At 37.9% G+C, this 57671-nt stretch carries 59 protein-coding genes (1 of these 59 running past the window's edge); 49 read left to right on the top strand and 10 right to left on the bottom strand.

Annotated elements, in window-relative coordinates; genetic code table 11:
• Nucleotides 1-1167 carry the 3' portion of a PhoH family protein gene (locus tag LQ50_RS06505; protein WP_052144614.1) on the top strand. Its footprint begins 165 nt before the window's first position, so 1167 of the gene's 1332 nt are visible here — the last part of the coding sequence; its start codon lies beyond the left edge, outside the window; its stop codon occupies nucleotides 1165-1167.
• A gap of 67 nt (nucleotides 1168-1234) precedes the next feature.
• Here the strand turns inward: LQ50_RS06505 and LQ50_RS06500 are convergent, their stop codons facing one another.
• Complete coding sequence (locus LQ50_RS06500) at nucleotides 1235-1750, bottom strand: hypothetical protein (RefSeq protein WP_034627312.1); 516 nt, start codon at nucleotides 1748-1750, stop codon at nucleotides 1235-1237.
• Between the two features lie 224 nt (nucleotides 1751-1974).
• Between LQ50_RS06500 and glsA the strand changes: the two genes are divergently transcribed.
• The 3 genes from glsA to pyc all read left to right on the top strand — a co-directional run bounded on the left by glsA (nucleotide 1975) and on the right by pyc (nucleotide 6994).
• Nucleotides 1975-2904: a glutaminase A gene (gene glsA / locus LQ50_RS06495; RefSeq protein WP_373279173.1), complete on the top strand. Its 930-nt coding sequence runs from the start codon at nucleotides 1975-1977 to the stop codon at nucleotides 2902-2904.
• A 98-nt stretch (nucleotides 2905-3002) separates the two neighbouring features.
• Nucleotides 3003-3284 carry an Fpa/YlaN family protein gene (locus LQ50_RS06490; RefSeq protein WP_034627311.1) on the top strand — a complete coding sequence of 94 codons (282 nt, stop codon included), beginning with the start codon at nucleotides 3003-3005 and terminating at the stop codon, nucleotides 3282-3284.
• A gap of 263 nt (nucleotides 3285-3547) precedes the next feature.
• Nucleotides 3548-6994 (top strand): pyruvate carboxylase, encoded by a 3447-nt coding sequence (gene pyc / locus LQ50_RS06485; protein WP_034627309.1) that lies wholly within the window; start codon nucleotides 3548-3550, stop codon nucleotides 6992-6994.
• 193 nt (nucleotides 6995-7187) lie between these two features.
• On the opposite strand, the gene LQ50_RS06480 is transcribed toward pyc, so the two are convergent.
• Nucleotides 7188-8087 carry a COX15/CtaA family protein gene (locus tag LQ50_RS06480; RefSeq protein ID WP_034627307.1) on the bottom strand — a complete coding sequence of 300 codons (900 nt, stop codon included), beginning with the start codon at nucleotides 8085-8087 and terminating at the stop codon, nucleotides 7188-7190.
• A 298-nt stretch (nucleotides 8088-8385) separates the two neighbouring features.
• Here LQ50_RS06480 and cyoE point away from each other — a divergent pair, with 298 nt between their 5' ends.
• The 6 genes from cyoE (at nucleotide 8386) to LQ50_RS06450 (ending at nucleotide 14073) form a co-directional block, all read left to right on the top strand.
• Nucleotides 8386-9321, top strand: coding sequence for a heme o synthase (gene cyoE, locus LQ50_RS06475; protein WP_034627305.1), 936 nt, complete (start codon nucleotides 8386-8388; stop codon nucleotides 9319-9321).
• Between the two features lie 111 nt (nucleotides 9322-9432).
• Entirely contained in the window at nucleotides 9433-10461 is a 1029-nt protein-coding gene (coxB, locus tag LQ50_RS06470) for a cytochrome c oxidase subunit II (protein ID WP_034627303.1), read from the top strand.
• Between the two features lie 27 nt (nucleotides 10462-10488).
• Nucleotides 10489-12357 carry a cytochrome c oxidase subunit I gene (gene ctaD, locus LQ50_RS06465; RefSeq protein ID WP_034627301.1) on the top strand — a complete coding sequence of 623 codons (1869 nt, stop codon included), beginning with the start codon at nucleotides 10489-10491 and terminating at the stop codon, nucleotides 12355-12357.
• Between the two features lie 3 nt (nucleotides 12358-12360).
• Nucleotides 12361-12975 carry a cytochrome (ubi)quinol oxidase subunit III gene (locus LQ50_RS06460; protein WP_034627298.1) on the top strand — a complete coding sequence of 205 codons (615 nt, stop codon included), beginning with the start codon at nucleotides 12361-12363 and terminating at the stop codon, nucleotides 12973-12975.
• Between the two features lie 13 nt (nucleotides 12976-12988).
• Nucleotides 12989-13333: a cytochrome C oxidase subunit IV family protein gene (locus LQ50_RS06455; protein ID WP_034627295.1), complete on the top strand. Its 345-nt coding sequence runs from the start codon at nucleotides 12989-12991 to the stop codon at nucleotides 13331-13333.
• Between the two features lie 179 nt (nucleotides 13334-13512).
• Nucleotides 13513-14073, top strand: a complete 561-nt coding sequence (locus LQ50_RS06450) for a DUF420 domain-containing protein (RefSeq protein WP_034627294.1) — start codon at nucleotides 13513-13515, stop codon at nucleotides 14071-14073.
• A gap of 39 nt (nucleotides 14074-14112) precedes the next feature.
• Here LQ50_RS06450 and ytvI read toward each other — a convergent pair whose 3' ends face one another.
• On the bottom strand, nucleotides 14113-15171 hold the full coding sequence (ytvI, locus tag LQ50_RS06445) for a sporulation integral membrane protein YtvI (protein ID WP_034627291.1): 1059 nt from the start codon (nucleotides 15169-15171) through the stop codon (nucleotides 14113-14115).
• A gap of 171 nt (nucleotides 15172-15342) precedes the next feature.
• Here ytvI and LQ50_RS06440 point away from each other — a divergent pair, with 171 nt between their 5' ends.
• Nucleotides 15343-15792 (top strand): TcaA NTF2-like domain-containing protein, encoded by a 450-nt coding sequence (locus tag LQ50_RS06440; protein ID WP_034627290.1) that lies wholly within the window; start codon nucleotides 15343-15345, stop codon nucleotides 15790-15792.
• Nucleotides 15793-15823: 31 nt separating this feature from the next.
• Here LQ50_RS06440 and LQ50_RS06435 read toward each other — a convergent pair whose 3' ends face one another.
• Complete coding sequence (locus LQ50_RS06435) at nucleotides 15824-16174, bottom strand: YugN family protein (protein WP_034627289.1); 351 nt, start codon at nucleotides 16172-16174, stop codon at nucleotides 15824-15826.
• 265 nt (nucleotides 16175-16439) lie between these two features.
• Between LQ50_RS06435 and LQ50_RS06430 the strand changes: the two genes are divergently transcribed.
• From LQ50_RS06430 to LQ50_RS06415, 4 genes are all read left to right on the top strand, one after another.
• Nucleotides 16440-17513, top strand: a complete 1074-nt coding sequence (locus LQ50_RS06430) for a CAP domain-containing protein (protein ID WP_034627287.1) — start codon at nucleotides 16440-16442, stop codon at nucleotides 17511-17513.
• Nucleotides 17514-17655: 142 nt separating this feature from the next.
• On the top strand, nucleotides 17656-18078 hold the full coding sequence (locus tag LQ50_RS06425) for a YlbD family protein (RefSeq protein WP_034627286.1): 423 nt from the start codon (nucleotides 17656-17658) through the stop codon (nucleotides 18076-18078).
• 28 nt (nucleotides 18079-18106) lie between these two features.
• Nucleotides 18107-18370: a YlbE-like family protein gene (locus tag LQ50_RS06420; protein ID WP_034627285.1), complete on the top strand. Its 264-nt coding sequence runs from the start codon at nucleotides 18107-18109 to the stop codon at nucleotides 18368-18370.
• Nucleotides 18371-18464: 94 nt separating this feature from the next.
• Nucleotides 18465-18911, top strand: a complete 447-nt coding sequence (locus tag LQ50_RS06415) for a hypothetical protein (protein ID WP_034627284.1) — start codon at nucleotides 18465-18467, stop codon at nucleotides 18909-18911.
• Here LQ50_RS06415 and LQ50_RS06410 read toward each other — a convergent pair.
• On the bottom strand, nucleotides 18904-19671 hold the full coding sequence (locus tag LQ50_RS06410) for an ATP-grasp domain-containing protein (RefSeq protein ID WP_034627282.1): 768 nt from the start codon (nucleotides 19669-19671) through the stop codon (nucleotides 18904-18906). The genes LQ50_RS06415 and LQ50_RS06410 overlap by 8 nt on opposite strands.
• A 74-nt stretch (nucleotides 19672-19745) precedes the next feature.
• On the opposite strand from LQ50_RS06410, the gene uvsE reads away from it, so the two are divergent.
• On the top strand, nucleotides 19746-20735 hold the full coding sequence (uvsE, locus tag LQ50_RS06405) for a UV DNA damage repair endonuclease UvsE (RefSeq protein WP_034627281.1): 990 nt from the start codon (nucleotides 19746-19748) through the stop codon (nucleotides 20733-20735).
• A 41-nt stretch (nucleotides 20736-20776) separates the two neighbouring features.
• Nucleotides 20777-21217, top strand: coding sequence for a YlbF/YmcA family competence regulator (locus LQ50_RS06400; RefSeq protein ID WP_034627280.1), 441 nt, complete (start codon nucleotides 20777-20779; stop codon nucleotides 21215-21217).
• 112 nt (nucleotides 21218-21329) lie between these two features.
• Here the strand turns inward: LQ50_RS06400 and LQ50_RS06395 are convergent, their stop codons facing one another.
• Entirely contained in the window at nucleotides 21330-21647 is a 318-nt protein-coding gene (locus LQ50_RS06395) for a hypothetical protein (protein ID WP_034627279.1), read from the bottom strand.
• Nucleotides 21648-21783: 136 nt separating this feature from the next.
• Between LQ50_RS06395 and LQ50_RS06390 the strand changes: the two genes are divergently transcribed.
• A complete protein-coding gene (locus LQ50_RS06390) occupies nucleotides 21784-22062 on the top strand; it encodes a YlbG family protein (RefSeq protein WP_034627277.1) in 279 nt (92 codons plus the stop codon).
• Between the two features lie 197 nt (nucleotides 22063-22259).
• Nucleotides 22260-23501, top strand: coding sequence for an MFS transporter (locus LQ50_RS06385; protein ID WP_034627275.1), 1242 nt, complete (start codon nucleotides 22260-22262; stop codon nucleotides 23499-23501).
• A gap of 56 nt (nucleotides 23502-23557) precedes the next feature.
• Here the strand turns inward: LQ50_RS06385 and LQ50_RS06380 are convergent, their stop codons facing one another.
• Nucleotides 23558-23947 (bottom strand): DUF7147 family protein, encoded by a 390-nt coding sequence (locus tag LQ50_RS06380; protein WP_034627274.1) that lies wholly within the window; start codon nucleotides 23945-23947, stop codon nucleotides 23558-23560.
• Nucleotides 23948-24323: 376 nt separating this feature from the next.
• Between LQ50_RS06380 and rsmD the strand changes: the two genes are divergently transcribed.
• Together rsmD and coaD are read left to right on the top strand one after the other, a co-directional pair.
• Nucleotides 24324-24893, top strand: coding sequence for a 16S rRNA (guanine(966)-N(2))-methyltransferase RsmD (gene rsmD / locus LQ50_RS06375; RefSeq protein WP_034627273.1), 570 nt, complete (start codon nucleotides 24324-24326; stop codon nucleotides 24891-24893).
• Entirely contained in the window at nucleotides 24890-25369 is a 480-nt protein-coding gene (gene coaD, locus LQ50_RS06370; protein ID WP_034627272.1) for a pantetheine-phosphate adenylyltransferase, read from the top strand. Before rsmD ends, coaD begins: the two co-directional genes overlap by 4 nt.
• A gap of 103 nt (nucleotides 25370-25472) precedes the next feature.
• On the opposite strand, the gene spoVV is transcribed toward coaD, so the two are convergent.
• Nucleotides 25473-26699, bottom strand: a complete 1227-nt coding sequence (gene spoVV, locus LQ50_RS06365) for a dipicolinic acid transporter SpoVV (protein WP_034627271.1) — start codon at nucleotides 26697-26699, stop codon at nucleotides 25473-25475.
• A 125-nt stretch (nucleotides 26700-26824) separates the two neighbouring features.
• Between spoVV and LQ50_RS06360 the strand changes: the two genes are divergently transcribed.
• The gene (locus LQ50_RS06360; RefSeq protein WP_034627269.1) at nucleotides 26825-27634 is read left to right on the top strand and encodes a patatin-like phospholipase family protein; all 810 of its coding nucleotides are present in this window, start codon (nucleotides 26825-26827) and stop codon (nucleotides 27632-27634) included.
• Nucleotides 27615-28655, top strand: coding sequence for a SepM family pheromone-processing serine protease (locus tag LQ50_RS06355; protein WP_237563658.1), 1041 nt, complete (start codon nucleotides 27615-27617; stop codon nucleotides 28653-28655). The genes LQ50_RS06360 and LQ50_RS06355 overlap by 20 nt, the downstream gene beginning before the upstream one ends.
• A gap of 183 nt (nucleotides 28656-28838) precedes the next feature.
• On the opposite strand, the gene LQ50_RS06350 is transcribed toward LQ50_RS06355, so the two are convergent.
• Nucleotides 28839-30050 carry a nucleotidyltransferase gene (locus LQ50_RS06350; RefSeq protein ID WP_034627268.1) on the bottom strand — a complete coding sequence of 404 codons (1212 nt, stop codon included), beginning with the start codon at nucleotides 30048-30050 and terminating at the stop codon, nucleotides 28839-28841.
• Between the two features lie 230 nt (nucleotides 30051-30280).
• Here LQ50_RS06350 and LQ50_RS06345 point away from each other — a divergent pair, with 230 nt between their 5' ends.
• The 4 genes from LQ50_RS06345 (at nucleotide 30281) to LQ50_RS06330 (ending at nucleotide 32706) form a co-directional block, all read left to right on the top strand.
• On the top strand, nucleotides 30281-30796 hold the full coding sequence (locus tag LQ50_RS06345; protein ID WP_034627265.1) for a YceD family protein: 516 nt from the start codon (nucleotides 30281-30283) through the stop codon (nucleotides 30794-30796).
• Between the two features lie 99 nt (nucleotides 30797-30895).
• On the top strand, nucleotides 30896-31069 hold the full coding sequence (gene rpmF, locus LQ50_RS06340) for a 50S ribosomal protein L32 (RefSeq protein ID WP_034627262.1): 174 nt from the start codon (nucleotides 30896-30898) through the stop codon (nucleotides 31067-31069).
• Between the two features lie 121 nt (nucleotides 31070-31190).
• Nucleotides 31191-31961, top strand: a complete 771-nt coding sequence (locus LQ50_RS06335; RefSeq protein WP_034627260.1) for an enoyl-CoA hydratase/isomerase family protein — start codon at nucleotides 31191-31193, stop codon at nucleotides 31959-31961.
• Nucleotides 31962-32121: 160 nt separating this feature from the next.
• Entirely contained in the window at nucleotides 32122-32706 is a 585-nt protein-coding gene (locus LQ50_RS06330) for an RsfA family transcriptional regulator (RefSeq protein ID WP_034627258.1), read from the top strand.
• Nucleotides 32707-32791: 85 nt separating this feature from the next.
• On the opposite strand, the gene LQ50_RS06325 is transcribed toward LQ50_RS06330, so the two are convergent.
• A complete protein-coding gene (locus tag LQ50_RS06325) occupies nucleotides 32792-33310 on the bottom strand; it encodes an N-acetyltransferase (protein WP_034627256.1) in 519 nt (172 codons plus the stop codon).
• 182 nt (nucleotides 33311-33492) lie between these two features.
• On the opposite strand from LQ50_RS06325, the gene LQ50_RS06320 reads away from it, so the two are divergent.
• From LQ50_RS06320 to sigE, 22 genes are all read left to right on the top strand, one after another.
• Nucleotides 33493-34428: a 2-dehydropantoate 2-reductase gene (locus tag LQ50_RS06320; RefSeq protein ID WP_052144613.1), complete on the top strand. Its 936-nt coding sequence runs from the start codon at nucleotides 33493-33495 to the stop codon at nucleotides 34426-34428.
• Entirely contained in the window at nucleotides 34416-34796 is a 381-nt protein-coding gene (locus tag LQ50_RS06315) for a DUF3397 domain-containing protein (protein WP_034627253.1), read from the top strand. The genes LQ50_RS06320 and LQ50_RS06315 overlap by 13 nt, the downstream gene beginning before the upstream one ends.
• Before the next feature lie 82 nt (nucleotides 34797-34878).
• Complete coding sequence (bshC, locus tag LQ50_RS06310; protein ID WP_034627251.1) at nucleotides 34879-36501, top strand: bacillithiol biosynthesis cysteine-adding enzyme BshC; 1623 nt, start codon at nucleotides 34879-34881, stop codon at nucleotides 36499-36501.
• A 153-nt stretch (nucleotides 36502-36654) separates the two neighbouring features.
• A complete protein-coding gene (gene mraZ / locus LQ50_RS06305) occupies nucleotides 36655-37086 on the top strand; it encodes a division/cell wall cluster transcriptional repressor MraZ (protein WP_034627479.1) in 432 nt (143 codons plus the stop codon).
• A gap of 24 nt (nucleotides 37087-37110) precedes the next feature.
• A complete protein-coding gene (rsmH, locus tag LQ50_RS06300; RefSeq protein WP_034627249.1) occupies nucleotides 37111-38043 on the top strand; it encodes a 16S rRNA (cytosine(1402)-N(4))-methyltransferase RsmH in 933 nt (310 codons plus the stop codon).
• Between the two features lie 19 nt (nucleotides 38044-38062).
• Nucleotides 38063-38410, top strand: coding sequence for a cell division protein FtsL (gene ftsL, locus LQ50_RS06295; protein WP_237563661.1), 348 nt, complete (start codon nucleotides 38063-38065; stop codon nucleotides 38408-38410).
• A gap of 146 nt (nucleotides 38411-38556) precedes the next feature.
• On the top strand, nucleotides 38557-40743 hold the full coding sequence (locus tag LQ50_RS06290; protein WP_034627246.1) for a penicillin-binding protein: 2187 nt from the start codon (nucleotides 38557-38559) through the stop codon (nucleotides 40741-40743).
• Between the two features lie 108 nt (nucleotides 40744-40851).
• Nucleotides 40852-42771: a stage V sporulation protein D gene (locus tag LQ50_RS06285; protein ID WP_034627244.1), complete on the top strand. Its 1920-nt coding sequence runs from the start codon at nucleotides 40852-40854 to the stop codon at nucleotides 42769-42771.
• Nucleotides 42772-42871: 100 nt separating this feature from the next.
• The gene (locus LQ50_RS06280; RefSeq protein ID WP_034627475.1) at nucleotides 42872-44332 is read left to right on the top strand and encodes a UDP-N-acetylmuramoyl-L-alanyl-D-glutamate--2,6-diaminopimelate ligase; all 1461 of its coding nucleotides are present in this window, start codon (nucleotides 42872-42874) and stop codon (nucleotides 44330-44332) included.
• Nucleotides 44333-44483: 151 nt separating this feature from the next.
• Nucleotides 44484-45458 carry a phospho-N-acetylmuramoyl-pentapeptide-transferase gene (mraY, locus tag LQ50_RS06275; protein ID WP_034627472.1) on the top strand — a complete coding sequence of 325 codons (975 nt, stop codon included), beginning with the start codon at nucleotides 44484-44486 and terminating at the stop codon, nucleotides 45456-45458.
• Nucleotides 45459-46826 carry a UDP-N-acetylmuramoyl-L-alanine--D-glutamate ligase gene (gene murD, locus LQ50_RS06270; RefSeq protein WP_034627242.1) on the top strand — a complete coding sequence of 456 codons (1368 nt, stop codon included), beginning with the start codon at nucleotides 45459-45461 and terminating at the stop codon, nucleotides 46824-46826.
• Nucleotides 46827-46960: 134 nt separating this feature from the next.
• The gene (gene spoVE / locus LQ50_RS06265; protein WP_034627241.1) at nucleotides 46961-48058 is read left to right on the top strand and encodes a stage V sporulation protein E; all 1098 of its coding nucleotides are present in this window, start codon (nucleotides 46961-46963) and stop codon (nucleotides 48056-48058) included.
• Nucleotides 48059-48294: 236 nt separating this feature from the next.
• The gene (murG, locus tag LQ50_RS06260) at nucleotides 48295-49386 is read left to right on the top strand and encodes an undecaprenyldiphospho-muramoylpentapeptide beta-N-acetylglucosaminyltransferase (protein WP_034627239.1); all 1092 of its coding nucleotides are present in this window, start codon (nucleotides 48295-48297) and stop codon (nucleotides 49384-49386) included.
• Nucleotides 49387-49446: 60 nt separating this feature from the next.
• Nucleotides 49447-50364 carry a UDP-N-acetylmuramate dehydrogenase gene (gene murB, locus LQ50_RS06255; RefSeq protein WP_034627237.1) on the top strand — a complete coding sequence of 306 codons (918 nt, stop codon included), beginning with the start codon at nucleotides 49447-49449 and terminating at the stop codon, nucleotides 50362-50364.
• 176 nt (nucleotides 50365-50540) lie between these two features.
• Entirely contained in the window at nucleotides 50541-51320 is a 780-nt protein-coding gene (locus tag LQ50_RS06250) for a cell division protein FtsQ/DivIB (RefSeq protein WP_034627235.1), read from the top strand.
• The gene (locus LQ50_RS06245; RefSeq protein WP_034627233.1) at nucleotides 51304-52020 is read left to right on the top strand and encodes a DUF881 domain-containing protein; all 717 of its coding nucleotides are present in this window, start codon (nucleotides 51304-51306) and stop codon (nucleotides 52018-52020) included. Before LQ50_RS06250 ends, LQ50_RS06245 begins: the two co-directional genes overlap by 17 nt.
• A gap of 4 nt (nucleotides 52021-52024) precedes the next feature.
• The gene (locus tag LQ50_RS06240) at nucleotides 52025-52735 is read left to right on the top strand and encodes a DUF881 domain-containing protein (RefSeq protein WP_034627232.1); all 711 of its coding nucleotides are present in this window, start codon (nucleotides 52025-52027) and stop codon (nucleotides 52733-52735) included.
• Nucleotides 52736-52738: 3 nt separating this feature from the next.
• On the top strand, nucleotides 52739-53089 hold the full coding sequence (locus LQ50_RS06235) for a small basic family protein (RefSeq protein WP_034627230.1): 351 nt from the start codon (nucleotides 52739-52741) through the stop codon (nucleotides 53087-53089).
• 201 nt (nucleotides 53090-53290) lie between these two features.
• On the top strand, nucleotides 53291-54571 hold the full coding sequence (ftsA, locus tag LQ50_RS06230; RefSeq protein ID WP_034627228.1) for a cell division protein FtsA: 1281 nt from the start codon (nucleotides 53291-53293) through the stop codon (nucleotides 54569-54571).
• A gap of 38 nt (nucleotides 54572-54609) precedes the next feature.
• Nucleotides 54610-55746, top strand: a complete 1137-nt coding sequence (gene ftsZ / locus LQ50_RS06225) for a cell division protein FtsZ (RefSeq protein WP_034627227.1) — start codon at nucleotides 54610-54612, stop codon at nucleotides 55744-55746.
• Between the two features lie 206 nt (nucleotides 55747-55952).
• Nucleotides 55953-56873 (top strand): sigma-E processing peptidase SpoIIGA, encoded by a 921-nt coding sequence (gene spoIIGA, locus LQ50_RS06220; protein WP_034627224.1) that lies wholly within the window; start codon nucleotides 55953-55955, stop codon nucleotides 56871-56873.
• A 24-nt stretch (nucleotides 56874-56897) separates the two neighbouring features.
• Nucleotides 56898-57611 (top strand): RNA polymerase sporulation sigma factor SigE, encoded by a 714-nt coding sequence (gene sigE / locus LQ50_RS06215; protein WP_034627222.1) that lies wholly within the window; start codon nucleotides 56898-56900, stop codon nucleotides 57609-57611.
• Nucleotides 57612-57671 lie beyond the last annotated feature (60 nt).

Here is a 57671-nt window from a genome sequence, read left to right as displayed (position 1 = left end):
TCAAAGTTAATAGATAATCTTAGGGGAATGGGAAAACTGCATGAAGGGGTCCCGATCGAATCAGGAGGTAAATTAAGAGTTGAATTAAATCACCGATCATTTTTGCGATTGAAAGATTCTTTTGCAGAAATGACAAATGATAATCGAATTATTGCTGTGGCGCTAAATTTAATGCTTGAAGAGCAAGAGCGACTGGACGGGAGAGATGTTATTTTAGTTAGTAAAGATGCATTAGTCAGGGTGAAAGCAGATGCATTAGGATTACCGGCTGAAGACTTTTTAAGTGATCGTGTTGTGGAATTTGATCATGTGTATCCAGGTTATGTTGAGATCTTTGTCGATGCCGATGTTATGAAGAGGTTTTATACAAATGGTGAGATTGCTATTTCCGAGTTAACAAAACACCCTTTTTATCCTCACCAATTTATAATAATGAAGGATGCATTAGGTAGTTCTAGTTCAGCTTTAGGTAAAGTAGAACCAGATGGGAAAAAAGTAAAGCCTTTTATTAGTGAACCCGATCATGTTTGGGGGATACGAGCCAGAAATGTCCAACAGAGGATGGCTTTTGAACTCTTATTAAGAGACGATATTAGTTTAGTAACAATGATAGGGAAGGCTGGTACTGGTAAGACGTTATTGTCACTTGCCGCTGGGCTCATGCAAACAGAAGACCTAGGGAAGTATAAAAAGCTTGTAGTCGCAAGACCGGTTGTACCACTAGGGAAGGATATTGGATATTTACCTGGAGAAAAAGAAGAAAAGCTAAGGCCGTGGATGCAACCGATTTATGACAACTTAGAATTTTTGTTTGATACAAAAAAACCAGGTGAACTCGATCAGATTCTTGCTGGAATGGGTTCTATACAAGTAGAGGCATTAACCTATATTCGTGGTAGGAGCATTCCGGATCAATTTATTATTATTGATGAAGCACAAAATCTTACAAAGCATGAGGTGAAGACGATTTTAACTCGTGTAGGTGAAAGAAGTAAAATTGTATTGATGGGAGATCCCCAACAAATTGATCATCCTTATTTAGATGAATATAATAATGGTCTTACCTATGTTGTAGAAAAATTTAAAGACCAAACAGCTAGTGGACATGTCAAATTAGTCAAAGGTGAACGCTCAGGGTTAGCACAATTAGCAGCTGATTTACTGTAGACTAACCATTATTCTTTAAAAAATCGCACTGCAGTGGCTATTTGCAACTGCAGTGCGATTTTGGGAGTCACCCTTTGTAGAGTGTGAATTTACATACATTTTTAATCGGATCTGTTCGATTAGATCCATCTCCAAAGTAAAAATGGATAGGTCCATCTTTTCTTAGTGGTTGTCCAATATGTGAGAACCCAACAATACCTGATAAGGCATCTGCGAATGATATGACATGACGGGTGCCGTTTTCTTCGGTAATTTCCACATTGGTTACCTTCTCTAGTGGTTCTGCGTTTACTAGAAAAGGTTTGAGAGGCATACCAAAAGAACCATTTATTAATTTTTGTTTTTCGTACTTGATTTCATTACCGTTAGTATTAGGGCGTGGTGGTGTGGAGCCTTCAGTTATTTCCTTATCCCATTGAGCTGAAATTGCTTTTTTGTAAGCCGTTTCCTCATCATCCTTTGTTTTTAGGTCCTCAAAATATGTATCAAGATCTACTTTTCGTTCATCAAAGATCCATACAGTAGGGTCGATCGTTAATGGGTGGCCAACGTCTCCCTCAATGAAAAAAACAAACTCTTGCATCGTGTCCCCTCCTATAAGAAACATCTTGGAACTTTGTTAGTGTAAAGCCGCATGTTAGATTTTTTAGTAAAGTATTCTATTAATGGAGCGACTTTTCTCTAATGTTTAAAGTTCTCAAAACTTAATTTTGTACAACTCCTTAAAGTATAAAGTGTTTCAATGTTTTTGTCACTTTTGGTAAAGGATATGAAGTACATACTTATTCAAGTGAGGTGGGATTTTTAGTGGTTTGTCATTATGGTAAAGATTTAACAGAAATGATTAAAAAAGTGAAGGGTTACACGAAAAACGGCAAAGTTGCCGATTATATTCCAGCTCTATCTAAAGCTGATCCCAATGATGTTGGTATAGCGATTTTTGATGGGAATAAGACATGCTTCAGCGAAGGAGAACATCATAAATTATTCACATTACAAAGCATTTCGAAAGTTCTAACACTAGCCTTAGCATTAATGGACCATGGTGAAGATGTCGTATTTAGTAAGGTAGGGATGGAGCCGACTGGAGATCCGTTTAATTCCATTGCAAAATTAGAATCACATATTCCATCAAAGCCATTAAACCCCATGATTAATGCAGGTGCTCTTGCCGTAAGCTCTTTAATAAAAGGGAGCAGTAATGAAGAGAAGTTGGAGAGGCTTATTCAATTTGTTAGAGAATTAAGTGGAAACAGTTTAATTACGTATAATCAAGAAGTGGCAAAATCTGAATTTGAGACAGCTGACTTAAACAGATCACTATCATACTTTATGAAGCAGCATGGGGTCATTTCTGGAGATATAGACGTGTTACTAGACTTCTATACGAAGCAATGTGCAATCGAAGTTAATTGTGAAGATTTAGCGAAAATAGGCTATTCTTTAGCGCAACAAGGGGAACATCCACAAAAAAGCTATTCTATTATCCCATTTGAGATCGCACGCTTAGTCAAAACATTTATGGTTACGTGTGGAATGTATAATGCTTCTGGTGAATTTGCTATTCGTGTGGGGATTCCAGCAAAAAGCGGAGTATCTGGTGGGATTGTTGGAGCAGTACCAGGTGGGATTGGCATTGGTATTTACGGACCAGCGCTTGATGAAAAAGGCAATAGTATAGCAGGGATGAAACTTTTAGAGCTATTATCGGCCAAGCATCATTTAAGTATCTTTTAGCAAGACATGAAGGGTGATTTCCTGTGAAAATCGTTGCAATTTTCTTTTGAAAAAGATACTATTAAGACAAGGAATATTCAATGAAGGAGGGGATCAACATGTCAGCAGAAATGGTGACTGGAGATAAAGAAAAAGCATATGCCCTTCTGAAATCAGATGCGGATAAAATTCGCCAGCTAATTGAAGTGCAGTTGGAGAATTTAACGATGCCCCAATGTCCTCTTTATGAAGAGGTTCTTGATACACAAATGTTTGGACTGTCAAGAGAAATTGACTTTGCTGTACGCTTAGGTTTAGTCGATGGAGAAAATGGCAAACAGATTTTAGGAGAATTACAGCGTAAATTAGATGACTTACATGAGGCATCTGTGCGAAAATAAAAATCAAGCTATTATTTAATAGCTTGATTTTTATTTTTATTCCAAAAAGAAAGCGCTTATTTTTATTGAGGAATTAAAAAAAGGTCGCCTTTTACTATGGGAGGATTTAAAAAATCATTGCCAACAGAATGCCCTATTATCTATACTAGAATAAAGCTAGAGTTCAGTACTGACAAAGGCTCATTGAATTTTCAGTTGATAAGGAGAAGAACAATCGTACAATCGGGAAAGACAATTTAGGAGAAGGAAGAGGGGCTAGTGAGATGAACGGATTGACAAACATTAAAAAAGTACTTGTCGCAAACAGAGGGGAAATTGCGATTCGTATTTTTCGAGCTTGTACAGAGTTACATATTCGAACAGTGGCTATTTATTCAAAAGAGGATTCAGGAGCTTACCACCGTTACAAAGCCGATGAAGCGTACTTAGTAGGCGAAGGGAAAAAACCAATTGAAGCCTACTTAGATATCGAAGGAATTATTGAAGTAGCTAAGTTACACGATGTTGATGCGATTCACCCTGGCTATGGTTTTTTGTCTGAAAATATTGACTTTGCAACACGTTGTCAAGAAGAAGGTATTATCTTCATCGGACCAGAACTTGAGCATTTAGTAATGTTTGGTGATAAGGTTCAAGCCCGTGAACAAGCGTTGAAAGCTAAACTACCTGTTATTCCTGGAAGTGATGGTCCTGTGCAGAGTGTGGAGGATGTGCAAGCTTTTGCAAGTCATCATGGGTTTCCTTTTATTATTAAAGCAGCGCTTGGCGGTGGCGGGCGTGGGATGCGAATTGTACGCAATGAAAAAGATTTAAATGAATCTTATGATCGCGCAAAGTCGGAAGCAAAATCTGCTTTTGGAAATGATGAAGTATATGTTGAGAAATTTATTGAGAACCCAAAACATATTGAAGTACAAATACTTGCAGATAAACACGGAAATATCGTTCATTTATACGAAAGAGACTGCTCAGTCCAACGTCGCCATCAAAAAGTTGTAGAAATCGCACCTAGCGTTTCTTTGCCTGAAGAGGTTCGTAAAAATATTTGTGATGCAGCCGTTCAACTTATGGAAAATATTGAGTACGTGAACGCTGGAACTGTAGAATTTCTCGTAACAGATTCAGGAGAGTTTTATTTTATTGAAGTTAACCCGCGTGTACAAGTGGAACATACCATTACCGAAATGGTAACAGGAGTAGACATTGTTCAGTCACAATTATTCATTGCAGATGGTGAACAGCTTCACGGTTCAAAGCTTGGTATCCCACATCAAGACGATATTATCTGTAGTGGGTTTGCCATTCAATCACGTGTGACAACAGAAGACCCAAGCAATGGTTTTATGCCGGATACGGGGAGAATTAATGCTTACCGTTCAGGTGGGGGATTTGGGGTAAGGTTGGATGCTGGGAATGGCTTCCAAGGAGCGATCATTACACCATACTATGATTCTCTTTTAGTCAAAGTATCTACTTGGGCCCTTACGTTTGAGAGTGCTGCAGCTAAAATGTTGCGAAATTTAAGAGAGTTTCGAATTCGTGGAATTAAAACCAATATAGCGTTTTTAGAAAATGTTGTTCAACACCCGCAATTTCTAAATGGTGAATACAACACGTCGTTCATTGATACGACACCTGAGCTTTTTGTCTTTCCAAAAAGAAAAGATCGGGGTACGAAAATGCTATCTTTCATTGGGGAGACAATCGTTAATGGCTATCCTGGTCTTGAAAGTACAAAAAAGCCAGTATTTGATAAGGCGCCTGTTCCTAAACTAAAGTATACAGATCCTATTGCAGATGGCACGAAGCAAATTTTAGATGAACAAGGTCCAGATGGTTTAACTAAATGGGTAAAAAATCAGGAAGAAGTACTACTTACGGATACGACATTCCGCGATGCACATCAATCATTGCTCGCAACAAGAGTGCGGACTCATGACCTGAAACAAATTGCTGAGCCGACTGCTCGTATGCTTCCTAACCTATTTTCACTAGAAATGTGGGGAGGAGCAACGTTTGATGTAACGATGCGCTTTTTGCATGAGGATCCGTGGGAACGTTTGATCACATTGAGAAAACAAGCACCTAATGTCTTGTTCCAAATGTTGCTTCGTGCATCAAATGCTGTCGGGTATACGAATTATCCTGATAATGTCATAGAGGAATTTGTTGAGCAATCAGCAGATGCTGGAATAGATGTATTCCGTATCTTTGACAGTTTAAACTGGGTAAAAGGGATGACACTTGCGATCGATTCTGTGCGCAAGAGTGGTAAAGTTGCTGAAGCATCCATGTGTTATACGGGTGATATTTTAGATCCCTTGAGGTCAAAGTATGATTTAACGTATTATAAGAATTTAGCTAAAGAACTAGAGCAGTCTGGTGCTCATATTCTTGGTATTAAAGATATGGCGGGTTTACTTAAACCAGAAGCTGCATATCAACTTGTAACAGAGTTGAAAAGTCACATTGATATTCCGATTCATTTGCATACACATGATACAAGTGGAAATGGTCTATTCACTTATGCACGTGCCATTGAAGCGGGAGTAGATATTGTTGATGTGGCTGTAAGTTCAATGGCAGGCCATACATCACAGCCTAGTGCAAATAGTTTGTATTATGCGCTAAGTGGATCTGAGAGACAACCGAATGTCGACGTTAAGTCACTAGAGCAATTAGCTGAATTTTGGGATTATACACGCAAATACTATGCTGGTTTTGAAAGCGGAATGAATGCACCGCATACGGAAGTTTATGAACATGAAATGCCAGGTGGTCAGTACAGTAACCTTCAACAACAAGCAAAAGCGGTAGGGCTTGGTGCACGTTGGAATGAAGTTAAAAAGATGTATAGAACTGTTAATGATATGTTCGGTGACGTAGTTAAAGTAACACCTTCTTCTAAGGTTGTTGGCGATATGGCATTATATATGGTTCAAAATAATTTAACAGAAGAAGAGGTATATGAAAAAGGGGATAAGCTTGATTTTCCTGATTCTGTTGTGGAACTTTTCCAAGGTCACCTAGGTCAACCGTATCAAGGATTCCCTAAGAAACTTCAAGAAATCATCTTAAAAGGGAAAAAGCCAATTGAGGGTAGACCTGGTGAAACGATGGAGTCAGTTAACTTTGAAGAGATGAAAGAAACTCTGTTTAATAAGTTGAATCGTCAAGTAACAAGTCATGATTTACTTTCTTTCGCAATCTACCCTAAAGTATTCATGGAATTTGAGCAGTTCCGTCAACAATTTGGAGATATTTCTGTCCTGGATACACCTACATTTTTCTACGGCTTGCGTTTAGGTGAAGAAATTGAAGTAGAAATTGAAAAAGGGAAAACATTAATTGTAAAATTAGTCTCCATTTCAAAGCCAAAAGAAGACGGGACTCGCATTGTCTACTTTGAGTTAAATGGTCAGCCGCGTGAAGTTATAATAAAAGATATAAATGTTCAATCGAGCTCTGTTGCAAGACCAAAAGTTGATAACGATAACCCGAATCAAATTGGTGCTTCAATGCCTGGAACAGTCGTAAAGACACTTGTTACAAAAGGTGATAAAGTAAAAAAAGGCGATCATTTAATGATTACTGAAGCTATGAAAATGGAAACGACGGTTCAAGCTCAATTTGACGGTGTTGTTAAAGATGTTTATGTGAATGATGGCGATCCTATTTTGACAGGCGATCTATTAATTGAATTAGTATAATAACGAAAGCTGATCTATCTCATAAGAGTATAGATCAGCTTTTTTGGAATGGATAAATGGTACACAGACGTATAAATTTCATTTATTTGGGCAATAAATGAAAAAATGACAAGAATCGAAGCCACTGAAAGAGGGCACTAAAAAAGGAATACGCCTTTTTTAGTGCCCTCAGAAATGCTCCCATTTTTCAACATTAATTTGTTGGTTTGCGGAGTAAAACCATTGCCATATAGGTTAAGTTTGAAAATAAGATCGAAATGATCAATGCATGTAAAAGACCTATTGTTAAAATATCGTTTTGAGTAAACACAACTGAAATTCCAGTAATCATTTGTAAAATTATAAGAATAAAAGCAATGATACTTGTCCAAACAAGCACTAATTCATTTCGAAAGCTGCTAATTGTCCACATCATGAGAATAAGCAATAAGATTGCTAATATAATTCCTGCGGTTCTATGCAAAAATTGAACTCCCGTTGGTCCAGTTAGACCAGGGAAAAGCATTCCATTACATAAAGGAAATCCAGCACAAGCTAAAGCGGAATCTGTGTGTTTCACATAAGCGCCGGTATAAATAACAGCATAACAATATGTGATAACAATAAAGAAAAATGTTTTATACCCTCTTGTTACCTTAGGGGCTATCTTATGAGGTTTTCCATCTTCAAATGCTAGAATCATTAAGAGAACGACTGATGCGAGCGACATGGCCGAAATACCAAAATGCAGAGCTAGAATTGCTTTAGATTGACCAAAGACTACAGCCCCTGCACCAAGTAAGCCTTGAAAAATAATCATCAATACGGCAGTAACAGCCATGAATTTTGCTTCTCTCACCTGTTTAAGCTGCTTCCAAGACCAAATAGCGAGTATAATGACCATTGCTCCTACTAAACCAGAAACAATTCTATGACTATATTCAATGATCGTTTCAATAGCAGGGTTGACAGGGATCACCTCTCCAAAACATAATGGCCAGGTTGCACCACATCCTTCTCCAGAGCCTGTTTTGGTAACAAGAGCACCTTGAAGAAGAACAATGAGTAGGCCAATTGAGGTCAGAATGCCGTAGATTTTTAATCTTTTATGCATTCAATTCACCTTTCCTTCTATAAAATTGTTGAGATATATGCTAGAGTTAGCAAGGGAAATCTTTATAGCTTCCTCATTGATCTTAAAAATAATCGAGGAAAAAGTCAATTTTACTAGCGTGAATATTTTATGGACGTTGCTAAATGTGAAGATAATGTGAAACTCATGATTTTAATGAAACTAAATAGATTTTAAGATATAATGTGATTTGTAGCACATCTAATTAATTTTGTATCCTTTATTTATGGATAACGAAAGTGCTCGAATTGGTTGACTCTACAAAGGGGGTGAAGAATTGATGAATAAGACGAATACTGTGTTGGACTCATCAAAGGTTATTGCTAGTCCTGATCCATCAGTTGCTGTTAGTCAGCAAAAGTCTTGGAAGGACTATCTTGTACTTGCAAAGCAAGGGATTGTTACGTCGAATTTGATTACTACATTTGCCGGGATTTATTTAGCGGCTGTTTATACAGGAGTAGGAATAGGATCACATATAGCAACAATGTTCTTTGCATTAATCGGTGCAGCGCTTGTGATGGCAGGTGGATGTACGTTAAATAATTACATCGATCGAGATATTGACCACATTATGGAACGAACGAAGGACCGGCCAACGGTTACAGGGCGTTTTTCTGCTAATCACGTATTATTAGTCGGATTACTCCAAGCTGCTATAGGGTTAGGGTTTTTAGCTCTTACTACAGCAACTGCCGCAGTTATTGGGTTGATTGGATTATTCATATATGTTGTTTTATACACGATGTGGACAAAGCGTACAACAACGTTAAATACGATTGTTGGTAGCTTTTCTGGAGCTGTACCTCCTTTAATTGGTTGGGCAGCAATAGATGGAGGCTTGCACACATTTGCATGGGTTTTATTTTTTATTATGTTCTTTTGGCAACCGCCGCATTTCCTAGCTCTTGCGATGAAGAGAGTGGAAGAATATCGTGCAGCGGGAATTCCTATGTTACCAGTTGTTGCAGGATTTGAAGTGACAAAACGACAAATGGTTGTCTATGTCATTGCTTTACTACCAGTTTCACTTATGCTTTATCCATTTGGTATTGTTTATACAGTCGTTGCAGCCATACTTGGTTTAGGATGGATTGTATTAGGATTTGCTGGTTTTAAAATGAAAGATGATATAAAATGGGCAAGGTTGATGTTTGTATACTCGCTCAATTATTTAACTATTCTCTTTGTTCTTATGGTTATTGTTCATATTTAATAATGCAGATATCTCTTTTACTATTTGAAGATATTAAAATGAATAATGACTGTAGATATATATCTTAATTGTAGTTTTAACTACGTAACGAAAGTGAGGTTGGATTGTCAGATGAAACTTTGGAAAACTGCATGGCGTTTTCTACCTCTTTCATTACTCGTATTTCTATTAACGGGTTGTTTGGGAGAGACGAACTTAACTGCCCTTGATCCAAAGGGACCACAATCACAATGGTTATTTGACAACATGTTATTATCGTTGTACATCATGGCCTTAGTGACAATTGTCGTATTCGCAATCTTTTTCATTATTCTTGCAAAGTATCGTCGTGCTCCAGGAGACGATGAGATTCCAAAGCAAGTACACGGAAATACGGCACTAGAAATTACTTGGACTGTTATCCCAATTATCTTGTTAACAATCTTAGCTGTTCCAACTATTACTGGACAATTTATGTTAGCTGATACAGAGCCAGATCCAGAGATCGGCGACGATACAGTTCAAATTACCGTGACGGGTCACCAGTTCTGGTGGCAATTTGATTATGAAGATGAAGGTTTTACCGCTGGTCAAGAAGTATACATACCAGTTGGGGAAAAAGTCATCTTCGAATTGCATGCACAAGATGTATTGCATTCATTCTGGGTACCAGCTTTAGGTGGTAAGCTTGATACGGTTCCTGGTATTACAAATCATATGTGGCTAGAAGCTGATGAACCAGGTGTTTACAAAGGTAAATGTGCTGAGCTTTGTGGACCTTCACATGCTTTAATGGATTTCAAACTTATCGCACTTGAGCGTGATGAGTATGATGCATGGGTTGAAGGAATGCAAGCGGAAATTGAAGAGCCTACTGAAGCTTTAGCTCAACAAGGAAGAGATGTTTTCGAAGCTAGCTGTATTGGATGTCACGCAGTAGGTGGAATGGGTTCTGCTACTGGACCTGCTTTATCTGATTTTGCAAATCGTGAAGTAATTGCAGGATACTTAGAAAACAATGATGAAAATTTAGAAGCGTGGATTCGTGATCCAGAAGCATTAAAACAAGGCAATAACATGCCAGCATTTCCAGATATGAACGATGAAGATATGGAAGCGCTTATTGCTTACCTTCGTTCTCTAGACGTTCAGAACAATTAAAAATTGACTTAAAAGGAGGTAAACCCTTTGGCTGCACAAAAACAGGAAAAAAGCGTTATTTGGGATTGGTTAACAACAGTTGACCATAAAAAGCTTGGAATCATGTACTTGATTGCAGGGACGCTTTTCTTTGTAAAAGCTGGTGTGATGGCGCTCTTTATGCGTATCCAGCTTATGTATCCAGAGATGAATTTTTTAAGTGGTCAAACATTTAATGAATTCATTACGATGCATGGTACGATTATGCTATTCTTAGCTGCCACACCATTATTATTTGCATTTATGAACTATGTCATACCACTACAAATTGGGGCTCGAGACGTTGCGTTCCCTTTTGTGAACGCACTAGGTTTCTGGATCTTCCTATCAGGTGGTTTGTTACTTAGTATGAGTTGGTTCTTTGGTGGAGGACCTGACGCAGGTTGGACTGCGTATGTACCACTTTCAAGTCGCGATTATGGTGGAGTAGGTCTTGATTTTTATGTATTAGGTCTACAAGTATCAGGTATTGGTACACTAGTTTCAGCCATTAACTTCTTAGTAACAATTGTTAATATGCGTGCACCAGGAATGACAATGATGCGTTTACCATTGTTTGTATGGACATCATTCATTTCTTCAACATTAATTTTATTTGCATTTACACCACTTGCTGCTGGTCTTGCACTATTAATGTTAGACCGTATATTTGATGCACAGTACTTTATTCCAAATATGGGTGGTAATGTTGTTTTATGGCAACATATCTTCTGGATCTTTGGTCATCCAGAAGTATACATTCTTGTTTTACCTGCATTTGGTATTATTTCTGAGGTTATTCCAGCATTCTCAAGAAAGCGTCTATTCGGTTATACGGCAATGGTATTTGCTACGATGATTATTGCTTTCTTAGGATTCATGGTTTGGGCTCACCATATGTTTACAGTAGGTATGGGACCTGTAGCAAACTCAATCTTTGCGATTGCAACGATGACGATTGCAGTTCCAACTGGTATCAAAATCTTTAACTGGCTCTTTACAATGTGGGGCGGAAAAATTACGTTTAATACGGCAATGCTATTTGCTTCTTCATTCGTACCAACATTCGTACTTGGTGGGGTAACAGGGGTTATGCTTGCGATGGCGCCAGTTGACTACCTTTACCATGATACGTACTTTGTTGTTGCTCACTTCCATTACATTATCGTTGGTGGTATCGTGTTAGCATTGTTTGCTGGACTTTTCTATTGGTATCCAAAAATGTTTGGGCATATGTTAAATGAAACACTTGGAAAGCTTTTCTTCTGGGTATTCTATATTGGTTTCCATTTAACGTTCTTCGTTCAACATTTATTAGGTCTTATGGGTATGCCTCGTCGTGTATACACGTATCTTGGCGATCAAGGGCTTGATACATTTAACTTTATTAGTACAATTGGAACATTCTTCATGTCAGCAGGTGTGATCCTACTCGTGATTAATGTTATCTATTCTGCATTTAAAGGTGAGCGTGTAACAGTTGCAGATCCTTGGGATGCTCGTACACTTGAGTGGGCAGTTCCTACTCCAGTTCCAGAGTATAACTTTGCACAAACACCACAAGTTCGTTCATTAGATCCATTATTCTATGAAAAAATTCATGGTGATGGAACAATGAAACCAGCTGAACCTGTTCAAGCAATTCATATGCCAAATGGTTCAATCTTACCATTGATTATTTCAATCGGGTTATTCTTTGCAGGATTTGGATTTATTATGATGAATATGGAAAACCCTATAATGAATCCATGGATTGTTGCTATCGGTGGTTTAGTCATCACATTTGGAGCAATGTTTGTTCGCTCAGTGAAAGAGGATCATGGGTACTATGTTCCTGTAGAGCAAGTAAAAGCGGATCTGAAGAAAGGAGGAAACTAAGAAATGGCGGGACATGTAGATACTTCAAAAGGGCTTCCTTCGCATCCGGAGAGAGCGACATTAGAAGGTAAAAACAAATTTCTCGGTTTCTGGTTCTTCCTTGGCGGGGAAACAATACTTTTTGCAACGTTTTTTGGAACGTACCTAGGACTTCGAAACGGTGTTGCAGATGGTCCTACGTCACAAGAGTTGTTCCAATTACCACTTGTTTTCATTATGACGATGCTACTTTTAACAAGTAGTTTGACGAGTGTATTAGCTATGTTTGCAATGAAGAAAAACAAATTCGGCACATTTAAAATCTGGATGTGGATTACGGTTTTATTAGGTCTTGCATTCCTAGGATTTGAAATTTATGAATTCTATGAGTATGTGCATCATGGCTTAGGCTTTACAACAAGTGCGTTTGCATCTTCATTCTTCTCACTTGTTGGATTGCACGGTGCCCACGTTGCTTTTGGTTTGTGCTGGATTACTGTCCTACTTATTCGCTACAATAAGACGGGTATTACATTAACGAATGCTCCTAAGTTTTATTTAGCTAGTTTATACTGGCACTTCATTGACGTCGTGTGGGTATTTATCTTCACGGTTGTATATCTTATGGGAGTAGTATAAGGGGGGCTAGTACATGGCAGATAACTTAAGTACACCATTTGAGAAAAGTGCGATGACAGAAGAAGAAAAACGTCAGACGAGTAAGGAAATCCGTAAACAGATTATTGTGTTCGCGTTAATGATTTTCTTAACGATTATTTCGTTTTTAGCTGTCGGAGCAGATATTATTCCACGCTCATTTGCGATTCCGTTTATTTTACTGTTAGCATTGGTACAACTTGCACTGCAGTTGATATTCTTTATGCACTTGAAGGATAAGGATCATGGTTGGGCTACTGCGTTTATGATTTCTGGTATTTTTGTAACAGTTCCAACGATTGCAGCATTAATGTTGCTACTTGGTATTACAAAATACTAAATATTAGGAAGAGGTGACTCTAATTTTAGAGTCACCTCTTTTTTAGGGTGTGTTTTATTTCTAAGAAGTTTATGGCTTGATTATGTTTGTTCATGATATTGTAAAGAGCGATCACAGTACAAGCTTACTAATTTGGTGTATAATGAACACGTAAGAAAACTAGAAGAAGGCGTGATTAAATGAAAGGTCAACATAATCAAGGGGTCTTAAATCAACCTCATCGTAAGCGTAATTATAAACCTGCTATTATCATTATTACGATTTTAATTAACGGATTAGTCGCATTACTTGCCGGCTTACCTGGCGTTGAAAATTTCAATGCATTTGATGTGAAAATCCTTCCATTGATGAATGCAATCTTTAATAGTTTTACATTTATCTTTTTACTAGCTGCATTAATAGCGATAATGAAGAAAAATGTTGTTGTTCATCGTCGCTTCATATATACAGCTTTTATTACAACGACTCTATTTCTAGTCACGTATGTAGCCCACCATTTTCTATCTGCCTCTACACCATACGGAGGATCTGGTATTATGGCAGGTGTCTACTATTTTATATTAATTACCCATATTATATTAGCTGCAGTGATTGTACCTCTTGCATTAACATCTGTAGCCCGTGCATGGAATATGGAAGATGAGCGCCATCGCAAAATAGCTAGATGGACGATGCCGTTGTGGTTATATGTAAGTTTAACAGGTGTTCTCGTCTATATTATGATTTCACCATACTATTAAAAAAACTTGGTCACAATGTTGACCAAGTTTTTTCTTGTATTAGATTTTAACATTTAATTTAATAATTCCAGCTTCTTTTGCTGATGTAAAGGCAATGACAAGAAGGGGACCGATGACAAAACCCATAACGCCAAATAACATTAGACCTAGATACATCGCAATTAAAGTAGCTAAAGGTGATAAACCGATTTGTTGTCCCATTACTTTTGGTTCAACTGTTCGACGAATAATGAGTAACACGGCAGCTAAAATCAGTAGCTGAGTTCCTATTGTAGTGTTACCTGCAATGAATTGAAAAATAGCCCATGGTGCTAAAATAGCAATCGATCCAATTAATGGAATAAAATCTATTAACCAGATAATAAAAGCCATAAGCAATGCGTATTCTGGGACAATTAGTAATAGCCCAATTAGTGATACGATAAATATGATTATACTTACTAAAAATTGTGCTTTGAAAAATCCCCAAATCACAAAAGTTAACCTTGAGGTCATAAAATTAACCTTATCTTTTGTTCGATCTGATAGATAGGTAAAGGCTTTATTTTTTAATGAAGGTAATTCAAGCATAAAAAGGAACAAAGCAATTAAATAAACAATAAATGTAACTAAGTATCCGGGAATACTTGTAATTACTGATGCCACATCATTTATTAAATTACGTTCAGCAATCGTTGTTCGAATTGAATTTAAAGTATTGGTTACTTGTTCGTTAATTTCTTGAACAAGATCAGGTGGAAGATTTTGATATTCTTCTTCTAAACTTCGTTGGAAATTAAGCCAAGCACGATTAATATCATTAATATATTGTGGCAAGTTTTCAACAATTTGTGTTCCTTGCGTGACTGCTTGGGTTGTAATATAATAACCTGCTAGCCCAATAAAGAAAACAAATAATGTAAATACAATCATTACTGCTATGTTTCTCTTTAGTTTAGCTCGTTTATGTAACGCAGTGACAGCAGGTGTCAGAATAAGTGCTGTTACAAAAGCCGCAATAAGTGGAATCGATACAGGTAAGATAAAATAAGCTACAAGTAAAACGGCAAGAATGGTTAATATGATTATTATCGTTCTTTTTGTCATAAGTGCTGCCAATGTGAGACTCCTCTCTCGTAATGCTATCTTTATTATATTACGAACCTAATCAGATGAACAGGTTAATGACTTAATTTCCTAAAGTCGTCAATTTTAATCGTTACGGTTTCCTACCTGTTGTATGTTATAATCATGCGAAGATAAAAAATAGAGATAACAAGGAGAGTATAAATGAAAAGGCTGAGTATTTTTATCATGTTGTTGCTAGTTTTAACAGCATGTGGTTCTTCTGATCCTGAAGAGCTAACATTATTAGAAGGTGAACAAGCTGATGAAGTAGCTGATTATTTGCGCTCTTATAAGGAGAACATGATTGAATCAGTTAATACAGGGGATTTTAACAACTTAGAACCTTATTTAATTACAAACAATAGTTTCTATCATTCCTTAAGGCGTTATACGAGTGATTTGCATGGAGAGGGTACAACTAAACAATTGAATCAATTTGATGTCAACGCAGTATATGAAGATGAAATTGGAGAAATTCATGCAGATGTTGACGAAATGGTGACACTGTATGAACGAGGTGAAGAAAGTGAAATTTTTAGAGAATTACGATTCGAACTTGTTCGTGGCGGGGATGACTCATTGCGCATAGTAACAATTAAAGAAAGAAAATAAGACAACGAGGCGTGCCTCGTTGTCTTATTTCTTAATTTGTCTCGATGTTCTTTAAAAGCAACTCAAGCTTCTTATTACACTTATCAATAATTGGCTGTGGGAACGTCTCTCCTTCATATTCAACACCATGTGGATAATAGTGTTTTCCAAGCATTGGTGTCATAAGTTTAACAATGGTATCGTCTTTAGGAATATCTCCTTTAACTGCATATGCAGGAACACGAAGGTAATAGATATCTCCTTGATTGACAATTTTGTAATCAAATGTTACTCGTTGGTAATCCCATTGACCAGCATGAATAAAGCCAATAGATTCTGCAGCGTAACGAAGGGTTTCAAATTTTAATTCTTTGTCTGCAAGTTCAATATGTTCAAATTTCATTACGAATGCGCCTCCAATTTATCAAATATGTACTCTACTTATGATAGTATGAAAACTCTCCAGTTGCAATGAATTAATCATGAATGTTTTATGGATAAAATTTCTTCGACAGTATTGGTGACAGAAGCGACACAACCTTACATAGTTAGTGAAAGGATATGACAAGGTCAATTGCGAATTTTTTTATAGGAGTGACGAGAGTGTGTGTACTGCGATTGTTGTTAATAATGAACATAAGATTTTATAATCTGAGAGAGGGGACCATATGAAGAAAAAATATATGATATCAGGAATTATTTTGCTGTTTTTTTCAATTGTTTCATTTGAGCATCTATATGAGAAGCAAATAGTAGAGTGGTTTCAACAAACGAACTCCTATGAAGAAGAGATATTAGCTGCTGAGGAAGTATCTACCATTGTAGCGGAGCCAGATGAGGAGTTTGCTGTTTCTTTTGAGGACCATGAACATTTCATAGGGATGACAGAGGAGGAAATAAAAAATCAGTTTGGTGAGCCTGCACGAATTGATTTATCCGCATATGGATATGACTGGTGGATTTATCCAGAAAGCAATAATTCCTATATGCAAATAGGGATAGAAAAAGGAGAGGTAGTGACAGTCTTTCTTACAGGAAACATTCGGGGAGAGTGGCTATCTTTAGGAAAAACGTATCATGAGATAAATGAGTTAGTTCAATTTAAGGAAAGAGTTGAAGTAACCTCAAGTGATGGCGGAATGTATCAATTTGAATTAACAAATGATGACTTAAAGATGAGGCCACTTGGTCAGGTTGAAGATGTTTGGGTCCAGTTTTATTTTGATACTTATACGAATGAATTGTCGAGTGTGCGTATATTAGAGCAGGATGTTCTAATAAGGCAAAGACCATATTCAGTTTCTTATCGAGGTACGCCTCCTGACCGTCCAACTTTTTCAGAGGATGAATGGGCAGAGATTGAACAAGGAAATGCAAAACAAATTTTTGACTTTACCAACACTATTCGTACAAGACATGGATTAAAACCATTTGAATGGGCTGAAGATGTATCTACGGTTGCTTATTTACACAGTAAAGATATGAGTGAAAATGGCTATTTCTCACATACATCACCAAGCTACGGTGAAGTAGCAGATAGATTTGATCGTGGAGAGGTTCCTTTTATGTTAGCTGGAGAAAATATTGCGGCAAAGTACGTTGACGGATTGGCTTCAGTAGAAGGATGGTTAAACAGTGAAGGACATCGCGTAAATCTGTTACACGAAGAATTTACCCATTTAGGGGTAGGGGTATTTAGGGAGCACTACACCCAAAACTTCTTGACGCCATGGCAACTCTGATTTGGAAAAAATATACAGAGGCACTGAAAAAGAAACCCATCTTTTTCAGTGCTTTTCTAATTAATTACATATAGTTTTCGTGAACGTTGGACTGGGCAACTGTGTAAACTATTATAAAGATGAGAAAAGGAGGATGCAGAATATGGAATCTAGACAGAAGTTACATCCTTCTGTACAAGAATTTAAGCAATTCGTGAAGTCCCACCCACATTTGCTAAAGCAAGTAAAGGAAAACCAGAAGACGCTTCAAGAACTGTTTGAAGAATGGAGTGTATTAGGCAGTGAGCATGAGCAATGGGCGAATACTCCGAACGTGGGAGAGGATCAAGCTGCCAATACGGCAGAGGAAGCAGAAACTGAAAATTCATCCAAAAGTGCAAGTGATACACTTGGACAGATTATGGGACTCGTCAAACGCATGAATGTTGATGACCTTCAACATCATTTAACGCAATTTAGTTCAGTCTTGTCAAATGTTCAAAACGTTATTCAATCATTTCAAAAGCCTTCAAATCAGCCAAATCAGAGGCAACAAGACCACCCATTCTCATTTCGTAGGGATTAATTTATTTTTATAGGAGGAGGAGATCACTTTGAGAGCTGATGTACAACAGATGCTTTTTGAACGACCAGAATTACGACATTATATGCGTCAGCATCCTAATTGGTATCGCAAATTATCAAGAGATCCTAGTCAAATACCAGCCTTAGAAAAGGAGGCAAATCAGTTTTACGGACGGACACTTCCTCAACGAGTAGAAAAGGTTCAAAATTCTCTTGGGCTTGTTATGATGATGATGGAAATGTTAAAAATGGGGCAATCAACTGTTGTTGATTCACATGGGCCTGTCCAATAAATGGCAGGTCTATTTTTTTTGCTACGAAATGGACGAATAGAAGGTTGAAGGAAGTGAGAGGATAAAGGTGACAAAATATAGGAGGAAAAGGGAAATGGTGAAACCTGCAACTATTTTAGCAAATGTTCTAATTTTTATCTCAATCTTTTCACCGATTGTTAGTGCCAATTCAGACTTCACGGAAAATAACGACCTTCAAGATTTACATATAGTTCCGTTTCAAAATACAGGAGTTGTTCAGATACAAGTAGGTGGGAAAAGAGAATTAGACGTCTATCATGAGGTTAGGCAAAATGATTTGTTTGTTGAGTGTTTTGTTAACCATTTTTCGTTTAATCATGAAAAAGCCGGGGCTCTTCACCAAGAAGGAGAAGGGCATATCCGGCTTTATATTAACGATGAGCATGTCGGTACTCTTTATGAACCTGCCTTCCTTATTGAAGATCTTTCTTCCGGGGAATATGAGATTCGAGTAGTGGTTGTGAAAAATGATTTAACTTCATATGAACTTGAAGAATCATTTGTCGTAACCATTAATTGACGGTGTTTTGGAGATGCTTGTAGATCGTTTTCTCAATGGAGACACCTAATTGTTGAAACCCTTGATTTCCAAAAAGAGTGTTAAATTCAAGAAAATAATACTTTCCACCAACGGAAACGACATCAAAACCAGCATGGTTAACCCCTAAACTCCTAGCGGTTGTCCGGACAAGATCCAAAGCCTCTTCCGGAATGGCGTCAAAGGAAATGCGGGCACCTTGGGCGACATTATTACGGAATGAATTGCGTTCATTAATTCGCCAATATGCAGCGATCACATCATCTCCTACAAAGCAAACGCGTAAGTCTCGATCAATTGGCAAGTACTCCTGAACGTAAAAATAGGGGTTGTTTTCAGCATATTCATTAAATTGCTTATGATTTTCAATCAGAAAGACGCCTTTGCCCATTGAATTGCGGATTTCTTTTGCTACAAAAGGAAAAGGAAATTCTTCAAAAACCTTATTAATATTATCGTGATTTCGACCTAATATAACCGTTTTTGGTACATGATCGGGACATACACTCCATAGAGCGCGAGTTACTTCGATTTTATTAAAGCCCATTTGGATGGATTGAATGCTAGGGAAGATCGCTTTCTTCATTCCATAGACAAGTGCATTTACTTGCCAGTTTTCAGGAAATAAGCATACATCTGCTTGAGCAATCTTTTCACGTTCGTCAAACATGCGCTCAGGTTTCACATACTGGATACCAGGCATTCCAATTGTTCGAAATGGGTTAAATGTTACAATCTTCATTTGTTCAGCTCACCTTCTATACACAATTAAACAAGTCGAGTGAATTATAGACAAACTCAGGAGGGAAGTCAATCATGGATAAATCATTCAAGGTCCGTCTAGGGTATGTAGCAATGAGTGTGATGTTACAGAATGCGTCTCCTTCTCAAACGATGACGGTGAAGCAGTTTGAACAAATTGCAGATTACGAAGCGGGGGTTCGAAAATTAGAACGGATTGCTTTATCTAACTTAGACAATTGTTTTCGGTTGTTAAAGCACAATAAAGCTCATGATATTTCCTTTTTCCGTTTATCTTCTCGTCTTGTTCCTCTAGCAAATCATCCATTAACTGAGGGATGGAAATATGAGAAAGCATTAGCACCATTATTAAAAAAGTTAGGTGAATTTATACAGCAAGAAAACATGAGAGTAGATTTTCATCCTGATCATTTTGTTGTATTAAATAATAATTCTAAAGAAATCTTACAACAATCATTACGCACTCTCATTATGCACTATAAATTAATAAAGGGGATGGGGATGTCTCATGTCCATCGTTGTGTCTTACATATTGGAGGGAAGAAAGAAGGTCGAGAAGAAGGATTAGAGCAATTTATTGAAAATTTTGCAAAGGTACCAAGAGTCATACAAGAGATGATTATGTTAGAAAATGATGATGTGAACTATAAGGTCGAAGATGTGTTATACATAGGAGAGAAGTTACATATTCCTGTTATATTAGATCTTCACCATTTTGATGTGCTTCATGAATCAACCGACTTACTTTCGTTGTGGGAGCGAGTCGTACAGACGTGGAAACGTAGCCCGTTGCCAATTAAAATCCACATTTCGAGTCCGAAAGATGGAGAAACCGATCGGAAGCATCATGATTATATTGATGTTCAAAGGTTCTATGATTTTTTGACCTTGATATCAGGTACAGTTGATCAAGTGGATGTTATGATCGAAGCAAAACAAAAAGATGAGGCTCTATTAAAGTTATTTGAAGAATTATCCCAAATAGATAATATTCAAGCTCAGAATCCTTCTTCTATTACGATTAATAGCACACGATTATCTTAAATGATTAAGACGTGTTATAATGTTTGCTAGGAGGTGTGAGTATGCTCGCAACTATTTCAACATACGAGTTGATTGACGAAGCTTGTGAACTTGGTCAAGCAGTTATTAAGTCTGATGTCTATCAGCAATATATGCTAGCAAAGAAAGAGCTACAAGCAGACCCTGATGCGCAAGAGAAGATTCGTCAGTTTAATCAACTAAAGGATCAATATGAAGAAGTACAACGCTTTGGGAAATATCACCCAGATTACGATAAAGTTTCAAAAGATATAAGGCAAGTGAAACGAGAGGTCGATTTAACTGAAACCGTAACTGTATTCAAAAAAGCAGAACGTGAATTGGAATCTTTATTGAATGAAATAAGTGAAATCATTGCAAGAGCTGTTTCTCATACGATAAAGGTCCCGACAGGAAATCCTTTTTTCGATAATATGTCATGTAGTGGTGGATGTAGTACAGGTGGGGGCTGCGGCTGCAGTTAAAACATAGGGGGTGTCTCAAAAGGTCAAAATCAGACCTTTTGAGACACCCCCTCTTCTGAACGTAGAGAGTTTATCTAAAATCAAAAACAATTGGTAGAAGGGTAGCTCCTTTTTATTTTAGACGGATACAGTTTGTACAGCTGTTTCCACAGCAGAAAAGCTTTTCTTGTGGTACTTTAAAACGAATATGATAGACAAATGTCTGATGTTGCATTCGGACGAAAGAGATGTCGCAAGTGAGTCTTTTTCCAATCATCGCTTTTTTAGATGATTGAGTAAGGAGGTTTTCTAACTGTGATTTACTAATAGGACTTGTTAATTCAAGATAGACAAAAGGCTGACCGCCAAACTTCTTTTTTTGAATGGAGCGAATGCATGTTTCTTGTTCTAAGTTTTTAATAAAGGAAATCCAAATTATGTCGAGATCCATTTTCATCATCCTTTTATTAAAGCTAGTTAGTAATAAGATAATCTTAATGTTCGATTATGACAACTACATCTATTGCTGGAAAGGAAAGAACATGCTAGACTAAACAAAGAGTACTCTTTAGGAGGAGAACAAATTTATGCTAGGTTCAAAGCGGCAAGGAGTGGCAGTATGGCTAACTTCATTAAAGTTTGCTAGACAGCTGCGACGGTTTGGTAATGTCCATTATGTCTCAAAAAAAATGAAATATGTTATTTTTTATTGTGATCAAGAAAAGGTGGATGAGACAATTAAGAAATTACAAGCATTTCCCTTTGTACGTGATGTGAAGCCTTCGATGCGTCCTTTTATCGAGACGGAATTCCAAAACGCAAAACCAGATAAAGCAAAAGAATATGACTATAAAATGGGAATATAAAAACGATTCTGTATGGAAGCTGAATGCGGCTATTACGGAGTCGTTTTTTCTTTGTCTAAAATTGGATAAAAACGGGAGGTAGAGTGATCTTTTAGATGGAAAGTAAGGACATAGGAACACATATAACACATAACGAAAGTTGATTATTTCGTATACCGAAATTTATAATGGAAGGAAGATCAAAAGGAAGTGGTTGTATGGTAAGTTGGAAACGAAATTTATGGATTTTAGTCATTAGTCAATTTATTGTAATTAGTGCTATGACAATGATCATTCCTTTTCTTCCTCTTTATTTGCAAGAGTTAGGTGTTTCGAATCCAGATACATTGAGTATCTGGGCAGGGGCTATTTTCGGTGCAAATTTCTTAACAGCTTTTTTGTTTTCCCCTTTTTGGGGGAGAATGGGGGATAAATATGGCCGTAAAATGATGATATTACGGTCGGGGTTTGGAATGGCGTTGTTTATCAGTTTAACAGGCTTTGCCACGGGGCCAGTTACATTGTTGCTACTTAGATTATTAAATGGTGTAGTTTCTGGATTTATACCAGCATCAATTGGCCTTGTCTCAACGAATACACCAAAGGAACGAGTAGGCTATGCATTAGGCCTTTTGCAATCAGGATCCGTTTCTGGGGCTATTTGCGGTCCGCTTATTGGAGGTGTTTTAGCCCAAGCTTTTGGATATCGTGTCGTTTTTTTTGTGACCGGTTTGTGCATACTCCTTGCAACATTTGTTGTCCTCTTTTTTGTTCAAGAGACATTTACACCGGTTAAGACAAAAGAGAAAACTAGCACTTTGGCTGAATTTAAATTCATAACAAAGAAGAAGCCGGTTTTATCACTTTATGTCGTCATTTTTTTAATACAATTTGCTGTCATGGGGGTCAATCCGTTACTATCCTTATTTGTTGAAGAATTGACTTCTCCTGCAACCGTTGCCTTCTATGCAGGTGTCGCCATTTCAGTAATGGGGTTTGCAAATATGCTCACCTCACCACAATTAGGAAAGTTAAGTGATAAAAAAGGGGCGCAGCATGTTTTAATTTACTCTATGCTAGGGGTAGCCTTATTTTCAATTCCACAAGCATTTGTAACAGATGTTTGGCAATTAATATGCTTACGGTTTTTAATTGGCTTATGTTTAGGAGGATTATTACCTGCTGTTAATACACTTATTCGTCTCCATGCACCAATGGGGATGGAAAGTAGGACTTATGGGTTTTCTAATAGTGCAATGTACCTTGGAACGATGTTAGGACCAACATTAGGCGGGATGGTTGTGTCTGCGGTAGGTATTCGGGGGTTATTTTTCGTTTGTGCGTTCGTCCTGCTAATAAATGTCCTGATTGTAAAAATAAAAGTGTTGCCAAGTGCCAATAAAGTTTTTTATAACGAGAAAGTAAGAAGAGAAGAAAAAGATGCTCCATCACATTCTTAATAGAAAACCCCGTAATGAAGTGACCCCTTCACACGGGTTATAAGCATTCAAGTCAGTTAAGTAAGTGGGGGAATGTACCGATTCATTCGAAGAACTCCAATAAGGTATTGAAAATATAAATCTTTTTCCTCGAATTCACGAGATGATTTCACTTTTAATTTGTAAATGGGCATGTTTAATTCCTTAGACAATTGCTCAAATAAAAGGTAGCGTTCAGTTGCTCGAATGTCAGGATTATGAATTCCTTCTAAACATATATATAGGGGCATCATCTTACCAGGAGATGCAGGCGTTAATACGAGTACGAGCGAACTTTTTTCTTGGTTATCATATGCTGTGTCAAGACGTAATAGCATATGTACTCTAGATTGATTAGACCTTCCTAGTTCTAATAATTCATATAAATCATTGTAGCCTTCCCCCAAGGTAATAAATCGTTGAATCATGATCAATGACCTCTTTCTTTTGCATGATTGATTGAAAACGTAAATGTAGCATGATTCAAGGAATATGTCGAGCGAAAAAAATCCTCGCAAGGAATCCTTGCGAGGTGCCCATACACATACTTATGTATGCCATGAGGCTATGGGAGAGGAGAAACCGGAGGAAGAACTTATGGGGAAACGTAAGCCTTCTCCGCGGTTGTAGCAACACAATAAGTGCTACTAATTGAAGTATGACCAGAGTTTTTCTATTCCATACGTACTAGTAGAAAAAATTCACATATTTTGTTTAAATTTTCACTGATATGTTTGTCTAAATGATCTCCGTATGATACTTTTGAAATAATTAAGGTAACTAGGTAGAAGAGGATGAGGTATTGTGAGGGTTATATCAGGAGAGAAAAGAGGATTGCCGTTAAAAGCAGTTCCGGGTTCGTCAACTAGACCAACAACTGACAAAGTGAAAGAATCAATTTTTAATATGATCGGTCCGTATTTTTCTGGAGGGGTAGCACTTGATTTATATGCAGGAAGCGGAGGTTTAGGAATTGAAGCGATTAGTCGTGGAGTAGCTCAAACAATTTTTGTTGATCAAAATAAAAAAGCGATAGTTACCATTAAACAGAATTTGCAACAATGTCATTTTGAAGACCGTTCCGAAGTGTATCGAAATGACGCAAGTCGGGCACTAAAAGCGTTAATTAAAAGAGAGCTATCCTTTGCATTAATTTTCTTAGACCCACCGTATGCAAAGCAAAACATTGTCAATGAAATAAGTATCATCTTTGATCACCAGCTGCTTGAACAAAGTGGTGTAATAGTTTGTGAGCATACAAGTACCGTTGATTTGCCGAATGTAATCGGTTCTGGGATAAAGAGTCGCGCAGAAACTTATGGTGATACGACGATTTCAATTTATACATATAAAGAGGGAGTGGTGGCAACATGACAAGTATTGCAGTTTGCCCAGGTAGTTTTGACCCGGTTACTTTAGGTCATCTTGATATTATTTCTCGTGGGGCTTCAGTGTTTGATAAGGTGATTGTAGCGGTTCTTCATAATCGAAATAAACAACCGATGTTTACAGTAGAGGAACGGGTTTCTTTGCTCTGTGAAGCAACGAAGGATCTAGAGAACGTAGAGGTCGATTCGTTTAATGGATTATTAATTGATTATGTAAAAGAAAAAAAGGCAAATGCCATTATTCGCGGTTTGCGTGCTGTTTCAGATTTTGAATATGAAATGCAAGCAGCATCCATTAACAAAAAATTAGGTCCAGAGATTGAAACGTTCTTTATGATGACGAATAATCATTATTCTTACTTAAGTTCGAGTATCGTTAAAGAAGTAGCAAAATATAATGCTGACGTTTCAGATATTGTTCCCAATGTTGTGGCAGAAGCACTAAAAAAGAAATTTAAGTAGAAAAAGGGACCGGTCTTAAAATTTTGGAACTAGTTGCGGGGATGTCCCAAAAGGTAAAAATCTTTTGGGACATCCCCTTTGACTTTGTTTGAGTGTGGCCTGATCATTCTGCGTTGGACAATGCATTTCTAGCGGTTACTAGGATAAAAAGTATGAGCATAATTAAAGTAAATAATGGTCCATATTGAGTTATTAAATTCCAAGCGGCGTGGAACCATGAACTAGACTGTTCCCGTAAAAAAACAGGGATGGCTTGCCACTGGTCGCCCGATGCTTTTTGATTAATATAAAATGGATGCCAGAATAAAAAGACAAGGAACGCCGCGAAGAAACCATGAATCAATCTGGATATGAAAAATGGTTTAAATCGAATATCTGTTTCAGCAAGTATACTGGCTACTTGTGCTTGGATGGAAAAGCCGCTGAATGCTAGGATGAAGCTTGAGACAATGACTTGCTCAAGTAAGCTCACAGATGTCGTTTCACTTGCCATTTGTGCTCCAAGGGTCATTTCGAAAAGACCAGATATAATGGAGGAATTCAAGTCACTAGGTAAATGAAAAAATGTAAGAACGACAGAAAAGAATGAACCTAGTAGGGCAACAACTCCAACAAGGCTTAATATTTTATTTAGAACTGAAAATAAAATAATAAAACCACCGATCATAAGTAGCGTTCTAACTGATGACTGGACAGCATCTCCAAGTAACTTTCCAATTGGACGACCATCCTTGATCCGTTCCTCATGGAGCAGGTGAAATGCTGCTAAGACCCCGCTTACTTTCGGTTTTTGAGGAGGACTAGCCGCCTCTTCTTCCCGACCGTGAAAGCGCATGATTAATCCAACAAAAATGTTTCCTAAGTAGTGAGCCAGGGCTAATACAATACCCAGAGCAGCATTGTGAAAAAAACCGACGGCGATGGCACCAAAAATAAAGAGTGGATTTGCCGAGCTTGTGAAACATACTAAACGTTCTGCCTCTATCCTGGACAGTTTCTTTTCTTGGCGAAGTCTTGCGGTGATTTTCGCACCTGCTGGGTTGCCAGATGCCAGTCCCATCGCCCATACAAATCCACCAACTCCTGGAACTCGAAATAATGGGCGCATTAATGGTTCTAACAATACCCCGATGAATGTCACGACTCCAAAGCCAATTAATAGTTCAGATACTATAAAGAATGGCAAAAGCGAAGGGAAGACAACGTCCCACCAAATTTCTAGACCTCGAATCGATCCTTCGAGAGCTTCTTGTGGAAATATCATTAGCGAGGCTGCTAATAAAATACTCATTAGAGCGAGAGTGAGTGTTTTTATCATGGATAATTGCATTGTATAGCTGCCTCCTTTTATGTAACATCCAAACGAACATGTCCATAATATAACTATACGTATACAAGCTCGTAATAGACCATATGATTTACATTGAGTCAGGTAAAAAGTAAGGAGAGGATAGAATGGGGGAACAGCGACCAAAAATCGGTCTTGCTCTTGGTTCGGGCGGGGCCCGGGGTTTTGCCCATATAGGCATACTTAAAGTATTAGAAGAAGAAAAAATACCAATTGACTTTATTGCTGGTAGCAGCATGGGAGCACTTGTTGGAAGTTTGTATGGAGTCGGACAGTCCCCTGATAATCTTAAACAATTTGCGATGTTATTTCGAAGGAAATACTTCATTGATTTTGTTGTACCTAAATTGGGATTTGTAGCTGGGTTAAAAGCAAAAGAGGTCATTCGTATGTTAGCAAAAAATAAAAAATTAGAAGAGTTGGATCCTCCAGTAGCTGTTGTTGCCACCGATATAAAGAATGGGGAACGAGTTGTGTTGAAACAGGGAGATGTCGCAGCGGCTGTAAGGGCAAGTATTTCCATACCGGGTATATTTGTACCAGAAAAAATTGATGGCCGTTTATTAGTCGATGGAGGTGTTATTGATCGTGTTCCGGTCTCAGTAGTGAAAGAAATGGGTGCGGATGTTACAATAGCAGTTGACGTTTCATATTTCCGGACAGAACCTGAACTACATACTGTTTACGATGTAATTATGCAAAGTATGGATATTATGGCTCGTGAAATGGTTCGTGTGCAGGAATTTGATAGTTCGGTCATGATCCGGCCAATTGTTAAGCATTCTAGCTCTCTTGATTTTTCTGAAGTAGAAGCATTAATCGAGCGAGGGGAAGAAGCAACAAGAGACAAATTAGCTGAAATAAGAAGGTGCATTGAACATTGGAAGGAGAACAAGGATGAAAGGGTCAATGATTAAAAAGAGGTGGATTTTCCTCATCATTGTAATATTATTTCTTCAATTCTATCAGCTGCCCTATTATTATTCACAGCCAGGGGGAGCAAAAGTACTAGATGAAGTTATATCTGTAGATGGAGGATTTACAGAAGAAGAAGGATCTTTTATGTTAACAACGGTTCAAATGGGGAAAGCAAACTTATTCTTTTATGGATGGGCCCACCTGAGCCCTTATCGTATGATTTATCCAGAGGAACAGCTTCGTTTCGAAGGGGAAACAGACGATGAGTATCAGCACCGTCAATTAATGGCAATGACAGGTTCTCAAGAAATTGCTAAAATTGTTGCCTATGAAGCAGCGGGGATGGAAGTTGAGTATGAACATAAGGGAGTATTAGTGACCACATTGATTGAAGGGATGCCAGCTTACGATGTCTTGAAAATAGGGGATCATATTATTGCTGTAAATGGAAAAGAGGTTCTTACAGCTGAACAATTAATAGACCAGCTACAAGGAATGGATGAATCGATTACGGTTGATTTAACCGTAATTCGTGAGGGGCAAGAGCAAATAATTGAAGTTGGCTTTTCAGCTTTTCCAAAAGAGATGAATGCACCTCCTGGAAGAGTAGGCATCGGAGTTTCTGCTCCCGTTACGGATCGAGAGGTGACGTTTCACCCAGAGGTAACAATTGATACGAGTCAGATTGGAGGACCGTCGGCAGGCTTGATGTTTTCTCTAGAAATTTATAATCAATTAGTATCTGAAGATATTACAAAAGGCTATCAAGTTGCTGGCACTGGGACGATTAATGAGGAAGGAATCGTAGGAAGGATCGGAGGGGCTGGTCAAAAGGTAGTTGCTGCTGATAAAGCAGGGGCAGATTATTTCTTTGCTCCAAATGAAGGCGGGGCAAGCGATTCAAATTTTATTGAGGCAAAAAAAGCTGCAGAAGATATTGGAACGGATATGCAAATCATAGCCATTGATACGTTTGATGAAGCGATTGCCTTTTTACAGTCGCTTCCGGAAAAATCATAATCCATGAGGCGATCTAAAAAGGTCAAAAAACGGACCTTTTTTAAAGATAGGCAATGGCTCACTCGTCGCGCGGCTGTTATGAGAACCCCGCTCATAACAGCCTTAAAACAATGCGACGGCTTAGCTCATTGCTTAGAGGCGATCTAAAAAGGTCAAAAAACGGACCTTTTTAGATCGCCTCTTTTATTGTATTAGAATGGGAGGTCTGGTTATTTCTTCTTTTATTTGTTTCGTCCTTTGTTCTGGTGCAAGTGGGGACAGATAAACATTGGTCACTCTTTCTTCCATAGACGCAATGGGCCCTTCTACTTTTGCGGGCTTTGTAATAAGTGGGAGTGTTCTTTGTTTTTTCGTGTAATTTAAATAGGCTTGTCCTTTTTTATTCATTCCGAGCAAGCGAATGTATGTAGGGCTCGATGAGAGAACATTTTTCATTTCCGCTTTTGTAGTATTCGTTAACACATGTGTAGCAAGGCGCTGCAATCTTGTCCAAGTGTAACGTTTTGTTTTCATTTGTTGCATCCACTCTTCAAATGAGGTGGAGTGTTTCCCGGCTTGTATCATTCTATATTCAAGTCCCTCTTCACATTCATAGATGAGGCGTAATTGTTCAGATGGAGTGGAAAGTATTTTATATTGCAACAGATGATAATAGTGTTCCCATGTATGTAGAAGGGAATAAGCATTTTTATAGTCGCGGATCAGTTGGTACGACGTTTTAGGCATGACATGTTTGATCTGACTTAATTGACCGTTTGCAATGGCTTGGCGAATACTCGTCGCACTTGCGATGTTCTCTTCGGTCACATCTTTGTCATGGTATTGGGCTTGCTTCCGTAAGGTCGTAGTTGCTTTTATGTTGTATCCTAGGTCTGCGATGGATTTCACGTAATGAAACCCAAGAATGTTATTAGGTTCGGTTAATGCAAGAATCGATGAATCTGGCTCTAATTGGTTAAACGCCTCAGCGGTTGCTCTAGGGTAGCTTAAACCTAGCTTCATTTTTGATTTTACAAGTTGATCAAATGCTGCTTGATGGTTTTGCATAAAGGTATGTAATTGTTTGAAGTCATTAATGTTTCCTGACTCGCTACCGAAATTAATAAAGTCTACCTTCATATTTGCTAATAATGAAATGGCTCCATTAGCAAATAATTCGGCTTTTTGGGTAGAATAGAGATAGGGGAGTTCAATCACTAAATCAACTCCACATGTTAGTGCCATTTGAGCACGGTACCATTTTGAAACAATCGCAGGTTCACCACGTTGTAAAAATGTCCCACTAATTACAGCGATAACTACGTCTGCGCCTGTTAATTTTCTAGCTTGTTCAGCTTGAAAGAAATGTCCATTATGAAAAGGATTATATTCAACGACAATACCAACTGCTTTCACTCTTTTCCACGTCTCCTTTTAAAATTGACTTTAGTGATCCTTTTATTTTCTATTTTGAAATGAATTAGTCTTTCTTTACTCTTCTTTTATGTCATGCTACAATAAACGTCATGCTTTAAACAAGTACAAGTTCTAGATCTTACGGACTCAATTAGAGTGTAAAGAAAAAAGGTTGACATTCAATTGGTGTAGAGCTATACTTAATTTTGTTGTCTTAGAGGTGATCAGAAATGAAATGGTCATTACAGCAATTATCTGTTGCTAAGCGCAAACCATTTACATTTGAAGAAGAGATTGATGTTTCAAGCTTAAAAGAGCTAAATCAAGATATCAGATCGGTTTCTCCATTTCACGTTAAAGGGGAAGTTAATTATACTGGTAGCATGATTACGTTTCAGCTAAAGATTAAAGGCGAATTGATTCTTCCTTGTGTTAGAACGTTGGCTGATGTGAAATTCCCTATTGATCTTCAGGTTGTTGAACATTTTCATCCGACGAATGATTATGTTACAGCTGATGTCGATCAGGATGAAATTCATTTTTTTGAAGGGGAAACGATCGACCTTATACCTGTCATAAAAGAACGTATATTACTTGAAATTCCTATTCAGGTTTATGCGGAGATAGAGGCAGAGCGTCTAGCACCACCCGCAGGAAAAGACTGGGGGATCGTTACAGAGGAAGAGCACAACAATCGTGTTGATCCAAGGTTAGCTGATCTGGCAAAGTTTTTTGAGAAAGAATAGGAAAGTCGAAGCACCGGCAACGTTCGGGCCTTCATTTCATATAACCAACTAAGCTTGGATGCAGTTGGATTTTATAGATTTTTTAAGGAGGTGGGAATGATGGCAGTACCATTTAGAAGAACATCTAAAACTCGCAAAAATAAGCGTCGTACTCACTACAAGTTAGCAGTACCTGGTATGACTAAATGTCCTGAGTGTGGAGAATTAAAGCTTGCTCACCGTGTTTGTAAAGAGTGTGGCTCTTACAAAGGCCAAGATGTGGTTAGCAAATAATTTGATACGAACGAAAAGACGAAGAGACAACTCTTCGTCTTTTTTCTTTTTGTTTTTAGGAATGTAGCTGAGTTCCATTTTGATTGTCGTATATTATTCTTAAATTTGCAGGAGTGATTAAATGGCTAACGTATTGCTTGAACAGAATAGTAATGGTGTAACCTGGATTCGTATTAATCGTGAAGAAATTCGTAATGCTGTGAACTTTGAAGTGATGGAGGAGTTAAATGACCTATTAACTATTGCTGAAAAAGATGAAAGCAAAGTCGTAATCATAAGTGGGATTGGAAAGAAAGCATTTTGCTCTGGTGGAGACTTATCGGCCTTTCAACATATATTGAGTGAGGATGCTGCTAGAAGAATGTTGATGAAAATGGGAGCTGTTATAGAGAGGATTGCGTTTTTTCCTAAAATAACGATAGCTGCTTTGAATGGGACAGCAGTTGGTGGTGGGGCAGAGCTTGCTTCGGCCTGTGACTTTCGAATTGCAGCTCCCCATATAAAGGTTGGCTTTGTTCAGGCGAATTTGGCTATTACAACGGGTTGGGGAGGAGGAACATTACTGTTAGAGCGAATAGCGAAATTAGAAGCCTTACAGATGTTATTATCAGCCAAGATGTACTCTACTGAAGAGCTTATAAGAAATGGATTCATCCAACACGTGATAACAAAGGAGCCTTTTGAAGAAGGCGTAATAGACTTTGCGGGGCCATTTTTAAATAAAACGAAAGGCGTTATACAAGCTTATAAAGGCAGGTATATCGATCATCTTGATCAAGGCCGAATTCATCTGAATATGAAAAATGAAATAGCTGAATGTGCAAAGTTATGGGAAGAGAAAGAACATCACGAAGCTGTTTTAGCATTCTTGAAAAAGTCTAAAAACATCTGATGCTAGATTTCTGAATAGATCTTGGTATATCGGTAATAATTGTCTAATAGAACGAAATCTATTTGAAAAAGAAAAAGAGAATATCTTTTTACTAATAATGAGTCTTTCTACTCTAGTAGATGCATATGAATAAGTAAATAAGACTCTAAGGAGGGATTCTATGACAACGATTCGCCAAGATGCATGGAGTACAGATGAAGATTTGATTTTAGCTGAGGTTGTTCTTAGACATATAAGAGAAGGGAGTACACAGCTTTCTGCTTTTGAAGAGGTTGGGGAACGATTGTCTAGAACGAGTGCGGCGTGTGGTTTTAGGTGGAACTCTGCCATTAGGAAAAAATATGAATCTGCTGTTGCTTTAGCAAAGAAACAACGTTCAAAAGGAAAGAAGCTTCAAGTTAAAACAACGGAATGGGTAAGTGAAGCAAGTGAGGAAATACTGGAGCCTGTTGCAACGATACCAGAAGAGAAAAAGCAAGAACAAAAGGCTGTAAAAAATGAAAAAGCAAATAAGAAAGAGGCCATTTCGCGTGAGCTTACAATGAAGGAAGTTCTTTCCTTTTTAGCGGATTATCATGAAGATATGAAAAATCGAATCTCTACTGAGGATATAGAACAATTAAAACGTGAAAATAGACAATTGCAAGAAGAGCTTGATCAGGTTAAGGCAGAAAAGAAAGTGATGGCAGAGGATTATCGTGCGCTATTGTCTATTATGGATCGAGCAAGAAAATTATCTATTTAGATAAAGATTTTGAGCTGAAAGAAAGAATAAGATATTGAAAGAACTACTCGTTAAAGGAATTATGAAACGAGTAGTTCTTTCTCTTTTAAGTTAAATGATCTTCTGATTCAATATTAACTGGTTCTTTCTCACCTACTTGTTCTTTCACTCCTTCAGGATACCAAACATAGGGGCTCTCACCGCGATCTCTTGATACATCATATGTCGCTGCTTCAAACCCCATGTGTTCCCAAAATCCTCCTGAACCTTGTCTAGCATTCGTTTTAATTGGTAAATCAAATGATTTGGCAAAGTTAACTAGCGACTCGCCGTATCCTTGTTTTCGGTAAGCTTCTAATACCTCTAACTTCCAAAGTTCTAAATAGTCCTGTGGAGGATTAAAGTAGCGGTCGTATCTTCCATCAATTCGATACAAGCTCATTCTTGCTACAAGCTTATTACCAAAATAAATGCCATAAAAAGGAGATTCGCTATCATTTTCAATGATATTTGCTTCCAAATCACCTTTCATAGAAAGTTCTGCAGACCCATATTCACGGAAGTTTTTAAACTCTTCTAATGTTTTATAATTGACAAGTAAACGTTTCACTTCATAATCGTACAAGTAAATCTCCTCCTTAATGTTGCTAACCTCTATTTTATTTTACTACAATTTAGATTGAAAGCGTTTAGATTTGCTTATTTTTTTGATGAAGAAAGAAATGTTTTAATAATCAGACTATTTTATCTTGTAAGTTTTGCTTAAGAGTATGGTACAATTTTCATAAAAAAAGAGGAGTAATATCAGTGAAAGTTGTTGTATTAGGATCTGGCTCTATTGGAATGCTTGTGGCATTCAATCTTATAAAACAAGGCCACTCTACGTTATTAGTAACAAATCGTAATGAGCAAGCTAATTGTATAAAAGAGGAAAGACTTCATCTAATTAGAGAAGATGGAGTAAATGAGTCTATTCATGTGGATGTAGAGAGTTTTTCAACTCTAAAAGGTGAAGAAACAATTGATTTGTTAATTGTTACTGTTAAATCTTATCAGGTGGAACAAGTAATCAAAGCGATTCAGGCTTCAAAGCTCTCCATTTCTTCCGTATTATTTTTGCAAAATGGGATGGCTCATACTGAGTTATTGCCGATGATCACAATACCAGAAGTTGCTGTTGGTGTCGTTGAACATGGAGCGCTTCGAATAAATGATTATACGGTTCATCATACAGGGGTGGGACTAATAAGGTGGAGTTATGTACGTGAAAATAACAAAATGGTAGAAGGAGTGTTAAAAGAAAGCACTGAAGGAAGGTTTCGAACGAAATACGAGCAAAAATGGGAGCCGATGTTACAACATAAGTTAGTTGTTAATGCCTGTATTAATCCCTTAACTGCTCTATTTGGAATCCGAAATGGTGAACTTGTTCAGAACTCTCATTACAACATGTTATTAAGGCAAGTTTTTGATGAAATAATGAAGGTTATTGATTTAGGAAATGCAGGACAAATGTGGGAGTATGTGTGTAATATTAGTGAAAAAACTGGAGCCAATCGTTCATCGATGCTATCGGATTTGGAAAATAAACGGAAAACAGAAATAGATAGTATTGTAGGCTATTTACTTAGGAAAGCTGCCAAAAAGCAGTTGAATACGCCAATCTTAGTCTTCCTATATGAGGCGATAAAAGGCAAGGAGAAAGAATATATGTTAGGGGAGGCTAATGTATGTCAGAGCTAGTAGCGTCGGTCATTGCTACAATTGTTACGATCCCGTTATTAGGGTGGTATATCATTTATATTACTACTGTAAAGATTTCAAAAAACAAGTCTAAATCCATTCGACGTGCATCTGATTGGACGACGTTGCTATTTATGGTTGCTGTGTACTTTATTATGAGTGAAATTTGGTCCCAATCCTTCCTTTGGATTATCTTAGCTATTTTCTTTTTTATTTCATTAGTGGTTACGTGGATGCAGTGGAGTGTTTCAGGAGATATTCAAACAAAAAAATTATTTAGAGGGATATGGAGGTTTAATTTCCTGGCCTTTGTCATCATTTATCTATTATTAAGTGGTTATGGACTGATTGTAAGAATATTTAGTTGAACGATAGGTCGAAATACTTGGTGGCTGACAAATACTTTGCTATGATGAAGATGAATTTAGTGATACGAAGGGACGTCTATACATGTTAGAAGTAAGAGAAATCGACCTAATATCAAATAAAGGATTTATAAAAGATTATGTAAATGGTAGTTACTTGAGTGACCAATTTTTTGAATATACATATAACGATGAAGACAAATTTAAAAAAAGAATCGATCACCTTTTAACAAAGACTTATAAAAGGGATGAATTGGCAGATTATTTATTGGAAACTCACAATTCTTTGGCGTATTCAAATCAAGCTTGTAGTCAAATTGAGAAACTTCGACAACCGAATTCTGTTGTCGTTGTAGGGGGGCAGCAAGCAGGGTTGTTAACAGGTCCTCTCTACACGGTTTATAAGGCGATGTCTATTATCATCTTAGCGAAACAACAGGAAGAAAAGTTAAATGTCCCTGTTGTTCCTGTTTTTTGGATTGCTGGAGAAGATCATGATATGGATGAGATCCGGTTTGTTTACAAAGAAAAAAGAGGTACGTGGAAAAAGCACCAATACGATGATTCTAGCAAATCTTCATCAGCTTCGTCTTTGAAAATCGATAAGGCTGAGATACAAAAGTGGTTAAATGAGCTTTTTTCTACATTTCCTGAGACGGCTCATACGAAAAATTTACTCGTGAATTTAACTTCTCTCTCGGAGAAATCCTCTACGTTTGTTGATTTCTTTAGATATGTCATGAATTGGTTTTTTGGAAATGAGGGACTTTTGTTATTAGATGCACATGATCCGATAATTCGGAAAATGGAAATTCAGTATTTTGATCAATTAATCATGGATGTTGAGCAGGTTCAAAAGGCGCAGCAGAAAGGTGCTCAAGCCTTTGCTGAAGCTGGATACGGGGAACCGATTTTGACTGACTACAGCAATGCCCACCTTTTTTTAGAAGTAGAGGGTGAGAGAAAAAGGTTGGATTATGATCAAGGTGTATTTTCTGTAAAAGGAACAGACATTGTTTATTCAAAAAGTCAATTATCTACACTTTTACACAAGTATCCAGAAAGGTTTAGCAATAATGTTGTCACAAGACCTTTGATGCAAGAGTGGCTTTTGCCTGTATTAGCTTTCATATCAGGTCCAGGTGAATTGCGGTACTGGGCTACATTAAAACATGTTTTCACACATTTTGAGGTTGAAATGCCTCCTGTTATCCCGCGTATTCAGCTTACGTTTATTCCTTCTGTTGTGCAAAAGTGGTTGGCTGAAACTGATTATGAGTTAAAACCGTTTCTTCTAGGGAGGATGGAAGAGCTTCGGGAATCCTGGCTAGAGAAAGCAACGGAATACCCCGTTAGTGAAGTGATTGAACAAGTAAAGAGCAATATCCTTTCTGATCATCAGCCTTTGCGTGATTTAGCGAAGGATATGGACCCAACTCTTGCTAAGTTGAGCGAAAAAAACCGATCCATTATTGAAAATCAAATTGCTTTTATGGAAAAAAAGATGAAAAAATTCGTTCGACAAAGCCATGACAGTACACTTGCGAAATTTACGGAAACAGGTAAGTGGCTAGCTCCATTAAATCGACCGCAAGAACGGATTTTTCATCCGATCTTGTTGATGAATGTCATTGGAGAAGAGGGATTCAGACGATTGGTGTCAACAAATATGTCGGTTAATCATATTCATAAAGTTGTGTATTTGTAAATTCATGTAATGATTTTCCGTCGAAATGTGGATAATTGAAATCCTGCCAAAGGGCAGGATTTTTTTTGTGTGGATAAATTGAAAATTTAGTGTGGTGCAAAGTGGAGGAATGTGGTAACTTAAGGGTAGTAAGTGGGGGGAGTTGGGTTTGCGATGTTTATGGGAGAATATCGCCATAACGTAGATGAGAAAGGTCGTATGATTGTTCCGGCTAAATTCCGGGATAGTTTAGGCTCTTCTTTTATAGTAACCCGAGGTCTCGATCGCTGTTTATTCGTTTATCCACAAGATGAATGGAGTAAGCTTGAGAATAAATTAAAAACCCTACCATTTACAAAAAAAGATGCACGTGCTTTTACCCGATTTTTCTTTTCTGGAGCAACTGAATGTGAATTGGATAAGCAGGGAAGAGTAAACATAGCTTCACCTCTAAGGGAATATGCAAAGCTTGATAAAGAGTGTGTTGTTATTGGAGTTTCAAACAGAGTAGAAATATGGAGTAAATCAATTTGGGAAGAGTATTTTGCTGAATCAGAAGAATCATTTAGTGAAATTGCTGAAAATATTGTGGATTTTGATTTTTAGTTGGCCGTCTTTGGAGGTAGTAGGATGTTTCATCATGTGACAGTTTTAAAACAAGAATCAGTTGATGGGTTAAATATAGCGCCTAATGGAATTTATGTCGATTGTACATTAGGTGGTGCGGGGCATTCATCTCTTATTGCCGCGCAGCTTGAAGAGGGTGGGCATCTCTATGCTTTTGATCAAGATGATAAAGCATTGGCCCATGCAAAAAAGCAATTACAGCCTTATGAGGGACAAGTAACATTAATTAGAAGTAACTTTAGACATATCAAACGTGAGTTAGCCCATCACGGCGTTACGAAAGTGGATGGAATTTTATTTGATTTAGGTGTTTCGAGTCCGCAACTAGACGAGGCTGAACGGGGATTTAGTTATCATCAGGATGCCCCTCTTGATATGAGAATGGACCAAACGGCTGAATTAACAGCTTACCATGTTGTAAATGATTGGCCTTTTGAACGTCTTGTGAAAATCATATCTCGGTATGGAGAAGAGAAGTTTGCTAAGCAAATTGCTAGAAAGATCGAGGCACAGAGAGAAAAGAAAAAGATTGAGACAACTGGGGAACTTGTTGAAATTATTAAGGATGCGATACCTGCACCGGCAAGAAGAACGGGGGGACATCCGGCGAAGCGGACGTTTCAGGCCATTCGGATTGCAGTAAACGATGAATTAGGGGCCTTTGAAGAAGCATTAGAGGATGCTATTTCACTTTTAACCGAAGGAGGCCGCATTTCCGTTATTACATTTCACTCACTTGAGGATCGATTATGTAAAGAGGTTTTCAAAGAAAAAAGCAAGGGTCCAGATTTACCACCAGGTATGCCTGTCATTCCAGAAGGGTATGAACCGATTTTAAAACTAATAACTCGAAAACCTATTATCGCTTCAAATGAGGAATTGGAAAGCAATAATCGTTCACGTTCGGCAAAGTTACGGGTTGCAGAAAAACGTTAAGGGGGAATGAGATTTGAGTATGGTAGCACGTAAGATCCAAGAACAGCATCAACCACAAGTTCAAACCAAAAAAAGAATCCGTCAAGTTCGTAATCCTATCACAACAGGCGAAAAGGCGATTGTTGGATTCGTAGCTTTAGTAACATTTATTGTTCTTGGTTTCATGGTAAATAATTTCGCTTCTCTTTATACAATGAATCAAGAAGTTTACCGGCTTGAGCAAACGATCAGTCAACAACAGCAAGTAAATGAAGGTCTTTCTTTACAAGTCGTTGAACTGAGTGCTCCAGATCGTATTCTACATATTGCGTCAGAACAATTAGGGATGTCTTTAGATGATAACAAGGTGAAAGTTGTGCAAAACTAGTTAAGTTATGGAGGGTAGTGAAAAGGTAGAATCAACCTTTTTCCTACCCTCCAACTATGATCTAGTTCTTTTGTAGAAATTGGTATAATTTAGGTCGGTGTAATTGCAACTCACCTTCTGTATAGTAGAAAATGAGGTGAAAAAACTTGGAAATTAAAAGGTCAGTCACAAACAAAAGAGCTGTGTTATTACTTGGAGTTGTGTTGTTTTTATTTACCGTATTACTCGGTCGAATTATATATATTCAATCAACTCAAGAAATAGACGGACAAAATTTACGAGCTCTTGGAGAAGAGCGATGGACAAAAACGGAAGTGATCGAAGGTGTTCGTGGTACAATATTTGATCGTACAGGTAGTCCGGTTGCGCAAGAAGTAAATTCGTATACGGTATATGCTGTATTAGATCAGAATTATCAAAGTTATGTAGTTGATGTAAATGAAACGGCCAACCTCCTTGCCCCACATATAAACATGAACGAACAGGATCTTGCAAGAGCCTTCACTAACGCACAGGAAGAAGGAAAATTCCAAATTGAATTAGGAGCAGGGGCGAGACATTTAACGTATGAACAAGTAACAAATATACGTGAATTAGAATTAGATGGTATTTACTTTCGCGAAGAGTCTAGACGATATTATCCGAAACAAACTTATGCGTCTCATGTCATTGGTTTTACAGAACGTAATACGGGTGAAGCGCGTATGGGACTTGAGCGAAGTCTAGATGACATCATGAGGGCAAATGATGGAGCCATTAGTTATCAACGAGATCGAAAAGGATTTCCATTGCTGAATCCAAATGAATCCATTACAGCCGCCCAAAATGGGCATGATGTTTACTTAACTTTAGACTCAAATATTCAAACAGCACTTGAGCAAGTGATGTCTCAGGTTGAGGAAGACTATAGCCCGGAAAAGATGATCGCTATTGTAGCTGATCCAAAGACAGGAGAAATACTTGGAATGAGCAATCGACCAAGTTTCAATCCGAATCATTATGAACAAATTACCAATTACTTAAATTACACTGTTTCTGACCGTTATGAACCTGGGTCTACCATGAAAATGTTTACAGTAGCTGCTGCTATTGAAGAAGGGGTTTATAATGGACAAGAACTCTATCAATCTGGTTCTATTGAAGTAGCTGATCGAAGAATTGGAGATCATAATGAAGCTCGTGGGTGGGGGACGATTTCTTTTGACGAAGGGTTTTATCGCTCATCTAATGTGGCTATGGCAAAATTAGTTCTTGAAAAGTTAGGATCGGAGAAACTTTATGAATATTTGACAAAATTTGGGTTTGACCAAAAGACTGGAATTGATTTACCCAATGAAGCTGATAGTTTACTAGCAAAAGGTGGAAGAGTCGATGCTGCCACAACCGCTTTCGGACAAGGGAGTGCAGTGACACCGATTCAACAAATTCAGGCAGCAACAGCTATTGCTAATGACGGGAAGATGATGAAACCATATATCATTGATCAAATTGTTGATCCGAATCAAAACTCTGTTATACAAAAGAATGAGCCAGAGGTTGTTGGTGAACCAATCACAAAGGAAACAGCGGATCAAGTTAAGGACCTGTTAGAAGGGGTAGTGACGAATTCAGCTGGAACTGGGCACCCATATTATTTAGAAGGTTTTAATGTTATTGGAAAAACAGGTACAGCCCAAATTAACAACCCTAATGCAAGAGGGTATATTCAAGGGCATGGAGAAAACATTTTTTCATTTTTAGGGATGGCACCTAAAGAGGATCCGCGTGTAATCGTATATGTTGCAATAGACCGACCGAAAATCGGCTTAGACGAGTCAGGGGCAGCACCAACTTCCATGATTTTCAATACAATTATGAAGCATAGTTTACAATATTTAAATATTTCCCCAACAGTAGATGAAATAGCAGAGGAAACAGAGATCGGTTTTAAAACAGACAATTATGTTGGCCAGTCCACTTCTAGTGTGAAAGAACATTTAGAAGAGGAAGGAATTGAGCTTACTATACTTGGAGATGGTTCTAAGATAGAAGCGCAACAACCTCTTGCTAATAAAGGAATGTTAGAAGGGGAGCGTTTGTTCTTACGTACTGATAGCGACGTGTTCTCGATGCCTGACTTAACAGGTTGGTCCAATCGGGATGTCAGACGTTTTGCTCAAGTGATGGAACTTAACCCTACTTTTTTTGGGCGAGGATATGTTGATACACAAAGTGTGGAGCCGGGGACAATGGTTGAAAAAGGAGATTATATTGTGGTAGAGCTTTCTCCTCATACTAGTAATAGTAGCAATGGTGACTTAGTAGAGGAAGATGAGGAACAGACGGGAGAATAGCAAGTGGATTCGCATTTGTTCTAACCAATCGTGTACAAGCATACGTTTAAAACAAGCCTAGTCATAAATTGACGGCATGTGAAACGAATGGATGCGGGAGGTATTACGGTGCGAGTTTCTAACGTAACAGTAAGAAAACGACTAATTCTTGTATTGTTTTTTGGACTGGCTGTATTCTTAATCATTGCACTAAGACTCGGTTACGTCCAATTTGCACTTGGTGATTGGTTAACAGACCGAGCAGAAGATTCATGGAGTAGGGATGTCCCGTTTGAAGCGAAAAGAGGGGAGATTAGAGATCGAAATGATGTGGTTCTAGCAACTAATGTTAGTGCCCCTTCTATTCTAATTGTCCCAAGGCAAGTGAAAGATCCCGTGGACACAGCTGAGAAGCTTGCTGCGGTATTGGATATGGATCATCAGAAGGCTTATGAATATGTCACAAAAAATGAGTCCATTGTTAGGATTAATCCTGAGGGGCGAAAAGTAACGAAAGAGAAAGCAAGTGAGGTAAGGTCGTTGCGTTTAGCAGGAGTATATATTGCCGAAGATAGTAGAAGGCACTATCCGTTTGGTAGTTATTTATCTCATGTGCTTGGTTTTGCAGGTATTGATAATCAAGGATTAACGGGCTTGGAGTTATATTATGATGATCACTTAAAAGGTGACAGTGGTTACGTATCGTTTTTCTCCACAGCTAAAGGGAACCGAATGCCTAATTTAGCGGATGAATATACAGCTCCTGTAAATGGTCTTGATTTACGATTAACGATTGATAGTCAAGTTCAAACAATTATGGAAAGGGAATTAGATATTGCTGAAGCTACTTATAATCCAGATGGAGCCATTGCCATTGCAATGAATCCTAACACTGGAGAAGTGTTAGGAATGAGTAGCAGACCTCATTATAACCCCGAAAATTTCCGGGATGTTCCACCAGAAATCTATAATCAAAACAAACCTGTTTGGATGCAATATGAACCAGGTTCAACGTTCAAGATTATAACATTAGCAGCAGCTCTTGAAGAAGGAGAGGTAGACCTAGAAAAAGATACATTCAATGATCCTGGTTATATTGAAGTGGCCGGGAGAAATTTAAGATGTTGGAAAAAAGGTGGACATGGGCACCAAACATTTTTAGAAGTTGTTCAAAATTCATGTAACCCAGGGTTCGTTGTTTTAGGGGAACGTCTTGGAAAAGACCGCCTGTTTGATTATATTGATGATTTTGGATTTGGAGAAAAAACAGGAATTGATCTTCAAGGGGAAGGAACGGGGATATTATTCAATCGAGACCAAGTTGGTCCACTTGAACAAGCTACAACGGCATTTGGTCAAGGGGTAGCGGTTACGCCAATTCAACAAGTGGCAGCTGTGTCGGCAGCAATTAATGGAGGGTATTTATATCAACCATTTTTAGCAAAAGAGTGGGTCGACCCGCTAACCAATGAGGTTGTCGAGCAGCAATCGCCTATTTTAAAAAGACGCGTTATTTCAGATGAGACATCTAAGGAAGTACGATATGCATTAGAGCATGTTGTAGCACTTGGCTCTGGTAAAGGGGCCTATATCGATGGATACAGAGTTGGTGGGAAAACGGGAACCGCTCAAAAAGCAAAAGACGGTCGTTATTTAGAAAATAACCACATTGTTTCCTTTATTGGTTTTGCTCCTGCCGATGATCCACAAATTGTCGTATACGTGGCCATTGATAATCCAAAAGATACCCTGCAATTTGGGGGAGTTGTAGCTGCACCTATAGTCGGCAACATTATTGGTGATAGTTTGCTTGCGATGGGAGTAGAAAAGCGTGATGGACAAATTGAAAAGGAAATGACTTGGACCGACACTCCTTTAATTGAAGTTCCAGATTTAGTCGGGAGAACGATGCGTGAACTTAATGAATCATATTATGAACTTAAGGTTGATGCAGATGGAGATGGGAACTATGTACTTGCTCAATCACCAGAACCTGGAGTAAAAGTAGAAGAAGGTTCAACAATCCGACTTTATATGGGTGACAAATAAGGACAAAACGTCTAAAATAATTAAGGTGTTTACGCACCGCTAAGCAATGGTAGTAATACTCAAATTGTGAAATGGATGAATTGAGAGGTATTTTAGAATGATGAAACTACAAGAACTCCTTGTACCGCTAAGGTTTCAATACTTTAATAATGATGCTAATCCTGACGTTACATCTCTTGAAATGGATTCTAGAAAAGTGAAGGAAGGGACCGTTTTCTTCTGTATTAAGGGATATACAGTTGATGGACACGACTATGCTAAGCAAGCAGAAAGTCAAGGGGCGGTAGCGATTATCGCTGAACGCCCTCTTTCTGTGTCTATTCCTGTTATTATTGTTCCGGACACCTTTAGAGCGATGGCGAAACTAGCTTGTCACTTCTATGACTACCCTACAGAAAAGTTGCATCTAATAGGTGTAACAGGAACGAACGGAAAGACAACCGTGACGCATTTAATTGAAACAATCATGCAAGATGCGAAAAAGAAAACAGGCTTAATCGGTACGATGTACACAAAGGTAGGGACAAAGCAGTATGAGACGAAAAATACGACTCCTGAATCACTGCCATTACAAAAGTTATTTAAAGAAATGGTAGACGAAAAAGTGGATGTGTCATTGATGGAAGTCTCTTCTCATGCCTTACATTTAGGTAGGGTTCGTGGGTGTGATTTTGATGTTGCTGTCTTTACCAACTTGTCTCCTGACCACTTAGATTATCATAAGACAATGGAATCGTATTTGTACGCGAAAGGCCTGTTGTTTGCGCAACTAGGGAACACATTTTCAAATAAGGTAGCTGTTTTAAATGCCGATGATCCAGCTACAAATGAACTTGCCCGTTTAACAACAGTTGATATCGTTACATATGGGGTCTCTGAAAAAGCTGATTTTACAGCAAGTAACATAAAAATGACTCCTTCTGGAACGATGTTTGAATTAACGGCTTTCGGTAAAAAAGAACAAATTTCATTGCAATTAATTGGCATGTTTAGTGTATACAATGCTCTTGCAGCGATTGCGGCTGCCTATGTGTCAGGAGTATCACTAGTTTCGATTAAAGAGAGTTTGGAACATGTTGAAGGTGTAGCTGGCCGCTTTGAAACAGTTGACGCTGGGCAGGATTTTACTGTGATTGTAGATTATGCCCATACCGCTGACAGTCTAGAAAATGTTTTGACAACTGTAAAAGATTTTGCAACTAAAAGGATATTTGCCATTGTTGGTTGTGGAGGAGATCGTGATCGAACAAAACGTCCTGTTATGGCAAAAATTGCTTGTGAGCATGCAGATCGAGCGATTTTCACTTCGGATAACCCGCGTTCTGAAGAGCCGGAACAAATTTTAACTGATATGACTGCAGGGGTTAAAGAAGGACAATATGAAGTCATTATTGACCGGGAAAAAGCGATCAAGCAGGCGATTCAAGAAGCACAAAAGGACGATATTATTGTGATTGCTGGAAAAGGTCATGAAACGTATCAAATTCTAGGTGATAAGACGATTCATTTTGATGATAGAGAAGTAGCTCGTGAAGCTATTTTAGAAAAGACCTCTCTTTAAAGAGAATTTTCGTTGGAAAGACATATCATCAACAACAATATGATATCAATAATTATAGAGAGAACGTCTATAATTATTGATATTAAAAATAGAAAAACTAACACAAATGAATAAAGTTATTCGTTTTTAAAGAAAGGAGGAATGATCAGTGATGTTAGAGCGTGTCTTACTTCTTACCTTACTGGCTTCATTTCTAATTGCTGTCCTCCTATCCCCTATTTTTATTCCTTTTTTAAGAAGGCTAAAATTTGGGCAAAGTATTCGTGAGGAAGGTCCAAAGTCTCATCAAAAGAAAAGTGGGACTCCAACTATGGGAGGAATTGTCATTGTTTTGACAGTTCTTGCAACAACCATATTTATTTCAACTCGTTTTTTATCATTTAGTCAAGAAATCCTTTTATTATTACTTGTTACAGTTGGCTTTGGTTTAGTTGGTTTTTTAGATGATTTTATAAAAGTCGTTTTGAAACGTAATCTTGGGTTAACGTCAAAACAAAAGTTAGCTGGACAATTAGTAATTGCTATTCTTTTCTATTTTGGTTTAATTCAAATGGATTTTTCAACTGAAATTCATCTACCTGCAACAAATTTCTCAATTGATCTTGGTTGGTTGTATTTACCTTTAGTGATTGTCATGCTAGTGGGTGCTTCTAATGCAGTTAATTTAACAGATGGACTCGATGGTTTACTTGCAGGAACTGGAGCGATTGCTTTTGGGGCGTTTGCTGTACTTGCATGGCATGCAGGTTTTATAGATGTATCTATTTTTAGTGCAGCCATTGTTGGTTCTGTTTTAGGGTTTCTTGTATACAATGCTCACCCAGCCAAAGTATTTATGGGGGATACGGGTTCATTAGCGCTAGGCGGTGCGATTGCTGCTATTGCGATTATGACGAAAATGGAAGTGTTGCTTATTTTAATTGGTGGAGTTTTTGTCATTGAGACGCTTTCGGTTATTATTCAAGTCATCTCATTTAAAACAAGAGGGAAGCGTATTTTTAAAATGAGTCCACTTCATCATCATTATGAACTTTCAGGCTGGTCTGAATGGCGTGTGGTTGTAACGTTTTGGTTTGTTGGCATGGTATTTGCTGTGCTAGGAATCTATTTAGAGGTGTGGTTGTAAATGAAGTCAAATGACTTGTTTAAAGGAAAAAGAATACTCGTATTAGGTCTAGCGAAAAGTGGAGAGGCTGCTGCAAGACTTCTTCATAAGCTTGGTGCTTTCGTTGTTGTTAATGACGCGAAGCCTTATGAGGAGAATGAGCAAGCAAAAGAGCTTGAAGAGCTTGGAATTGAAGTTGTATGCGGGCATCATCCTTTATCGCTTTTAGAAGAGAAGTTGGACTTAATTGTTAAAAACCCAGGGATACCCTACTCCAATCCAATCATTCATGAGGCTATACATAGGGGGCTGTCTGTAGTTACTGAGGTTGAAATTGCTTCATTAATTAGTGAGGCTGAAATCGTTGCTATAACTGGTTCAAATGGTAAAACAACAACGACAACATTAATATATGAAATGGTTAAAAATAGTAAAAGAGAGCCTCTGATTGCCGGGAATATCGGAACCGTTGCATGTGAAGTGGCTGAAAAGGCTAAGAGCAATCAAGTAATGGTTTTAGAAGTCTCTTCATTTCAGTTGATTGGCACCGAGCAATTTAAACCTAAAGTAAGTGTCTTTTTAAATTTATTTGATGCTCACCTAGATTATCATGGCACGAAAGAAGAATATAGTTTGGCAAAAGCAAAAATCACAGCAAACCAATCAAAAGAGGATTATTTAGTTTATAATATAGATGATCCAACTGTTTGTAAGATTGCAAATGAAAGTAGGGCTTCGCTTATCCCTTTTTCTGTGAAACAGAAGCTGACAAAAGGTTTCTGGATTCAAGAGGGATCCATCTATTATAATGATCAACCCATTATCTCTTTAGATTCTATTGTATTACCTGGTGCTCATAACCTTGAGAATATTTTAGCCGCCATGGGAGCTGCCATAACACTTGGTGCTCGGTTGCCACAAATTGAACATGTCTTACAAACGTTTAGTGGAGTGGAACACCGTTTACAGTTTGTAACTGAATATAAAGATAGAAGATTTTACAATGATTCAAAAGCAACAAATATCTTGGCTTCTCAAAAGGCATTAGAAGCTTTTGAACAGCCTATCGTTTTATTAGCTGGTGGTCTCGATCGTGGAAATGACTTTGATGAATTGCTTCCTTCTTTGAACAACGTTAAAGCACTCATCACATTCGGAGAAACAAAAGAAAAACTAGCAAAAACTGCAACGGAAGCTAACGTAGAGACAATCGTTTATGCGGATGGAATGGAGGAAGCTGTATTGGCTGCCTTTGAACATTCAGACGCGGGTGATGTAATATTGCTTTCGCCAGCTTGTGCGAGCTGGGATCAATATAGGACGTTTGAAGAACGAGGACGTAGGTTTGTTGACGCAGTGAAAAATCTTGAAACAACATTACAATCTTAAGGGAAAGGTCAACTCAAATGTTTGAGTCGGCCTTTTTCGTTTAGTTGGACATGTTTTGTAAAGCTCATGCATACGTTTAAGTTGAGGGGTTGTTGTAACAATAACTTAAATCGTGTTAGATGAGGTGTTTAGGAATGCCAAAAACAAGATCAGCACCAGACTATGTCCTAATGGTTGCAACGATTTCACTTTTAGCTATTGGGCTAATAATGGTTTATAGTGCAAGTGCTGCATGGGCAAGTTATAGGTTTGATGATTCATTTTTCTTTGCGAAACGCCAATTCTTCTTTGCGGGGGTTGGGGTAATTGCGATGTTATTTGTCATGAGAATCGATTATTGGACATGGCGTACTTGGTCAAAGGTCATTCTTATTATTTGTTTTATTTTACTTATCATTGTTCTTATTCCGGGAGTAGGTTTGGTCCGGGGTGGGGCAAGAAGTTGGTTAGGGGTAGGGGCCTTTTCGATTCAACCTTCGGAGTTTATGAAAATGGCAATGATTGCTTTTCTTGCAAAATACTTATCTGAAAATCAGAAAATGATTGTTTCATTTAAAAAGGGACTCGTTCCTTCTCTTTCCTTAGTTATGGTTGCTTTTGGTATGATTATGTTACAACCAGATTTAGGAACTGGAGCGGTAATGGTAGGAACATGTGTTATAATGATTTTTGTTGCAGGAGCTCGTATAAGTCACTTTGCTTGGCTTGGTGTAGCTGGTCTTGCAGGTTTTGTAGCGTTAATTGCATCTGCCCCATACCGAATTAAACGCATCACCTCATTTTTAGACCCCTGGTCGGATCCATTAGGAAGCGGGTTTCAAATTATTCAATCTCTATATGCGATTGGTCCGGGTGGATTAATGGGAATGGGGCTTGGTGAGAGTAGACAAAAATATTTTTATTTACCAGAACCACAAACTGATTTTATTTTTGCAATTTTAGCAGAAGAGCTTGGTTTTATTGGCGGATTTATTGTATTATTTTTATTTGGAATCTTGTTATGGCGAGGAATCCGAATCGCATTAGGGGCGCCAGACTTATTTGGTAGTTTTTTAGCTGTTGGGATTATTTCTATGGTAGCAATTCAAGTTATGATCAATGTAGGGGTTGTGACAGGATTAATGCCTGTTACAGGTATTACACTTCCGTTACTTAGTTATGGTGGTTCGTCGTTAACACTTATGCTTGTTTCACTTGGAGTATTGTTAAATATAAGTCGATATGTAAGGTAGGATAGTTAACTCAAATAGTTGTGACTCTAACCATCTAAGAGAGTCACAACTACATAGAGTTAGCTTTTTTTAGCAAATAGATCATTACGAATTAAAACGAAAAGATTACATTCGTTACATATTCGTGGGAAAGTATGAAAGATAGTGGAAGGTTAAAAAAACTACCAGCTTTCGTGTATAATACAAGTTCTGTTCATGATAAAATGGTATTATTAATGTATTTTGGGAGGAAGCCAATGAGAGTAGTTGTAAGTGGTGGAGGTACAGGAGGGCATATATATCCTGCCTTATCTTTAATTAAAGAGATTAAACATAATCATAAAGACGCAGAGATTCTTTATATAGGAACAGAAAAGGGGTTAGAAGCCGATATTGTACCTAGAGAGGGGATTCCATTTGAGACAATACATATTACGGGATTTAGACGAAAGCTCTCATTTGAAAACGTCAAAACGATTACTCGATTCTTAACAGGAGCCAGAAGAGCCAAGAAACTAATAAAAAACTTTGAACCGGATGTTGTGATTGGAACGGGTGGATATGTTTGTGGACCAGTCGTTTTTGCTGCAGCAAAGCTAAAGATTCCAACAGTCATCCATGAACAAAATAGTGTTCCTGGATTAACGAATAAGTTCTTAAGTAAGTATGTTGACCGGATTGCCATTTGCTTTGAAGAAGCAAAGCGGTTCTTCCCAAATGAAAAGGTTGTATTTACGGGCAACCCAAGAGCATCTGATGTGTTGGATGTAAACCCTCAAGCTGGCAGGGAATCATTATCTTTAAATCCTAACAAAAAAACAGTTTTAATTGTTGGGGGAAGTAGGGGAGCTAGACCAATTAATGATGCGTTCTTATCTGTCTTGGATGAATGGTCAAAAAAAGATTATCAAGTTGTGTATGTGACAGGGGCCGTACATTATGATGCGGTTATGGAAAAGGTTAACGGGTCAAGCCGATCGTCCAATGTAATTATTAAGCCTTTTATTCATAATATGCCAGATGTACTAGGGGCCATTGATTTAATTGTTGCTAGGGCAGGTGCGACTACTCTTGCAGAAATTACAGCGCTTGGTCTACCTAGTGTTTTAATACCGAGTCCGTATGTTACAAATAATCATCAAGAAAAAAATGCGAATGCATTAAAAACAAATGGGGCTGCTATTGTAGTCAAAGAACAAGACATGAATGGTAAAACATTACTTCAGCATATAGACAGTGTGTTAACCGTTAATGACAGATGGAACGGTATGCACTTAGCTGCAAAGGAACTTGGAGTACCAAGAGCCGCTAATAATGTTTATCAGCTATTAAGGGAAACAGCACGATAAGTAGGTAAATGCATAAGTTGAAAATAGATATACTTGTAGCATGAAAAGAGGGAACATAGTATGAAGCATTTTATTGAAACGATTCAAAAAGAGAATATTGGAGTTGTGAAGGAAAGAGAGCCCCTTTCTAATCATACAACATGGAAGATTGGTGGACCTGCAGATGTATTGATTGAACCAGATAGTCTAGAAAGTTTACAGCGCCTTATGCAAATCATTTCCATGCATGATCTTCCTTGGAGGGTCATAGGAAGAGGCTCGAATTTATTAGTTGCTGATGAAGGAATTGAAGGAATCGTCATCAAGCTAGGCAAGGGGCTCGATGATCTTGAAATTAATGGTGAAACAATCAGAGTGGGAGGAGGATATCCTCTTATTAAGCTTGCAACCATTATAAGTCGTGAAGGGCTATCGGGTCTTGAATTTGCAGGTGGCATTCCTGGATCTGTGGGTGGAGCAGTATTTATGAACGCAGGGGCACACGGATCAGATATCTCAAACATCTTAAAAGAAGCTCTCGTTTTGTATTCAAATGGGAGACTTGAGTGGATGAAAGGAAAAGATATGGGGTTTTCTTACCGTACATCTCGTCTACAAGAGGAGAAGGGCATTTGTGTCGAGGCTATCTTTCAATTAGAAAAGGGAAAAAAAGAAGATATTGTCAAACATATGCAAGCAAACAAAGATTATCGTCGTGAGTCTCAACCTTGGAAGCATCCTACTTGTGGAAGTGTCTTTCGAAATCCCCTCCCTAACTATGCCGGGCAACTTATAGAAGAAGCGGGTTTAAAAGGATTTCAAATTGGCGGGGCTCAAATTTCTACTATGCACGCAAACTTTATTGTAAATGTTGATGGAGCAAAAGCAGAAGATGTGATGAACCTTATCAAACATGTAAAAGAAACCATTAAATCAAAGCATAATATTGACATCGAGACGGAAGTAGAAATGATTGGACGCCAAAAAGAAAACGAGTAAAATAAGATTTTTTTCATTAGTAAATATGTTACAATTAAACAAATAAGAGGATGAAATGACACTACTCCTTTCACTGTCTTTTACAGTAGGTGGAAGGAGCTATCTCTTAGAATGATTAAGAGATTCGCGAGAAAAAATTTATTTTTTGATCGTCTATGTGGGCGGAGGAGAAGGGTATGAGCAAGGAAAAGGTAGTTACGATTAATGAACGTATTCCATCGCTGAAAGAACAGCGAAAGCAGCGTGCAAATAGACGATTGCTGTTTTTTTTATCTTTCTTTTTCTTACTCCTATTGCTTATGGTCTATTTTCAATCGCCGCTAAGTCATGTTAGAAATGTTGTTGTTGAAGGGAATCATTTTGTTTCAGATGAGGAATTAATCAACCTAAGTCAAATAACAACTGGGACAAGCATGTGGAACCTTGAAAAAGAAGAAGTGATAGAACGGATAGTCGAACATGTGGTCATACGTGATGCTCAGATTGAAAGAAGGCTGCCTAGCACAGTAAGCATTGCTGTTGAAGAGCATGCAAGAATTGGGTACCTTTACAGAGAAGATAAATATTTTCCGATACTAGAAACCGGACAATATTTAGAGGAACTGCCAAGGCAGGAATTCCCCTCAGATGCTCCCTTGTTAATTGGATTTACTCAAGGAGAAGAATTAGAGGAGCTTTCTGCTGAACTACAAAAAGTTCCAAGTCAGTTGATTGAAAGAATTTCCGAAATTGTTTATGAGCCAACAGAAAGTGATTCTCTTTCAATTATATTATTTATGACAGATGGCATTGAGGTGCATACATCAATACGAAATTTTTCTGAATATGTAGCTCCTTATCCGTCAATTGTGAAGGAGCTTGATAAAGAAAAACAAGGGATTCTACATTTAAGAATGAGCCCTTACTTTGAGGAATTTATTACGGAGGAGGAGACAGACAGTGAAGGTGAAGGGTAAACATATTATTCTATCCTTCGTCTTGCTTGTGACCGGATTTATTTTAGCTTTAAGTTATGAGTTAACGAGCGAAAGAAGTTCTGCCCTTTTACCGGGTTTCGAAAGACAATGGGAAATTGAAGATGAACTTCGAAACCAAGTTATTATGGAGCAGACGGCAAATCGTAAATTGCAAGAAGATTTACGATTATACCAGGCCGAGATTAGAGATCTTGAAAACAATCTTGCTTCATTAGACGAAGAACAAGAAGTGAAAGCAAAAAATTTATTAGAAGATATTGAACGGTTGCGTAAACTAGTCGGTCAAGTACCAGTTCAAGGACCGGGTATTGAAATAGCCCTTGAAGATTCTGATTATCTACCTGATGGCGCGAATCCAAATGACTATATTGTCCATGAATTTCACATTCAACGTGTCGTGCACGAACTCTTTGTTGCGGGAGCAGAAGCTGTGGCTATAAATGGATTCAGACTATCGCATCAGTCCTATATTCAATGTACAGGACCTGTGATTCGAGTCGATGGCAATACATCGGCAGCTCCCTTTGTGATTACAGCTATTGGAGATTCTGATCATTTAGAATCCGCTTTAACATTGCCAGGCGGTGTCCAACAGCAGCTCGTAAATGACGAGGTAACGGTGAGAATCCAAAAGAAAAGCACCCTTACACTAGAGCCGTATTTGTCTGAGAGCGGGTGACTAAATGAATAATATAAAGTGGATTTTTACTATTGTGACCTTTATTATTGGATTGATGTTGGCCATTCAATTTCAAACAACGCAAGAGCCTATTATTCGAGATACAAGAGATATTCGTGAACTCAGGAGAGAATTATTAACAGAACAAGAGCGAAGGCAGCAACTAATCAGTGAAATTGATAAGGCACAAGCCCTTTTGTTACAGTATGAAAATTCTTTGGAAAACAGAGAAGAAGATGTCACTGACGTTCTTTCTAAGCAGATTGAAGATCTGAAGTTGGAAGCTGGACTTGAAGAAAGACGGGGGGAAGGGATTGTGATTACAATTGATTCACTTTATAATGATCAATTTGTTGGACAAGCTAAGCGCACCCCTCCTTCTGAGGTCCTTCGATTTCTAGTGAATGAACTAAACATATATGGAGCAGAAGAGATTGCAGTTGGGACAGAGCGAATTATTACTACCTCTGCTTTTCGAGATGTTAATGAAATAACTTATTTAAATAACCGCCGATTGCCACCTCTTCCATTACAGGTGAGCGTTCTTTCAGATAAATCAGAGAGTCTTCATAATCATATGGTCGTTTCAGCTTCGATTGAACACCTTGAAATCAGAGGATTTTCTTTAACGATTGAGGTAGCCGAAGAAGTGGAAATACCAGCATATGATCAAACAAGACGAGTTCGCTATATGGAAGAAGTAAAGGAGGGGTAATCGATGTGGTTACCGATCATAGGATTAGTTATTGGCGTTTTATTAGGGCTGATGACCGAGTTTCGTGTCCCGCCTGAGTATTCTAGTTATTTGTCAATAGCATTATTGGCAGCTTTGGATACACTGTTTGGTGGAATTCGAGCTTTTTTACAAAATACGTTTGACTCAAATGTGTTTTTATCAGGTTTTTTCTTTAATATTCTTTTAGCAGCAGGTTTAGCTTTTCTAGGGGTACATCTTGGTGTAGACTTATATCTAGCAGCTATATTTGCGTTTGGTGTTCGGCTTTTTAATAACATTGCAGTGATCCGACGAATGTTGCTTTCTAAATGGCAGGCAAATCACCAAAAGTAACAAAAATAAAAGCAAACTTATGAAAATGCATGAAAAAACTGAAAAAAATTAGAAAATCGGCGTTTATTAAAAGGATAATAGTATCGAGTGTTGAATTAGTCTATAATCTATGAATATATGTTAAAAATCGCTAATTCTAAAAGGTATACTAATTGTTGAACTTAAATTGACGCGGTTGATTACACGAGGAGGTGCCATAGATTGAACAACAGCGAGATATACGTAAGTTTAGACATCGGTACATCCAATGTCAGAGTGATCATTGGTGAAATGTCAAATGGAACGATGAATATTATTGGAGTTGGCAAAGCAAACTCTGAAGGGATAAAAAAAGGCTCAATTGTCGACATTGATGAAACAGTTCAATCTATACGCAGAGCAGTTGATCAAGCTGAACGAATGGTTGGACTTTCCATCAAACAAGTCGTGGTAGGGGTTAATGGCAATCATATTCAGTTGCAACCTTGCCATGGTGTAGTTGCAGTTTCTAGTCCAGATAGAGAAATTGGTGATGAAGATATCACTCGTGTGATAGATGCATGTCAAGTACTCTCGATCCCGCCTGAGCGTGAAATTATTGATGTCATACCGAAGCAGTTCATTGTAGATGGTCTTGATGAAATTAATGATCCACGTGGTATGATAGGTGTAAGACTTGAAATGGAAGGTATGATTATAACAGGATCGAAGACGGTTTTACATAATCTACTTCGTTGTGTTGAGCGCGCAGGACTGCAAGTTGCTGAAGTGTGCTTGCAACCTTTAGCTACAAGCTCTGTAGCTATTTCTAAGGATGAAAAAAGTTTGGGAGTTTGTTTGATTGATATTGGTGGTGGTTCCATTACCGTCTCTATTTTTGAACAAGGAACATTGCAAAATACAAGTGTACTTCCTATCGGTGGAGATCATGTAACAAATGATATTGCTGTAGGTCTTCGCATTTCTTCAGAAGAAGCAGAGCGAATCAAAACAAAACATGGGCATGCCTATATTGATGATGCCTCTAAAGAAGAGCGTTTTGATGTTACAACGATAGGACGTTCTGATTCAGAGCAATTTTCACAATTTGAACTTGCTCATATTATTGAACCAAGAGTGGAGGAAATGTTTGAGTTGATTTACCGAGAATTGACTCGATTGGGTTACCGCGATTTTCCAAGTGGCTATGTATTAACTGGCGGTACAGTAATGACTCCTGGTGTATTAGAGCTAGCAAGTGAATTATTGCAAGCAAATGTTCGAGTGGCTGTTCCAGATTATTTAGGGGTACGCGAACCACAATATACAACAGGTGTTGGTCTCATTCAATTTGCATATAAAAATGCAAAGGTTCAGGGAAAAGAAGTTGCTGCTTCAGTTAGTGAAAGTGAAGTAGATGAAGAACCGAAGCGAGAACGAAATGAAGCACAACCGGCACCAAAGAAAGAAAAAACGAAGTCAAAAGGTAAAATGAAGAACTGGTTTAAAGTTTTTTTTGAATAGATAATGACCGGGATATAGTCTGATTAGGGGGACCTTACATGTTAGAGTTTGAAATGGATATGGATCAATTAGCACAAATTAAAGTTATAGGTGTTGGCGGAGGAGGTAGCAACGCCGTTAACCGTATGATAGAAAATGGATTACAAGGTGTCGAATTTATAGCTGTGAATACTGATGCACAAGCGTTACACCTGTCAAAAGCTGAAGCTAAATTGCAGCTTGGTGGGAAGCTAACACGTGGGCTAGGTGCTGGAGCTAATCCTGATATAGGAAAAAAAGCTGCAGAAGAGAGCCGAGAGCAGCTTGAAGAAGTGTTACAAGGAGCAGATATGGTATTCATCACTGCTGGTATGGGCGGTGGAACAGGAACTGGGGCAGCGCCAGTTATCGCTGAAGTGGCGAAAGAATTAGGAGCACTTACAGTTGGTGTTGTTACTAGACCGTTTACCTTTGAAGGGCGCAAACGTTCAACGCATGCTGCATCTGGTATACAAGCACTTAAAGAAAAAGTCGATACATTAATTGTGATACCTAATGACCGCCTATTAGAAATTGTTGATAAAAATACACCGATGCTAGAAGCATTTAGAGAAGCTGATAACGTTTTACGTCAAGGGGTTCAAGGTATTTCAGACCTTATTGCTGTTCCAGGATTAATTAACTTGGACTTTGCTGATGTAAAAACAATTATGAGTGAAAAAGGGTCAGCGTTGATGGGAATCGGGATCGCTACAGGTGAAAATCGTGCGAGCGAAGCGGCAAAAAAAGCCATTTCAAGTCCATTACTTGAAACATCAGTTGATGGTGCTCAAGGTGTACTTATGAACATTACTGGTGGATCGAACCTGTCTTTATATGAAGTACATGAAGCTGCAGAAATTGTCTCAGCTGCTTCTGATCAAGAAGTAAACATGATTTTTGGTTCAGTGATAAATGAGAATCTAAAAGATGAGATTGTTGTAACAGTTATTGCAACAGGTTTTGATGATGTTGAAAATAATGGACAACCTCGTCCGATGGCACCAAAAGTATCTAAAGGACAAGCGACTCAAGCTCCTGCACAAGAAGAGCAAAAAGAATCAAGGTTTGCTCAACAAAATCAAGCTCCATCAGAACCAACAGAAACGTTGGATATTCCAACATTCTTACGTAATCGTAGAAACCGAAATCGTTAAACCTAAGGCACCTGCTCTATCCAAAGAGCAGGTGCTTTTTTTGCTTAGTTATTGCCGTAAATCAGTTAATTATTTCCTCCCCTGAAAAGATGACAATAATACTAAAAATCTCCTAAAATAACTCCTTCTTGCTTGTCATGAAGCGACAGACTTCTTAATAGAATGTGTAATATACTTGTTTCAAATCAATGGATGTGAGGGTGAATATGACCTTATATATTGATGTGATTTGGCTACTTAATCTCTGTATTGACTACTTATTAATCGCTTTAACTGCATTAGTGTTAAAGCGCAGGTTCCATCACATTCGAATGATCCTAGCGGCAGTGTTTGCATCATTGATTGTTTTTTTGATGTTCAGTCCGGTTGCATCTTTGTTTTATGAGCCATGGATGAAGTTTCTTTATTCAGCAGTTATAGTCTTTATTGCATTTGGGTTTAAGAGGTTTCAATACTTTTTGCAGGGCTTGTTCATGTTTTATTTTGTTGCATTTATGACAGGAGGAGGCTTGTTTGCACTACACTATTTCTGGAATACGGAAATGGATGTATTAGATGGAATAGTTCACGTAAATTCGGGTTATTTTGGTAGTGGAATAAGTTGGTTGTTTGTTCTTATTGGATTTCCATTAATTTGGTACTTCTCGAAGCACCGATTTGAGACGATCGAAATGAAGCGTGTTCAATATGATCAAATTGTAGATGTAGACATTACAATTGCAGGTTATACGTTTAGAACAAAAGGACTTATTGATAGTGGAAATCAATTATCTGATCCATTAACAAAGAAGCCTGTTATGATCATCGAGGCAAAGCTGTTGTACCCTTTCTTTTCGGAACAATCAGTGAATCATATTTTGCGTTTTCATGAGCATACACAAGAGGGGGGAGACGAGAGGTTACTAGAACGTGCGTGCATTATACCATACAGAGTAATAGGTCAATCGGAACCTTTTATAACAGGCCTAAGACCAGACAAAGTTAAGGTTATTCATCAAGAGGAACAATTTGAAACAACGAATGTTTTGCTAGGGTTACAAGAAAAAGAGTTATCTCCAGACGGGGTATTTAATTGTATCGTTCATCCAAAGTTAGTACTCGGTGTTTCCACTGATAAGCTAGCATAATCAAGTAATTAGGAGGCACACAACATGTTAAAGCTAAAGCTAACCTTATTGTGGTACAAATTAATGTATCGCCTTGGAATGAAAGCTGATGAAATTTATTACATAGGTGGAAGTGAAGCCTTACCACCACCTTTATCTAAAGAAGAAGAAGCTGTTCTTTTGAAAAAATTACCCTCAGGGGACAAAGCGGTACGTTCGATGTTGATCGAACGTAACCTACGATTAGTTGTGTATATTGCTCGTAAATTTGAAAACACAGGAATTAATATTGAAGACTTGATTAGCATTGGAACAATTGGATTAATTAAGGCTGTGAATACCTTTAATCCTGAAAAGAAAATTAAACTAGCAACATATGCATCAAGATGTATTGAGAATGAAATTTTAATGTATTTACGAAGAAACAATAAAACTCGATCAGAAGTATCTTTTGATGAACCGTTAAACATTGATTGGGATGGAAATGAACTTCTTCTTTCAGATGTATTAGGTACAGAGGAGGATATTATTACTAGAGGAATTGAAGAAAAAGTAGACAGGAGACTTTTAGTCAAAGCCTTGTACACGTTAAATGATCGAGAGAAACAAATTATGGAACTTAGATTTGGACTAGCTGGCGATGAAGAAAAAACACAAAAAGACGTAGCTGACATGTTAGGAATTTCGCAATCCTATATTTCACGCTTAGAAAAAAGAATCATAAAACGCCTACAAAAAGAATTTAATAAGATGGTTTAGAGTTTATACAAAAAGGGCGCCCTTCCCTTTTTGTATAAACTCGAAGCGATGAGCGTAGCC

It is taken from the genome of Halalkalibacter okhensis (genome assembly GCF_000787375.1).
Classification (GTDB): Bacteria; Bacillota; Bacilli; order Bacillales; family Bacillaceae_D; genus Halalkalibacter; species Halalkalibacter okhensis.
This window is presented reverse-complemented; position numbering and strand designations above follow the sequence as displayed.

Excerpts from the sequence above, each read along its gene's own strand:
- LQ50_RS06450 (WP_034627294.1), top strand. The coding sequence starts at position 13,513 with ATGAAAGGTCAACATAATCAAGGGGTCTTAAATCAACCTCATCGTAAG.
- spoVE (WP_034627241.1), top strand. The coding sequence starts at position 46,961 with ATGCCAAAAACAAGATCAGCACCAGACTATGTCCTAATGGTTGCAACG.
- rpmF (WP_034627262.1), top strand. The coding sequence starts at position 30,896 with ATGGCAGTACCATTTAGAAGAACATCTAAAACTCGCAAAAATAAGCGT.
- LQ50_RS06425 (WP_034627286.1), top strand. The coding sequence starts at position 17,656 with ATGGAATCTAGACAGAAGTTACATCCTTCTGTACAAGAATTTAAGCAA.
- LQ50_RS06390 (WP_034627277.1), top strand. The coding sequence starts at position 21,784 with ATGCTAGGTTCAAAGCGGCAAGGAGTGGCAGTATGGCTAACTTCATTA.
- LQ50_RS06240 (WP_034627232.1), top strand. The coding sequence starts at position 52,025 with ATGAATAATATAAAGTGGATTTTTACTATTGTGACCTTTATTATTGGA.
- LQ50_RS06380 (WP_034627274.1), bottom strand. The coding sequence starts at position 23,947 with ATGATTCAACGATTTATTACCTTGGGGGAAGGCTACAATGATTTATAT.
- LQ50_RS06500 (WP_034627312.1), bottom strand. The coding sequence starts at position 1,750 with ATGCAAGAGTTTGTTTTTTTCATTGAGGGAGACGTTGGCCACCCATTA.
- cyoE (WP_034627305.1), top strand. The coding sequence starts at position 8,386 with ATGAATAAGACGAATACTGTGTTGGACTCATCAAAGGTTATTGCTAGT.
- LQ50_RS06345 (WP_034627265.1), top strand. The coding sequence starts at position 30,281 with ATGAAATGGTCATTACAGCAATTATCTGTTGCTAAGCGCAAACCATTT.
- LQ50_RS06315 (WP_034627253.1), top strand. The coding sequence starts at position 34,416 with ATGTCAGAGCTAGTAGCGTCGGTCATTGCTACAATTGTTACGATCCCG.
- LQ50_RS06460 (WP_034627298.1), top strand. The coding sequence starts at position 12,361 with ATGGCGGGACATGTAGATACTTCAAAAGGGCTTCCTTCGCATCCGGAG.
- LQ50_RS06490 (WP_034627311.1), top strand. The coding sequence starts at position 3,003 with ATGTCAGCAGAAATGGTGACTGGAGATAAAGAAAAAGCATATGCCCTT.
- coxB (WP_034627303.1), top strand. The coding sequence starts at position 9,433 with ATGAAACTTTGGAAAACTGCATGGCGTTTTCTACCTCTTTCATTACTC.
- LQ50_RS06435 (WP_034627289.1), bottom strand. The coding sequence starts at position 16,174 with ATGAAATTTGAACATATTGAACTTGCAGACAAAGAATTAAAATTTGAA.
- murD (WP_034627242.1), top strand. The coding sequence starts at position 45,459 with ATGAAGTCAAATGACTTGTTTAAAGGAAAAAGAATACTCGTATTAGGT.
- spoIIGA (WP_034627224.1), top strand. The coding sequence starts at position 55,953 with ATGACCTTATATATTGATGTGATTTGGCTACTTAATCTCTGTATTGAC.
- LQ50_RS06385 (WP_034627275.1), top strand. The coding sequence starts at position 22,260 with ATGGTAAGTTGGAAACGAAATTTATGGATTTTAGTCATTAGTCAATTT.
- coaD (WP_034627272.1), top strand. The coding sequence starts at position 24,890 with ATGACAAGTATTGCAGTTTGCCCAGGTAGTTTTGACCCGGTTACTTTA.
- ftsL (WP_237563661.1), top strand. The coding sequence starts at position 38,063 with ATGGTAGCACGTAAGATCCAAGAACAGCATCAACCACAAGTTCAAACC.
- spoVV (WP_034627271.1), bottom strand. The coding sequence starts at position 26,699 with ATGCAATTATCCATGATAAAAACACTCACTCTCGCTCTAATGAGTATT.
- LQ50_RS06480 (WP_034627307.1), bottom strand. The coding sequence starts at position 8,087 with ATGCATAAAAGATTAAAAATCTACGGCATTCTGACCTCAATTGGCCTA.
- bshC (WP_034627251.1), top strand. The coding sequence starts at position 34,879 with ATGTTAGAAGTAAGAGAAATCGACCTAATATCAAATAAAGGATTTATA.
- mraZ (WP_034627479.1), top strand. The coding sequence starts at position 36,655 with ATGTTTATGGGAGAATATCGCCATAACGTAGATGAGAAAGGTCGTATG.
- sigE (WP_034627222.1), top strand. The coding sequence starts at position 56,898 with ATGTTAAAGCTAAAGCTAACCTTATTGTGGTACAAATTAATGTATCGC.
- LQ50_RS06330 (WP_034627258.1), top strand. The coding sequence starts at position 32,122 with ATGACAACGATTCGCCAAGATGCATGGAGTACAGATGAAGATTTGATT.
- LQ50_RS06415 (WP_034627284.1), top strand. The coding sequence starts at position 18,465 with ATGGTGAAACCTGCAACTATTTTAGCAAATGTTCTAATTTTTATCTCA.
- pyc (WP_034627309.1), top strand. The coding sequence starts at position 3,548 with ATGAACGGATTGACAAACATTAAAAAAGTACTTGTCGCAAACAGAGGG.
- LQ50_RS06455 (WP_034627295.1), top strand. The coding sequence starts at position 12,989 with ATGGCAGATAACTTAAGTACACCATTTGAGAAAAGTGCGATGACAGAA.
- LQ50_RS06410 (WP_034627282.1), bottom strand. The coding sequence starts at position 19,671 with ATGAAGATTGTAACATTTAACCCATTTCGAACAATTGGAATGCCTGGT.
- LQ50_RS06430 (WP_034627287.1), top strand. The coding sequence starts at position 16,440 with ATGAAGAAAAAATATATGATATCAGGAATTATTTTGCTGTTTTTTTCA.
- LQ50_RS06235 (WP_034627230.1), top strand. The coding sequence starts at position 52,739 with ATGTGGTTACCGATCATAGGATTAGTTATTGGCGTTTTATTAGGGCTG.
- LQ50_RS06360 (WP_034627269.1), top strand. The coding sequence starts at position 26,825 with ATGGGGGAACAGCGACCAAAAATCGGTCTTGCTCTTGGTTCGGGCGGG.
- murB (WP_034627237.1), top strand. The coding sequence starts at position 49,447 with ATGAAGCATTTTATTGAAACGATTCAAAAAGAGAATATTGGAGTTGTG.
- LQ50_RS06395 (WP_034627279.1), bottom strand. The coding sequence starts at position 21,647 with ATGGATCTCGACATAATTTGGATTTCCTTTATTAAAAACTTAGAACAA.
- murG (WP_034627239.1), top strand. The coding sequence starts at position 48,295 with ATGAGAGTAGTTGTAAGTGGTGGAGGTACAGGAGGGCATATATATCCT.
- mraY (WP_034627472.1), top strand. The coding sequence starts at position 44,484 with ATGTTAGAGCGTGTCTTACTTCTTACCTTACTGGCTTCATTTCTAATT.
- LQ50_RS06400 (WP_034627280.1), top strand. The coding sequence starts at position 20,777 with ATGCTCGCAACTATTTCAACATACGAGTTGATTGACGAAGCTTGTGAA.
- LQ50_RS06440 (WP_034627290.1), top strand. The coding sequence starts at position 15,343 with ATGAAAAGGCTGAGTATTTTTATCATGTTGTTGCTAGTTTTAACAGCA.
- LQ50_RS06335 (WP_034627260.1), top strand. The coding sequence starts at position 31,191 with ATGGCTAACGTATTGCTTGAACAGAATAGTAATGGTGTAACCTGGATT.
- ftsZ (WP_034627227.1), top strand. The coding sequence starts at position 54,610 with ATGTTAGAGTTTGAAATGGATATGGATCAATTAGCACAAATTAAAGTT.
- uvsE (WP_034627281.1), top strand. The coding sequence starts at position 19,746 with ATGGATAAATCATTCAAGGTCCGTCTAGGGTATGTAGCAATGAGTGTG.
- rsmH (WP_034627249.1), top strand. The coding sequence starts at position 37,111 with ATGTTTCATCATGTGACAGTTTTAAAACAAGAATCAGTTGATGGGTTA.
- LQ50_RS06355 (WP_237563658.1), top strand. The coding sequence starts at position 27,615 with ATGAAAGGGTCAATGATTAAAAAGAGGTGGATTTTCCTCATCATTGTA.
- LQ50_RS06280 (WP_034627475.1), top strand. The coding sequence starts at position 42,872 with ATGAAACTACAAGAACTCCTTGTACCGCTAAGGTTTCAATACTTTAAT.
- LQ50_RS06250 (WP_034627235.1), top strand. The coding sequence starts at position 50,541 with ATGAGCAAGGAAAAGGTAGTTACGATTAATGAACGTATTCCATCGCTG.